This is a genomic window from Paenibacillus sp. NPDC058898 (assembly GCF_049316025.1).
In the GTDB taxonomy this organism is placed as follows: domain Bacteria; phylum Bacillota; class Bacilli; order Paenibacillales; family Paenibacillaceae; genus Paenibacillus_AQ.
The window spans coordinates 115,344-173,014 of sequence record NZ_JBMOSM010000010.1 but is presented as its reverse complement, the minus strand read 5'-3'; the positions used below and the strand labels follow the sequence as shown (position 1 = coordinate 173,014).

51 protein-coding genes (2 of these 51 cut by a window edge) are annotated in these 57,671 nt (G+C 50.6%); 39 read left to right on the top strand and 12 right to left on the bottom strand.

Annotation, left to right across the window (positions count from 1 at the left end; all coding sequences use genetic code 11):
- From cydC to ACOZB4_RS24300, 4 genes are all read left to right on the top strand, one after another.
- Positions 1–1,574, top strand: the 3' portion of a protein-coding gene (gene cydC / locus ACOZB4_RS24315) for a thiol reductant ABC exporter subunit CydC (RefSeq protein WP_379414413.1). Its footprint begins 151 nt before the window's first position; 1,574 of the gene's 1,725 nt are visible here — the last part of the coding sequence; its start codon lies beyond the left edge, outside the window; it ends in the stop codon at positions 1,572–1,574.
- Positions 1,575–2,110: 536 nt separating this feature from the next.
- The gene (locus tag ACOZB4_RS24310; protein WP_379414414.1) at positions 2,111–2,689 is read left to right on the top strand and encodes a TetR/AcrR family transcriptional regulator; all 579 of its coding nucleotides are present in this window, start codon (positions 2,111–2,113) and stop codon (positions 2,687–2,689) included.
- Between the two features lie 75 nt (positions 2,690–2,764).
- Complete coding sequence (locus tag ACOZB4_RS24305) at positions 2,765–3,571, top strand: CPBP family intramembrane glutamic endopeptidase (protein ID WP_379414415.1); 807 nt, start codon at positions 2,765–2,767, stop codon at positions 3,569–3,571.
- Positions 3,572–3,793: 222 nt separating this feature from the next.
- Positions 3,794–4,201, top strand: a complete 408-nt coding sequence (locus ACOZB4_RS24300; protein ID WP_379414416.1) for a FixH family protein — start codon at positions 3,794–3,796, stop codon at positions 4,199–4,201.
- A gap of 100 nt (positions 4,202–4,301) precedes the next feature.
- Here ACOZB4_RS24300 and ACOZB4_RS24295 read toward each other — a convergent pair whose 3' ends face one another.
- The gene (locus ACOZB4_RS24295; RefSeq protein ID WP_256720820.1) at positions 4,302–5,198 is read right to left on the bottom strand and encodes a LysR family transcriptional regulator; all 897 of its coding nucleotides are present in this window, start codon (positions 5,196–5,198) and stop codon (positions 4,302–4,304) included.
- 105 nt (positions 5,199–5,303) lie between these two features.
- On the opposite strand from ACOZB4_RS24295, the gene ACOZB4_RS24290 reads away from it, so the two are divergent.
- Both ACOZB4_RS24290 and ACOZB4_RS24285 read left to right on the top strand, forming a co-directional pair.
- Entirely contained in the window at positions 5,304–5,945 is a 642-nt protein-coding gene (locus tag ACOZB4_RS24290; RefSeq protein WP_379414417.1) for a histidine phosphatase family protein, read from the top strand.
- A gap of 148 nt (positions 5,946–6,093) precedes the next feature.
- Positions 6,094–6,603, top strand: a complete 510-nt coding sequence (locus ACOZB4_RS24285) for a hypothetical protein (RefSeq protein ID WP_379414418.1) — start codon at positions 6,094–6,096, stop codon at positions 6,601–6,603.
- Here ACOZB4_RS24285 and ACOZB4_RS24280 read toward each other — a convergent pair.
- Positions 6,566–7,333, bottom strand: coding sequence for a sulfite exporter TauE/SafE family protein (locus tag ACOZB4_RS24280; protein WP_379414419.1), 768 nt, complete (start codon positions 7,331–7,333; stop codon positions 6,566–6,568). The two genes, ACOZB4_RS24285 and ACOZB4_RS24280, sit on opposite strands and share 38 nt — an antisense overlap.
- Positions 7,333–8,808 (bottom strand): carboxylesterase/lipase family protein, encoded by a 1,476-nt coding sequence (locus tag ACOZB4_RS24275; RefSeq protein ID WP_379414420.1) that lies wholly within the window; start codon positions 8,806–8,808, stop codon positions 7,333–7,335. The genes ACOZB4_RS24280 and ACOZB4_RS24275 overlap by 1 nt, the downstream gene beginning before the upstream one ends.
- Positions 8,809–8,933: 125 nt before the next feature.
- On the opposite strand from ACOZB4_RS24275, the gene ACOZB4_RS24270 reads away from it, so the two are divergent.
- The 4 genes from ACOZB4_RS24270 to ACOZB4_RS24255 all read left to right on the top strand — a co-directional run bounded on the left by ACOZB4_RS24270 (position 8,934) and on the right by ACOZB4_RS24255 (position 12,438).
- On the top strand, positions 8,934–9,842 hold the full coding sequence (locus ACOZB4_RS24270) for a LysR family transcriptional regulator (protein WP_339270221.1): 909 nt from the start codon (positions 8,934–8,936) through the stop codon (positions 9,840–9,842).
- Between the two features lie 63 nt (positions 9,843–9,905).
- Complete coding sequence (locus ACOZB4_RS24265; RefSeq protein WP_379414421.1) at positions 9,906–10,784, top strand: AraC family transcriptional regulator; 879 nt, start codon at positions 9,906–9,908, stop codon at positions 10,782–10,784.
- Between the two features lie 78 nt (positions 10,785–10,862).
- Positions 10,863–11,609 carry a phytanoyl-CoA dioxygenase family protein gene (locus ACOZB4_RS24260; protein WP_215163316.1) on the top strand — a complete coding sequence of 249 codons (747 nt, stop codon included), beginning with the start codon at positions 10,863–10,865 and terminating at the stop codon, positions 11,607–11,609.
- A 28-nt stretch (positions 11,610–11,637) separates the two neighbouring features.
- On the top strand, positions 11,638–12,438 hold the full coding sequence (locus ACOZB4_RS24255) for a sugar phosphate isomerase/epimerase family protein (RefSeq protein ID WP_379414422.1): 801 nt from the start codon (positions 11,638–11,640) through the stop codon (positions 12,436–12,438).
- A gap of 109 nt (positions 12,439–12,547) precedes the next feature.
- Here ACOZB4_RS24255 and ACOZB4_RS24250 read toward each other — a convergent pair whose 3' ends face one another.
- From ACOZB4_RS24250 to ACOZB4_RS24240, 3 genes are read right to left on the bottom strand one after another with little or no spacing between them, the layout of a single operon-like run.
- Positions 12,548–13,078: a chromate transporter gene (locus ACOZB4_RS24250; protein WP_379414423.1), complete on the bottom strand. Its 531-nt coding sequence runs from the start codon at positions 13,076–13,078 to the stop codon at positions 12,548–12,550.
- Between the two features lie 26 nt (positions 13,079–13,104).
- On the bottom strand, positions 13,105–13,752 hold the full coding sequence (locus tag ACOZB4_RS24245; protein ID WP_379414424.1) for a chromate transporter: 648 nt from the start codon (positions 13,750–13,752) through the stop codon (positions 13,105–13,107).
- Entirely contained in the window at positions 13,752–15,290 is a 1,539-nt protein-coding gene (locus ACOZB4_RS24240) for a sulfatase family protein (RefSeq protein WP_379414425.1), read from the bottom strand. Before ACOZB4_RS24240 ends, ACOZB4_RS24245 begins: the two co-directional genes overlap by 1 nt.
- Positions 15,291–15,413: 123 nt before the next feature.
- Here ACOZB4_RS24240 and ACOZB4_RS24235 point away from each other — a divergent pair, with 123 nt between their 5' ends.
- The 10 genes from ACOZB4_RS24235 (at position 15,414) to ACOZB4_RS24190 (ending at position 29,207) form a co-directional block, all read left to right on the top strand.
- Positions 15,414–16,268, top strand: a complete 855-nt coding sequence (locus tag ACOZB4_RS24235; protein ID WP_379414456.1) for an AraC family transcriptional regulator — start codon at positions 15,414–15,416, stop codon at positions 16,266–16,268.
- Positions 16,269–16,343: 75 nt separating this feature from the next.
- Positions 16,344–18,143, top strand: a complete 1,800-nt coding sequence (locus ACOZB4_RS24230) for a sensor histidine kinase (RefSeq protein WP_379414426.1) — start codon at positions 16,344–16,346, stop codon at positions 18,141–18,143.
- A 4-nt stretch (positions 18,144–18,147) separates the two neighbouring features.
- Positions 18,148–19,791, top strand: coding sequence for a response regulator (locus ACOZB4_RS24225; RefSeq protein ID WP_379414427.1), 1,644 nt, complete (start codon positions 18,148–18,150; stop codon positions 19,789–19,791).
- 196 nt (positions 19,792–19,987) lie between these two features.
- A complete protein-coding gene (locus ACOZB4_RS24220; protein WP_379414428.1) occupies positions 19,988–21,559 on the top strand; it encodes an extracellular solute-binding protein in 1,572 nt (523 codons plus the stop codon).
- Positions 21,560–21,586: 27 nt separating this feature from the next.
- The gene (locus tag ACOZB4_RS24215; RefSeq protein WP_379414457.1) at positions 21,587–22,555 is read left to right on the top strand and encodes an ABC transporter permease; all 969 of its coding nucleotides are present in this window, start codon (positions 21,587–21,589) and stop codon (positions 22,553–22,555) included.
- Between the two features lie 15 nt (positions 22,556–22,570).
- Positions 22,571–23,464 (top strand): carbohydrate ABC transporter permease, encoded by an 894-nt coding sequence (locus ACOZB4_RS24210; protein WP_379414429.1) that lies wholly within the window; start codon positions 22,571–22,573, stop codon positions 23,462–23,464.
- A gap of 53 nt (positions 23,465–23,517) precedes the next feature.
- Positions 23,518–25,533 (top strand): alpha-L-arabinofuranosidase C-terminal domain-containing protein, encoded by a 2,016-nt coding sequence (locus tag ACOZB4_RS24205; RefSeq protein WP_379414458.1) that lies wholly within the window; start codon positions 23,518–23,520, stop codon positions 25,531–25,533.
- Between the two features lie 228 nt (positions 25,534–25,761).
- On the top strand, positions 25,762–26,259 hold the full coding sequence (locus ACOZB4_RS24200; protein WP_379414430.1) for a pyridoxamine 5'-phosphate oxidase family protein: 498 nt from the start codon (positions 25,762–25,764) through the stop codon (positions 26,257–26,259).
- 504 nt (positions 26,260–26,763) lie between these two features.
- Entirely contained in the window at positions 26,764–28,062 is a 1,299-nt protein-coding gene (locus ACOZB4_RS24195; protein WP_379414431.1) for a hemolysin family protein, read from the top strand.
- 77 nt (positions 28,063–28,139) lie between these two features.
- Complete coding sequence (locus tag ACOZB4_RS24190) at positions 28,140–29,207, top strand: hemolysin family protein (RefSeq protein ID WP_379414432.1); 1,068 nt, start codon at positions 28,140–28,142, stop codon at positions 29,205–29,207.
- Between the two features lie 148 nt (positions 29,208–29,355).
- Here the strand turns inward: ACOZB4_RS24190 and ACOZB4_RS24185 are convergent, their stop codons facing one another.
- Positions 29,356–32,475 (bottom strand): glycoside hydrolase family 2 TIM barrel-domain containing protein, encoded by a 3,120-nt coding sequence (locus tag ACOZB4_RS24185; protein ID WP_379414433.1) that lies wholly within the window; start codon positions 32,473–32,475, stop codon positions 29,356–29,358.
- A gap of 270 nt (positions 32,476–32,745) precedes the next feature.
- On the opposite strand from ACOZB4_RS24185, the gene ACOZB4_RS24180 reads away from it, so the two are divergent.
- The 7 genes from ACOZB4_RS24180 (at position 32,746) to ACOZB4_RS24150 (ending at position 40,421) form a co-directional block, all read left to right on the top strand.
- Entirely contained in the window at positions 32,746–33,351 is a 606-nt protein-coding gene (locus tag ACOZB4_RS24180) for a TetR/AcrR family transcriptional regulator (RefSeq protein ID WP_379414434.1), read from the top strand.
- A gap of 16 nt (positions 33,352–33,367) precedes the next feature.
- Positions 33,368–34,147, top strand: coding sequence for an alpha/beta fold hydrolase (locus ACOZB4_RS24175; RefSeq protein ID WP_379414435.1), 780 nt, complete (start codon positions 33,368–33,370; stop codon positions 34,145–34,147).
- A 237-nt stretch (positions 34,148–34,384) separates the two neighbouring features.
- Entirely contained in the window at positions 34,385–35,569 is a 1,185-nt protein-coding gene (locus ACOZB4_RS24170; protein WP_379414436.1) for an acyl-CoA dehydrogenase family protein, read from the top strand.
- A gap of 307 nt (positions 35,570–35,876) precedes the next feature.
- Positions 35,877–36,650 carry a hypothetical protein gene (locus tag ACOZB4_RS24165; RefSeq protein WP_379414437.1) on the top strand — a complete coding sequence of 258 codons (774 nt, stop codon included), beginning with the start codon at positions 35,877–35,879 and terminating at the stop codon, positions 36,648–36,650.
- Between the two features lie 168 nt (positions 36,651–36,818).
- Positions 36,819–37,589: a MerR family transcriptional regulator gene (locus ACOZB4_RS24160; RefSeq protein WP_379414438.1), complete on the top strand. Its 771-nt coding sequence runs from the start codon at positions 36,819–36,821 to the stop codon at positions 37,587–37,589.
- A gap of 307 nt (positions 37,590–37,896) precedes the next feature.
- The gene (locus ACOZB4_RS24155; protein WP_379414439.1) at positions 37,897–39,315 is read left to right on the top strand and encodes an alanine/glycine:cation symporter family protein; all 1,419 of its coding nucleotides are present in this window, start codon (positions 37,897–37,899) and stop codon (positions 39,313–39,315) included.
- A 125-nt stretch (positions 39,316–39,440) separates the two neighbouring features.
- The gene (locus ACOZB4_RS24150; RefSeq protein ID WP_379414440.1) at positions 39,441–40,421 is read left to right on the top strand and encodes an anti sigma factor C-terminal domain-containing protein; all 981 of its coding nucleotides are present in this window, start codon (positions 39,441–39,443) and stop codon (positions 40,419–40,421) included.
- Positions 40,422–40,652: 231 nt separating this feature from the next.
- Here the strand turns inward: ACOZB4_RS24150 and ACOZB4_RS24145 are convergent, their stop codons facing one another.
- The 3 genes from ACOZB4_RS24145 to ACOZB4_RS24135 all read right to left on the bottom strand — a co-directional run bounded on the left by ACOZB4_RS24145 (position 40,653) and on the right by ACOZB4_RS24135 (position 43,256).
- Positions 40,653–41,168 carry a DinB family protein gene (locus ACOZB4_RS24145; RefSeq protein WP_076325955.1) on the bottom strand — a complete coding sequence of 172 codons (516 nt, stop codon included), beginning with the start codon at positions 41,166–41,168 and terminating at the stop codon, positions 40,653–40,655.
- Between the two features lie 74 nt (positions 41,169–41,242).
- On the bottom strand, positions 41,243–41,848 hold the full coding sequence (locus ACOZB4_RS24140) for a class I SAM-dependent methyltransferase (protein ID WP_379414441.1): 606 nt from the start codon (positions 41,846–41,848) through the stop codon (positions 41,243–41,245).
- Positions 41,841–43,256, bottom strand: coding sequence for an NAD-dependent malic enzyme (locus ACOZB4_RS24135; protein WP_379414442.1), 1,416 nt, complete (start codon positions 43,254–43,256; stop codon positions 41,841–41,843). The genes ACOZB4_RS24140 and ACOZB4_RS24135 overlap by 8 nt, the downstream gene beginning before the upstream one ends.
- Before the next feature lie 205 nt (positions 43,257–43,461).
- On the opposite strand from ACOZB4_RS24135, the gene ACOZB4_RS24130 reads away from it, so the two are divergent.
- Together ACOZB4_RS24130 and ACOZB4_RS24125 are read left to right on the top strand one after the other, a co-directional pair.
- On the top strand, positions 43,462–43,761 hold the full coding sequence (locus ACOZB4_RS24130; RefSeq protein WP_076325952.1) for a hypothetical protein: 300 nt from the start codon (positions 43,462–43,464) through the stop codon (positions 43,759–43,761).
- Between the two features lie 390 nt (positions 43,762–44,151).
- Complete coding sequence (locus ACOZB4_RS24125) at positions 44,152–45,189, top strand: lytic polysaccharide monooxygenase (protein WP_379414443.1); 1,038 nt, start codon at positions 44,152–44,154, stop codon at positions 45,187–45,189.
- Positions 45,190–45,980: 791 nt separating this feature from the next.
- Here the strand turns inward: ACOZB4_RS24125 and ACOZB4_RS24120 are convergent.
- Positions 45,981–46,742 (bottom strand): DeoR/GlpR family DNA-binding transcription regulator, encoded by a 762-nt coding sequence (locus ACOZB4_RS24120; protein WP_071221931.1) that lies wholly within the window; start codon positions 46,740–46,742, stop codon positions 45,981–45,983.
- A 361-nt stretch (positions 46,743–47,103) separates the two neighbouring features.
- Here ACOZB4_RS24120 and ACOZB4_RS24115 point away from each other — a divergent pair, with 361 nt between their 5' ends.
- The 6 genes from ACOZB4_RS24115 (at position 47,104) to ACOZB4_RS24090 (ending at position 53,284) form a co-directional block, all read left to right on the top strand.
- Positions 47,104–48,159, top strand: a complete 1,056-nt coding sequence (locus ACOZB4_RS24115; RefSeq protein ID WP_379414444.1) for an ABC transporter ATP-binding protein — start codon at positions 47,104–47,106, stop codon at positions 48,157–48,159.
- The gene (locus tag ACOZB4_RS24110) at positions 48,152–49,030 is read left to right on the top strand and encodes a carbohydrate ABC transporter permease (protein ID WP_213647855.1); all 879 of its coding nucleotides are present in this window, start codon (positions 48,152–48,154) and stop codon (positions 49,028–49,030) included. The genes ACOZB4_RS24115 and ACOZB4_RS24110 overlap by 8 nt, the downstream gene beginning before the upstream one ends.
- Before the next feature lie 30 nt (positions 49,031–49,060).
- The gene (locus ACOZB4_RS24105) at positions 49,061–49,894 is read left to right on the top strand and encodes a carbohydrate ABC transporter permease (protein ID WP_076325948.1); all 834 of its coding nucleotides are present in this window, start codon (positions 49,061–49,063) and stop codon (positions 49,892–49,894) included.
- 62 nt (positions 49,895–49,956) lie between these two features.
- Complete coding sequence (locus ACOZB4_RS24100; protein WP_076325947.1) at positions 49,957–51,273, top strand: ABC transporter substrate-binding protein; 1,317 nt, start codon at positions 49,957–49,959, stop codon at positions 51,271–51,273.
- A 26-nt stretch (positions 51,274–51,299) separates the two neighbouring features.
- Complete coding sequence (locus tag ACOZB4_RS24095; RefSeq protein WP_379414445.1) at positions 51,300–52,067, top strand: glycerophosphodiester phosphodiesterase family protein; 768 nt, start codon at positions 51,300–51,302, stop codon at positions 52,065–52,067.
- The gene (locus ACOZB4_RS24090) at positions 52,064–53,284 is read left to right on the top strand and encodes a sn-glycerol-1-phosphate dehydrogenase (RefSeq protein WP_379414446.1); all 1,221 of its coding nucleotides are present in this window, start codon (positions 52,064–52,066) and stop codon (positions 53,282–53,284) included. Before ACOZB4_RS24095 ends, ACOZB4_RS24090 begins: the two co-directional genes overlap by 4 nt.
- A gap of 165 nt (positions 53,285–53,449) precedes the next feature.
- Here the strand turns inward: ACOZB4_RS24090 and ACOZB4_RS24085 are convergent, their stop codons facing one another.
- The gene (locus ACOZB4_RS24085; RefSeq protein WP_379414447.1) at positions 53,450–54,913 is read right to left on the bottom strand and encodes a carboxylesterase/lipase family protein; all 1,464 of its coding nucleotides are present in this window, start codon (positions 54,911–54,913) and stop codon (positions 53,450–53,452) included.
- Positions 54,914–55,117: 204 nt separating this feature from the next.
- Here ACOZB4_RS24085 and ACOZB4_RS24080 point away from each other — a divergent pair, with 204 nt between their 5' ends.
- The 4 genes from ACOZB4_RS24080 to ACOZB4_RS24065 all read left to right on the top strand — a co-directional run.
- Positions 55,118–56,116 carry a Gfo/Idh/MocA family protein gene (locus tag ACOZB4_RS24080; RefSeq protein ID WP_379414448.1) on the top strand — a complete coding sequence of 333 codons (999 nt, stop codon included), beginning with the start codon at positions 55,118–55,120 and terminating at the stop codon, positions 56,114–56,116.
- Complete coding sequence (locus tag ACOZB4_RS24075; protein WP_379414449.1) at positions 56,113–57,108, top strand: Gfo/Idh/MocA family protein; 996 nt, start codon at positions 56,113–56,115, stop codon at positions 57,106–57,108. Before ACOZB4_RS24080 ends, ACOZB4_RS24075 begins: the two co-directional genes overlap by 4 nt.
- 146 nt (positions 57,109–57,254) lie before the next feature.
- Complete coding sequence (locus ACOZB4_RS24070) at positions 57,255–57,470, top strand: hypothetical protein (RefSeq protein ID WP_379414450.1); 216 nt, start codon at positions 57,255–57,257, stop codon at positions 57,468–57,470.
- A 104-nt stretch (positions 57,471–57,574) separates the two neighbouring features.
- On the top strand, positions 57,575–57,671 hold the start of the coding sequence (locus tag ACOZB4_RS24065) for a helix-turn-helix domain-containing protein (RefSeq protein WP_379414451.1). It continues 803 nt past the right edge of the window; the window shows 97 of its 900 coding nt (coding positions 1–97); the start codon lies at positions 57,575–57,577; its stop codon lies beyond the right edge, outside the window.

Here is a 57,671-nt window from a genome sequence, read left to right as displayed (position 1 = left end):
CGCTCTATACCTTGATTGTGCTGACGTCCCTGGTAAAAATACTTGGTCTGCTGCGGGCGGCAAGCCGCTATGCGGAACGCTTGTATTCCCATCGGGCGACATTTTCTCTGCTCAGCCGTTTGCGTACATCCTTTTTTGCCAAGCTTGTTCCTTTGACGCCAGGGATATTGGGCAAAAAACGGAGCGGAGAACTGCTCGCACGGATCGTCGGGGATGTTGAGAGCTTACAGCATTACTTTCTGCGTGTCGCCTATCCGCCTGTCATTGTTGTCATGGTCTTTCTGGCTACGGTTTTGTTTACTTCCGCCTTTTCATTCTGGATTGCCTGTTTGTTTGTGCTGGGGATGCTGGCAACGGCTTTTGTGGTTCCTGCACTTGTTCTTCTTGGACAGAGAAGGATATATGGCCGCGTTCGCCAAGAGCGAGCGGCGCTTTCCACAGAAGTGACCGAACTGCTTTACGGTTTCCGCGATTTGAAAGTATACGGGCAAATGAACAAGCGCGAGCAGCAGCTGCAGCGTACCTCCGCCGCATTGGCAGCGGAACAGCAAGCGGCAGCCCGGCACTTGCTGCGCGGGCAATCACTGCATGTTTTTGTAACGTACCTGATTTCGTGGGGCGTACTGATTCTTGGCGCCTATTTGATTATGGACGGCTCGCTTGCTGGCGTATTTCTTGCCATGCTGGTCATGGCTTCGCTTACGGTGTTTGAAGAAGCAGCGCCAATGGCCACACTGCCTGCTTATAAGCTGGATAGTGAACATGCGGCAGCTCGTCTTGCGGAAACGGTTCATGCCGCAGATAAGCAGCCGCCGCAGCCATGCGGTGTCCTCTCCGTCGAGAAAGCCGTTTCCATTGAGCTGAGCGGTGTTTCATTTCAATATGAAGACGAATGGCGTCCAGCGCTGAAAGACATTTCCCTATATCTTCCGTCCGGATCTAAAACCGCCATTGTCGGGCCGAGCGGATCAGGGAAAACAACCATCATCGAATTGCTTCTCAAGCTGCGCACACCGACAGACGGCCAGATTTGTTTAAATGATACTTCGATTAAGGAACTGGATGAAGCGAGCATTTGGCAAGCCTCAAAGGTAGTGCTGCAGCACAGTCATTTCTTTCGGGGCACCGTTCGGGACAACCTGCTGTTGAATGAGGAACATCATTCCGATCAGGCGTTGTCGGTTATGCTGGATAAAGTACAGCTGCCGAATAAGTCCCTGGACGATATGGTATATGAAAAAGGGGAGAACTTGTCGGATGGAGAGAAGCAGCGCTTAGCCTTGGCCCGGGCGATGCTCCGAGAAGGACGGTTATGGCTTCTGGACGAACCGACGTCTTCACTGGATTACGTTACGGAGCAGCGTGTTTTTCGGCATCTGTTGGCGCAAGCGGTTAACGATACGCTTCTTCTGATTTGCCATCGGCTGACCGGCTTGGAAGAGATGGACCGGATTTTGGTGATGGACCAAGGCAGAGTCATTGAAGCGGGCACGTATTTAGAGCTGATGGAGCAAAAGGGATATTTTTATGAAATGAAACAAATTGAGCTGCAAATGATCGGCGAAGACGGGTAGATCAGTACAACAAAATGATTAAGTTAACGAGATTCACTTCCGAACACGCCTCTTGGCAAAGAATTATTCGATCTCCACCATGACATGTATCAGAAATCGTGCGGAGTAGAAGATGCGAATATACAACGTTAAGAAAGACCAAATATATAAAGCCTAATTTCTCGTTTACAACACCGAGAAATTAGGCTTTAGTAAGTTATTAACTGCTATTCTGGTTATCTGTAGATCCTGTGCTGAGATTTACTTGTCTAAGCATGGCCACAATGATTTACTGCTACAACAAACAGTAGGACAGCACTCACTGCTGCGACGGTGTTCGTACCACTTGTGAAGGCTCCCCGTGCTATGGTCAGCAGTGAATTGCCTAATTGATTTGGAATATCTTGTACAACTTGTCCTACTCAACTACAGAAATGCATCGAAATAACATCGCTTGACTTATTTTTCCTGGAATGCTAATCTGATTTTTAGACTTGCAAGTCAGTTTTTTTTGTGATTCGAGTTCCCCGAGTTTACAGCGAAAGGTAGATCCTATTTTGAGTAAAGATAGAATTATTAAAGCTGCCATTGAGGTGTTTTCTGAGAATGAATACCACCGCGCAAGCATGGATGAAATTGCACTACGTGCGCAGGTAGCCAAAGGCACTCTATACTACAATTTCCCAGGGAAATCCCAATTGTTTAAAACGGTTGTCAAGAGTACTTTTAAGGACTTTATTCGGCGGATTGAGGCTGACCTACATTCTTCCATCCCACTCAAGGATAAAATTCAGCAAACGATTCGTCACCATCTTGATTTGTTTCTGGAATCCCGCCATTTGTCACATGTTGTTTTCAATGATACTTCCAACGGATTTGAGGAAGACGTTCTGGATGAATTAAAACTGCTCAGACAGGAGCATCTCAACTTCTTGGCAAAGATCCTGGAAGAAGGAAAGTGCGATGAAAATTATCTCCGTGATCTTGACTCGAATTTGGCTGCGGTCAGTATTATCGGTACGCTGGAGAGCACTTCGAAGTACTATCTTAGCCATCAGAATGAATATTCCCGCAATGACTTGGAACGTCAAGTCTTTACGATGATTACCATGAGCCTGTTTAATTCGATCGAATAGCACTATTGTACCTTGAAGACTATCAAAGATATCAAAATGTTAAATCACACAAATATATAGGAGTTATTTAAAATTATGGACATAAACAATAAATCCTCAAATCATACTCCTTGGATCTTTTTCTTGTTGGTTTTCATTCTCGCCATTCCGTTCTGGTTGATCGGAATGGCAGCCGAACATTGGCAACAAGAAATTCCGATAAATCTTCCCTTTAGTGCTCTTATGTTTGTGTGCCCTATGATCGCGGCTTTCATCCTCGTCTATAGGAATCACGGTTCAGGCGGCATCAAACAACTATTGAAGAAGTCATTTCATATGAGCATGAAGAATAAGATCTGGTTTGTCCCTCTCTTCCTCTTGATGCCTGTCATTACGATCTGTGCATATGGATTCATGAAATTAATGGGGGAACCGCTCCCTGACTTGCACTTTTCCATCCTGACGGTATTGACCTTCTTCGCGGTGTTTTTCATCGCAGCTATATGCGAGGAGATTGGTTGGCAAGGCTATGTTTTCGACATACTGGAAAAACGGTGGCACACATTAGGGGCCAGCATCGTTCTCGGGGTTATTTGGCAGCTATGGCACGTCATTCCCCATTTTCAAAACCATCATTCGCCAGCATGGATCCTATGGCAGTGCGCGGGTTCCGTTTTTTTGCGGATACTGATTGTTTGGTTTTATAAAAATACGGGCAAAAGTGTACTTGCAGCAGCCATATTTCATGCAATGAATAACGTTTGTTCATTTTTGCTTCCGAATTATGATTCAAGTATCGCCCCATTCTCGATCTTTATCGTCACAGCATTAGTAGCTTTAATCGTTATAGTTCTATGGAGTTCTAAAACGTTAGCTCAATTTAGATTCATGCGTAATAGCTAACAGGATGAATCATCAGTTCTATATAATCGGAAGTACAAAAAAGAAGTCGATGAATCGGGCTTCTTTTTTTGTTACTGATGCAATTGGAAGCTTCCTTCGATTACCATATATACTTATTATTTATATATCGGACATATAATATATTATTTCTTAATGACTTGTCTCTGTATACTTAGGATGCACCACGAGATTTGGACTATACGAGATTTGGAGATGATTCGTGTGAGAAGAAGTGTGCTACCCTTGATTGCAATTGTATGTTTATTGATTTCTGCCGCCTGTTCCGGCGTTGGCGGGGGAGAAGCCAAAGAATCGGAAAAGCTGCAAGTTGAAGTGAATCCTGTTCAAGACGTCCTCGTATCCGGCCGCGCCATTCTCATAGATGCCCATATAACGAAGGGAAGCGATCCAATCGTCGATACCGCGCGAGTCGAATTCGAAATATGGAAAAAAGACAGCGCCGAACATGATATGATCACTGCCATTCCAGACCAGGATGGGAATTACCGGATTAAAACGCTGTTCTCTGAAGGCGGGGAGTATTTCGTCAAAGCCCACGTGGAAAATGAAGGGGCGTCGGTAACGACGAGTGAAAAGAAATTGGTCGTTCAAAACGATGAGATGAGCTAAGAATCACCGCTTATTAATGGATAGTACCATTTGGAGGAAGCCGGAAAAAACGGCTTCCTTTTTTTATCGATAGACGACCATTGACCATTTCAGCGTGGATCTAGCCTTTTTTTGCGATCGAAATAAAATCGCGGATGAATCCCTCCAGATCATCTTTATCATGAGAGCAGAGCACGATTTTGTTGGTAAAACGGACGCCAATGACATCCACTTTAGCTAATTCTCCCCGTTTGATGAATGGACTGGCCACAAGAGAGGATACAAAACTGACGCCATATCCGGCGACCACAGCCTGGATGGTTTCATTAAGGCCGTTAAATTGCAGTTCGATCTTTGGTGGGCTGACATCTTGAACGCTGCATAGCTCAAGGAGCCTCTTTCGGGTCGTGCTGCCTTCCTCCCGCATAATAAATGGCTCTTTCACCATGTCTTCCATGGAAATTTGCCTGTTGGCATACTTATGATTCGGCGCAACCACAAATTTGAATTCGTCTTGATATAATTCCAGGCAATGGAGGGAATGGTCATTCTGATTTGTGATTTCGCTATTTCCAAAGATGGCGATATCCGCCTCGTAATTCGTCAATCTTTCAAGTGCAACTTGTGAATTCACCGTCGTGATTTCCACTTCCACTTTCGGATACCTTTGCTTGAATAAGGAAGCCCACTTGGGGATCAGAACGCTGGTCGCCAGGTAATTTCCGGAGAGCCGAAGTTTTCCCTGCGGATGTTGATGATAGTCTTCAATCATGGTTTCGATTTGCTCTTCGAGAAGAAACAGCTTTTCGGTGGGTTTAAACAGCTTTTGGCCAAAAGAGGTCAAAACCAGGTTTCTTCCTTTTTTCTCAAATAAAATGACGTTGTACTGTTTTTCAAAATTCCGAATTTGGGCAGAGATGGCAGGCTGGCTGATATTCAGCCTCTTGGAGGCCTCGGTAACGCTTCCGGCAAGAGCGACGTTATAGAACAGCATCAATGCATGCAGATTGAGAGACAATCCCATCACCTTCTATACATTTTGTTAATACATAATATAAAACATATATTTTTATTTTATACATTGCGGACGTATACTTCAATTACCAACAAAGGAGGGAGCAACATGACGACCACCACCATTTATTTCGTAAGACACGGCCAGACCCAGTGGAACGTGGAACAGAAGATGCAGGGGCATATGGACTCACCGTTAACACCTGAAGGCAGACGGCAGGCTGCACGGTTGCGTGACCGGTTACAGACGGTCACGTTTGATGCGATTTTTTCGAGTCCCAGTCCGAGAGCGTTGACAACGGCACAGATGATTTGCGGAAGCACATCGGAAAGAATCGTTAAATTAGATGAACTGAAGGAAATTCACATGGGGCTGTGGGAAGGACAAAGCGTACCAACAATACAGAATGAGCATACCGCTGAGTTTGATCATTTTTTGCAAAAGCCTCATTTATACCGTCCAACAGGACAGGGAGAGGCCTATCCCGAGCTGCTGGATCGGGCGGTAACCGCTGTGGAAAGAATCCTGCTAAGCTATCGGGGAGGAACCGTTCTGATCGTAACCCACCGCATGACCTTAAAGACGTTAATGAACCATTATTCCGGAATGCAGTTGAGCGACATGGGGAATTTGCCGGATGTTCCTTCAGCGAGCTTAAGCAAAATTGTATTTCATGATTCTCATCCATTCATCGAGTTGTACGGAGACACCTCTCATTACGAGGTAAGCGCAGAAGTGTTACCGGAATAAGGGGAGGATGCATGAACACGAAGAAAAGGAAAAATCTCTTAGCTTACACGATGGCCTTCGCCATGATTATCCTGATGGCCGCGGCTTCGGAACTTAGTCATAATCATGAGTTCATCCTGCCCGAAATCGCAGCCATGGTGATCGCCATATGGGTCACCGGGATCCGAATTGGCTCAGGCATCCGCTTCAGATTTTCCTTGTTCCCACACTCACATCCGTGATCGGTTTTACCGTCAATCATCTTCCTGCTGCTTATCTCTGTAAAGTGGATATCGATTTCATCTTGATTATGGCCTGTTTGCGTTTGATCCAATCCAACTTCGCTCCGTCCCTTGCGACCGGCTTGCTGCCTCTGATCACCGACGGGCATGATTGGAAGCTTGTCCTGATCATTTTCCTCGCCACTTTAATATTAATGCTGGTGGTCATATTCTTTCGAATGAATGCATCCCTGGAGAAGAAGGCGCAGATCCATTATAAATATACGTATTTTTTCCTGTCTCTGATCTTTATGTGGATCGGAGACTTACGCTATGCTGTGAAGCCATTTCTGAAGAGCCCGGTGCGGGAAATCCGCGCGCCGGGTTCTGTGGGGATTCGGGCCACCAGTTGGGTGGTCCTTACAGCAATAGAATGGCAGCACCAATCATTGGGGTGAGGACCATGCAGGTTTTCAGCCAGACAACGGGTACCCGCTTCGTAAACTTTGCCCCCACATACGAGCCGGACATCGTACCGATCACGACAGCGGCGAGCAGTTGAACATCCAGGTACCCGATCGAGAAGTACCCGGCTCCTCCAGCCAGTGCGATTGGCATAATGACCAGCATGGTCGTGCCTGCGGCAAAACGCATCGACATGCCGAGGATCAGCATAAGCCCTAACTGGATGAAAGGGGTGGAGCCGATTCCGAACAGCCCCGATAAGGCGCCGGTTATGAGTCCGATGAGCAGCGCCTGCAGCCAGTATCGGAAGCCATGGATGACGGGTGGCACCGAGTCCCCGGAAGCCTTCGACCGACGTGAGACGTACAGCATCCTGAACCATAAGGCTAGTCCAGAGGCGAACAACATGCCGGATGTCATGAAGCCCAGCTTATCCTCGGGAATCAGCGAGGACCAGCCCGAGCTGATCCATGCCCCTGCCGCACCGGCCAAGCCGACGACGGCCCCCGTCTTCAGTGTCATGTTCCCTTCCCGGTAATGGCTGACAGAACCGGAAAGCGACGAGAAGAACATCGCCGCGAGTGCGGTACCCAGCGCGGTATGAATGGGATAACCGAATACGACGGTCAGGATGGATATAATGAAACCTGAGCCGCCTGCACCTACAAAACCGAGAAGGAGTCCGAGCAGCACCATAACGAGGGCAATATCGACCAACTGCATCAGACTATCCTCCAAACCTGATGAGGAATGCCGATCCCAGCCGGAACCGGCAGGTCATAGCGAACGCAGCAGTTTTGGTCCAGTACCATGGTGGGGTGCCCGCTCCCAAAGACGGTCCAAACCGGCAGCGCACGGATATTTGGGTCTCCGCTCTGTATGAATGCAACCCATGCTTCCCGCATGGCGCGTGCCAGCGCACAGCTCTCGGCTGCTACAGCATACGGATCCTCATTGGTGGTCATTTCGGACATAGGATTGCAGGTTACCACCGCATGGATGAGACTGCCTTCATAACCGTGTATCGCGCCTAGCGAGCCGCCGCCTTGGAGCCGATACATCCATACCGATGTTCCGGACGATGCCACGGCTTCTGCGAACTGCATCGCTCCAATCGTATAGAGATGTTCGGTCAATGCTTTGCTCCACGCTTCACCCGAGGCCATCGATTGCTCATAACGAGCATAAGCATTCCACGCCACAGCGGCATTCCCTCCGAAGAATCGTTCGAGCGTCTCGAAAGCCGGAGACTGAAGCACGGGATCGTTATGGATAAAAATAGCCGCTTCATTCTCATTCGTGCCGATCAGCAGCGGTGGAAGGTCGGCGTTCCCGGCTAGACTCGCCAGCGGATCCAACGGAATGACATGGCCGTCGGCAACCGGGCCGAACATATGCAGACTGCGCGAGGTGTCGGAGCCGATCGCCGACTGCGCTTCGATGATTCTCTCCGCAGGAAGTTCAAGCAGCTGATGCGCCTGCGCTTGCGATAACCCCAGCTCTTCAAGCAGCCGGAGAGTCGTGACATTGGCGGTTTGGCAATCCCGTATCGACTGCGTTGCGCCGCTTTGGGCAATGGCCCGGTGAAATAAGCCCTGTGTCGCTTCCATCACGTAGAGGGTGGCGGTACACTTGGCCCCGGCAGAGTTGCCAATGACGGTTACGCGCGACGGGTCGCCGCCGAAAGCGGCAATATTAAGCTGGACCCATTGGAGGGCAGCAGCGATATCCAGCATTCCATTGTTACCGGAGGTTTCATACTTTTTGCCCAGCACTCCTCCCAAATATAAGAAACCTAGCGCACCAAGCCGATAATTGATCGATACGTAGACGATTCCATCCTCTGCTGCATATCGTGATCCATCACACTCCGCTCCGTTGCCCGATACGAAACCGCCGCCATGGATATAGACCATGACTTGCTTTAGCTTATCGCTTGCACCTGAAGTCCACACATTCAAGTTTAGGCAGTCTTCGGACTGCACAAGCTCCGGCATGCTGCTTTGCGGATTATGCTTCTGTGGTGCGATAGGTCCGAATTGATTGCACTGCCTCACGCCTAGCCAGGAGAGCGGAGGTGCCGGAGGCTTGAATCTTCGCTTACCGATTGGCGGGGCTGCATAAGGGATGCCCCGGAATACATACGAACCTTTTAATTTTTCGCCTGCAACTTTTCCTGATAATATCTGTACGATCAAGTTGATTGTCCCCTATCCTTACGATTTGAGACTATTATATCTTGTATATTTCATGAACCCTAATATATATTAAATTATATTAATAATAACTTACAGGTTATGTATTGTGGAAAGTGGGGATCGGAATGGAACTGTTGCAATTAAAGTATTTTCAGACTGCCGCCCGCATGCAGCACATGACAAAAGCAGCCCATAGCCTACATATCTCTCAGCCGGCACTTAGCAAAATGATCGCGTCGCTTGAAGCCGAGCTGGGAACCAAGCTGTTCAAACGGGAGCGTAAAACGATACGGCTGAACGAGCACGGCAAGCTGTTTCTGCATCAAGTGGATATCGCGCTGCAAGCGCTGGAGGATGGAAAGCTGCAGCTGCAGGATGCTAATGGCAGCGTCCCCGCCGCCATCACGCTTGATGTTCGCGTCTCCTCGCATTTACTGCCGGATCTATTGGCTGATTTCCGCAAAGAATGGCCGAATGCAGAGTTTCAATTACAGCAGCATGTTTCGTCATTCGAAGGTATGCCGAGCTTCGATTTGTGCCTATCCGATGGCGCAACACCACCAAAGGGAACAGCGTCGGTCTGCTTGCTCGAAGAGGATATCGTGGTTGCCGTTCCCGCCGGGCACCCGCTCGCGGATCGAAACCATGTCAGCTTGCAGGAGCTTAAGGAAGAGAGCTTCATTACCCTGCCTCCGGGAAAATCGTTGCGTGAAACAACCGATGCCTTTTGCCGCCTTGCCGGATTTATCCCCCATATCCGATTTGAGAGCGACGATCCCGCTACCGTCCGAGGATTAATTCGAGCCGGTCAGGGTGTTGCCTTCCTGCCAGCCGTTACGTGGGGCGGATCAACCGGACCGGATGTCGTGCAACTGCGGCTCGAAGAAAGCTGGTGCAAACGCTCAATCTCCTTGTCTTGGCCCGAGGACCGATACCTCATGCATACTGCGGTACTGTTCAGGGATTTCATCATTCGATACTTCGCAAGGCTGGCCGAATCGCACCGGCAGGACATCGCTCGAAGAGGATTCTAGCCTGTTTTTCTTATCCGTGTTGGAATTATTGTAAAAATCAAAAGCGAGAAGGAGGCGTCTTAAGTGGCAACCAAGCAGCCTCCCAGGCTAACCAATGAGGATTACCAATTGCAGCCCCACGCGCCTGTTCAGGTGTTTCACGGCATTCATCCGGGGACAATTCCGCTGCATTGGCATGAATTTTACGAGCTGAGTTATGTGGTTTCCGGAAAAGGCGAACACAGGCTCAACGGTTCGTCGTATCCGTTGTCTTCTGGAACCATCTTCTTGCTGACGCCAGCCGATTTCCATGAGTTGGTCTCCTTGGAAGAGGAGCCTCTTGAAATTTATAATGTCATTTTCACCGAGGCTATGATGGATGATAACGTCTACCATTGGTTATTCGGCGGGAAACTTCTGCTGCAAGCACAACTTGAGGAGAAGCAGCTCCCGGGGGTATTCGCCGACTATGAACGGATGAGGGAGGAGAACGGAACCTGGCGGGAAGGCGGCGAGATCGTGATCCGGGCTACGCTTCAGCGGCTGTTGGTGGATCTGTATCGTGGCAGCGCCGCAAATCGCATTCAGCCCACGAACGGGACGAGAGATCGGCAGCTCAACTTAAACCTGCAAAAGGCTCTGATCTACATTCATCATCATTTCCGTGAGGATTTGAGATTGGAGGATGCAGCTGGCCAGGCCCAATACTCGGCTACTTATTTCAGCGAGTGTTTCTCGAAATCCGTGGGGCAATCTTTTCAACGTTATCTGCAAAATGTCAGAATGCAATTCGCCGAATCGCTGCTTCAGGCATCCTCGCTGCCCGTTACCGAAATTTGTTATGTCTCCGGCTTTAATACATTGGGGCATTTTGAAAGGGTATTTCGTCAGCGAAAAGGTATGTCCCCCCGACAGTACCGCAACAAGGCAGAGATAACCGAAGATATGCAGCATTTATCCTAACGAATGCGCAGTATGGCTCTGACCGTCCGGGATATAATGACCACAGTTAACGAAATCCCTACTTGACTGGAGGTTATGATGATGACAACGCAGGCCCTTTCGAAGCAAGAAGTTGAGTTTTATAAGGAAAATGGGTACTACTTGTACAAGAAACCGCTCTTTAGTGCCGAAAAAATGCAGGTTCTGACATCGATCTTTGAAGAGCAACTGGAGGAGAAGGGCAGCAAATTATCCGACGAGCTGGATACGCCGCATTTCCGTGACGAAAGGCTGCTCGACTTTCTATTATCCGATGAGGTACTGGATCTGGTTGAACCGATCATCGGCCCGAACATCGGGTTGTGGTCCAGCCACTTTATCTGTAAAGATCCGCATGTCGGACGTGCTACGCCATGGCATGAGGATTCGGCTTACTGGAACGGCAGATTAAGCAGCTTCGACAAAATTATCACCGTATGGTTGGCGATCGACCGCAGTTGGAAGGAAAACGGATGCATGCGGGTCATTCCAGGTACGCACCGTAACGGCTTCTCGGACTATGAGGAAGTGGACCGGGCGAGCAATTTGTTCGACACCCAAATCAAGAGCGGTTCCGTCGATGAGTCTCAAGCGGTTTACTTCGAGTTGGAAGCGGGAGAATGCTCGCTTCACGATTCGCGCATCATTCATGGCGCGGAGCCGAATACTAGCCCGTACCGTCGCTGCGGCTACACCATGCGGTATTTCTCGACGGAAGCGCTTGTCTATCCGGATAAGAACCCCGGCTTTAAAGTGTGGCTGGCCCGCGGAAAGAACATAGCCGGAACGAAATTCGTCAACGAATAACCTGAAGGGGAAAAGGAGACTTCGCGAATTGAATATTCAGCTGTATAAAGCCCTATGGGGCATGGAAGGAAGCTACAGGGACCAATTGACGCGGGCTGCACAGGCCGGTTATACGGGGATTGAAGCCCCGCTGCCTCCTCGGGATCTGGAACGCGAATTCAAAGACCTGCTTGCCGAACTGCAGCTTTACTATATTGCCCAGGTGGTCACTTCCGTTCCCCATCAAGAAACCTTCGCCGAGCAGGTACGCCGGGCAACCGATTTCGATCCGAAACTGATCGTGTCCCATAGTGCTCGGGATGGCATGAAGATAGAGGACCAGTTGTTTTTTTTCGAAGCCGCGTTGAAGATTGAGCAAGAGGTCGGCATTACCATCGGCCATGAAACCCACCGATCGCGGGCGATGTTCACGCCATGGACAACGCGCCGCTTGCTGGAGGAATTCCCTGAGCTGAGCATTACGGCTGATTTCAGCCATTGGTGCTGTGTGACGGAGACCATGCTGGAGGATTATGCGGAAGACATGGAGGTCGCTATTCGCCGTGCCGTCCATATACACGCGCGCGTAGGTTACGCTCAGGGGCCGCAGGTTCCCCATCCCGGAGCGCCCGAATATAGCCGGGAACTGGCCGCATTTGAAACGTGGTGGAAACGAATTATCCAATACCGGAGCGAGCAAGGGTTCAGCTATACCAGCATGACGCCTGAATTCGGGCCTGCCAATTCCGGTTACATGCATACGCTGCCCTTCACAGGAGCTCCTGTTACTGATCTATGGGAAGTAAACGAGTGGATGTCCAAGAGGATTTCGGAACGGATGACACCATAAAAAAAGAAACCAAAACAAGCCGGACCATGAAGGTTCCGGCTTGTTATTCGTGCTTTGGAAAGGCAACCTTGTCCAATCCTTCACGTACGGCCGACAGCCATCCAACTTATTAGAATAAAACAATACCGGCAGCGCCGGCCATGAGAAGTATCAACAACGGGTGAAGTTTATACTTCAGCAAGAGAAATAAACAGACTCCGCAAATCAGCAGCGTAGGAATGAGGCCCTGAATGAGCACTTCACCCTCATTGGGATACCCAAAATGAATAGCTGCATATATAATGAGTCCTGTCGTTACGGGACGCAGGCCATATAAAGAAGATTGTACATATGGATTGCCCCGCATGCGATAGAAGAGGGCGGACAGCAGCACGATGACGACCAGCGACGGCAGGATGATGCCCGCAGTTGCGACGGCGGCTCCGATATAGCCGGCGGACTGATAGCCAATCAGCGTAGCGGCATTGGTGGCGATCGAACCGGGCGCCATGCCGGCCAGCGCCACGGTCTGCTGGAATTCCGCAGCAGTCAGCAGTCCTTTTTCCGCTACCTCCTTCTGAATGACCGGGATTACCGCATAACCGCCGCCAAAGGACACGAGGCCTACACTTATGAACATCATGAACAAGTCCCAATACATGTTTCAATCGCCCCGATTCGTTTCGCTCAAATGTAATATTCCAGTTCCGGGCAGCTGTTGATCCCTGCCTTCTTCTCTGTATTCGCTTGAAGGCCCAGCCGTTTTTTGATCTGAATGACAGCCATTCCGCATAGTAAGCTTAGCGCAATAAGATAGAGGGGGTGCACCTCTGTAAACAGCATCACGGATACGGTGGCTAGGGCGGATATCGTTGTCGTTGCATCAAAGACGGCATGTTTGGCCATCCGGTAAGCCGCGACAGCGATCAACGCAATAACGGCGCCATGCATCCCCTTTAAGGCAGCTTCAACCTTGGGTTGATCCCGAAAATACACGGCACCTACGCTGATCAGGATCACGATCAAAAACGTGGGGCATGTCACGCCAAGCACGGCCGAAACAGCCCCGGCAATGCCGGCTTGCCGGTGGCCGATCATCGCGGCCGCATTTACGCCGACTCCTCCAGGAGCGGAACCGGCAAGCGAGATAAGTTCACCGATTTCCTCCTCGTTTACCCACTTTTTCTTGCTCACCACTTCGTGCTCAATTATGGGCAGCATCGCATATCCGCCTCCGAAGGTGGAAGGCCCGATGCGAAAGAAGGTCCAAAATAGCCGGGCCAGCAGCGTTAACCGTTCTTTCAGCCTGCTAAAGTATGCGTTTTTCCTTTCCATTAGGCGTGATGAATTCTCGGCATCGGCATCGGCTCCTTGCCAAGCTCGGCCCAGATGTATTTGAGCAGAAGCTCTGCCTTCAGCTGCTCGTACCCCGGTTCGTCCCATAAATTGCGCAGTTCGCCGGGATCTGCATCTAGGTCAAAGAGCTCGCCGTAGGTTTGATTGTAATAAACGGTGATTTTATAGCGCTGCTCGATGTACGTTTTTTGATGAATTGTCGAAGGCTCGTGCCGGAATTCGCAGATAGCGTGCTGCCGCGCGGCGTCCGCGTTACCGAGCCACACTTCCTTTTGGTCGATGCCCGTCATCGCTGGCGGGATCGGTATATTGCAGAAGGAGAGGAAGGTAGGGGCCAGGTCGACCAGGGACTGTATTGCAGTTGTCCTTTTTCCGGCAGGCACCCACCCTGGATATCGTGCAATGAATGGAAGCTTGATTAAATCCTCGTAATGGAACCCGCCCTTGGCTTGAAGGCCATGCTGGCCGAAGAAATGTCCATGATCAGTGGTGAAGACAACGATTGTATCCTCGGACAGTCCCAATTCATCCAGTTTATCGAGAATGCTGCCGATATACTTATCCATCATGCTGATCATGCCGTAATACACAGCGACCAGCTTCTTCTTGTCGTACTCCGTTAACCTGGATTTCGAACCGTATTCGTAATAGTGATGGGAACGGTAGCCGTGAATGCCGAACCCGGTTTCAGCGAGATGCGAAAAATCCGGATCTTCTTCCTGCGTCAAGCGGAAGTGCGGCGGATTGCGGTCATGCTCACCTGGCGTCAGGGATGGGATCGTGAGTTGTTCCGGATCGTACATCGAAGCCCATGGTTCCGGTACCAGGTATTCCGGGTGCGGGTCGAAGAAGCTCGCCCACATAAAGAAGGGGTCATCCGCTTTCTTATATTCTTCCAAAAGAGAGTTGGTTCGATCAGCGATCCAGGTGTTGTAGTGGTATTTTTCCGGGATGGGCCAGGTGTACGTTTGGGAGGGATCCATGGTTCCCGTAGGCGGTAGGAAGTACTCCCGCCAATTGGCGCATCCTTGCTCCTCGAGCCATAAGGCATAATGTTGTCCGACATGGGCCTCATTCGTATGGTTGCGGGCCAGCTCGACGTGATCGAATCCGTAAAATGGCCCGTTAAAATTCCGCCAATACTCCAAATCTTGAAGAATCGGGTAGGCCTCTACAGATGGGTAATCTTCCGTTGATTTCAACGGCTGAAAATGCGCCTTTCCCACCAGCGCGGTCCGGTAGCCAGCGTCTTGGAAGCTTTCCCCCACAGTATGGCGGTCTTCCAGCAGCTTCGTCCCCAAGGTCCATGCTCCATGCTGGCTCGGGTACTGCCCCGTAATGATGGAGGCTCGACTCGGCGTGCAGGTGGGATTGGGGCAATACGCCCGATCGAACGTTGTCCCTTGACGCGCAAGACGGTCCAGGTTGGGCGTAGAGATTTCAGGCTGAAAGGCTCCGATTGTATTCCAATGCTGCTGATCGCTTGTGATTAGCAAAATGTTAGGTCTTCTCGACAAGTGTAATCCCCTCCTAGTATGATGATATTGAAAATAACGGGTTATAAAAATAGCGAGGTGTTATATTTTTGTTGTCATTTTGTTATTCTTGATGGAAAAATGAAGGAAGAGGAGGGAGCCATGATGCAGGAATACGAATATGAATATGCGGAATTCATCTATTATACGCCGGGATATTTGGATAAAGAGGAACAGATCTGGCCTGTCCGGGCGGGGCGAAGCATTGCCAAGCCCAATTACAGAGTCGGACCGAAACGAATCGAGTGTTATAGTCTGCATTTTGTACATGAAGGCATGGTGCGGCTAGAGTTCGATGACAAAAGAGTGGATCTGCAAAAGAATGATCTGTTCTGCCTGTTTCCGGGCCGGACCTATTATTATCACATACTTCCCGCGGATACACCGCTTCAGATGAGCTGGTTGGCAGTGGACGGGAACAGGGTCAAGCCATTGCTTGCGCTGGCCGGCTTGTTTCCGGAAAGCCCGTTCGGCAAACAGATGATATCCTCTAAGGTCAAAGAATCCTCCGAACGCGTGATTGATGCCCTGGCCGCAGTCGAGCGCTGGAAACCGGCGGTATCGCTGGAGCTGCACGGCTTGATTTATGGGCTGCTCGCCGGGATAGTCCCGGATATGGCTTCCGCACAGCCGACGGAACTTGCGGGATGGATTCACGAGTGTTTGGATTATATGGAGCTGCATGCCACCGAGGGGATTTCCGTACAGCAGGTTGCCGAATTCGCGGGGGTGCATCGGTCGTACTTCTCCAACATGTTCACCCATCAGGTAGGAATGCCGCCGTTAAAATACCTTCAGCGCATACGAATGGAAAAGGCAAAACGGTTGTTACAAGAAACCGACGCAACGATTACCGAGATTGCCTTGTCTCTCGGCTATCCGAATTTGTATTCGTTCACCAGGGCTTTCAAGATCTATTATAAGGTGCCTCCCATAACCATGCGCGGAGCTAAATGCTGACCGTACGTACGGCAATACGTTTTTGTAAACGTTTACTATCGATTTCTTCTGATCTGGAAAAAGGAGACACGCGCCATGAAACTCTCTACGATTCAAAGGTGGATATCACCCAGACGAAGTATTCAGGGGAAAATTTTCATTGCGTTCAGTGCGGTTACGCTCGTGTCCATCGTCTCCATTACGGTCATCGTGTATATGAGCATGCGCGAGACGATCATGCAAAATGCGATCACCTCGGTTTCGGACAGCATCAGGCAGGCGGATGAATCACTGAATATGATGCTGGAAGAGATCGACCGGCTGAACACCGTCGTGGTGACCAACAAAAATACGGTGATCGACACCTTACTGAGCCCTCATGAAGAAATTAGCTATGAATGGTTTCAAGAGCAGAAACGGATCGATGAGTTTCTATCCGTGCTGATCGATTACAAGCCTTATATTTCACGGATTGCCGTGGTCGGTTTGAACGGCAAGGTGTTTTTCTCGGGTGGTCCGTGGCTGGACAAGACGGTCTTGGGGACCGGAATGATGGATTACATGCTCCAGAATGGATCGCGTCATGCGTATTTCAAGCAGACCGGGGTGTCGGATGCCATCACGATCGGGCGGGAGATCCGATATAACCGGGAACCGATCGGCGTTGTCATGGTGGATTTGAATTATGATTTCATCCAAAAAACATACGGGGTGAAGCCTACCACCGATAGCATGATCTACGTGCTGGACAAGCAGGGCGGGTTTGTCTATGAGGCCGAATCGGCGCCGTCCTTTGCCCCGTCGTTCGAGAAGATCCTCAGCATCCACGGAGAACTCGCAGGGAATGGGGATGCCATCAAGCAAGCCATTGACGGCATAGACTACATCGTTGTCAGCCGCCAATCCGGTTATACGGGATGGACTACCCTGGCTTTGATACCGATGGATTCGCTGCTTAGCGAATCGACAAAGCTCCGTAAACTGTTGGCGGAGGTATCGGTTATCGTCTTCATCGTTGTCCTGATCGGTTCGCTGCAGGTATCTTCCCGAATCACCCTTAATATCCGGAGGTTGAAGTCATTAATGATGTTTGTGAAGGAAGGGAATCTGACGTTTCCGAGAAAAGAGATAACAAGCGAAGACGAGACCGGGCAGCTGTACCGCGTCTTTATCAGCATGGTGGAGGAATTGAAGCGACTGCTGGAAGGGATCCGGGTCAGCGAGAAGGAGAAGCGGGAGGCTGAGTTAACGGCGCTTCAGGCGCAAATTCATCCCCATTTTTTATACAACTCGCTGAACACGATCAAGTATTTGGCCAAGATGAATGGCGTGCCGAATATCGAAGAGGTGTCCGGATCGCTGATTGAGCTCATGCGCGGCGTTCTGGGCAATTCGAGTGAATTTCTGACGGTGAGGGAGGAACTGGATTATGTTGAACGCTATATCTCGATCGTGAAGTACAGGTATATGGAGCCGATCCGAATGGTTACCCAGATCGAGGACGACATTTTGCTGGAATGCCGGGTGCTGAAGCTGATGCTGCAGCCCCTTGTGGAGAATGCCATCATTCATGGAATCGGAGCGATGGAGCAGGAAGGACTTGTGCTTATACGCGTATGCGATGAGGGCAGCGATTTGAGGATTGAAGTGATCGACAATGGCAAGGGCATAACGGAAGGGCAAAGGGTGCACCTGCTGGGTGGGACGGGCACGAAGGCAGAAACCTCCCGTTTTAGCGGTATGGGCGTGCGCAATGTGCATGAGCGGATCGTTCACATGTACGGCGATTCGTACGGCGTCAAGCTGTACAGTGAGCCGGGTTTATATACAAAGGCCGAGATCCGGCTGCCGAAAAAAATGGAGAGTAAGGACAAATCCCGACAAGAGGTGATATAAAGCTATGTTTCAAGTGCTGCTCGTTGATGATGAGCCGCTCGTGCGGCATGATCTGAGAACGTTATTGGACTGGAATGAGCATGGATTCGAATTATGCGGCCAAGCGCATAACGGATTGATGGCCTTGGCCATGATTGAGCAGTCTCCCCCGCATATTGCGATCATTGACGTGAATATGCCCGAAATGAACGGTGTAGAGCTCAACCGGGCGATCAAAGAACGGTCTCCGTCCATTCAGACGATTATGCTCAGTAGCTTTGATGATTATGACTACGTGCGGGAGTGCCTGAAGAACGGCTCCATCGATTATTTGTTGAAGCATCGGCTGGACGGTGCAGCGCTAGTCACCTTATTAAACAAAGCGGTCCTGGAATTGCGGCAGGAAGATCGGTTGCTGGAAGAACGCATGACTAACGAGGCCGTGGCCGAAAGGCCGAGTCCCGTGCTGCTCCGTGATTATATTGTGTATCTCGTTAGCGGGAGGAAGGATAGAACCACCGAGGTGGAAGCTTTTTCAAAAAAAAACCGCCTGTACCCCCACGCCTTAAGCTATGCGGCAGCGGCTGTGCAGATTGTTCCGTTTCTGCTGCTGACGGAGTCATACAGCGACGTGCAAACGAACCGGCTGGTTCAGCAGGTGGTCGATATGATGCAGCAGAGCTTGGGTGATATTCAGGAGCGGACGGCGGCTTACGTGGAGGATGGACGGTTTATTGTCGTGTTTGCGTTCAAGGAGCGGAGCGAGCATGCCATCAAGAACGAGATAGCTGGACGGATGAGAAAGCTTCAGCATGCGCTTGAGCTGTTCCTTAATTTAAAATGCGTGGTCTCCGTCGGACATGTATGCACCAGCTTGTCACAACTTGGCTCAAGTTATAGCTCCGCTGAGCGGATGCTCGACGCTTCCACCATGGAGCCGTCCGGAAGCCATGCGGCACCAAGGATGCCGGGCCGGGCGGGGGGACTTGCAGGTGGCAACCATCAGCGCGTATCTTTGACGATCGAGGAACACAAACAGCTGCTGCTTTCGATTGAACGACTGGACATCGAAGGCGTGCACGGTTTAATCGCCTCTGTTTTTGCTTCAATCCGTCATCTTCCGGTCCATTCGCATACGATCCAGATGATCGTCAGTGAGCTCATGCAAACCGGGGATAAGGCGTGGAAGACATGGATGCCATCTGTTGGAGCCGCGAAGGAGAAGCTTCCTTCAAGAAGCGAGCTCGGAAGAATCGGCAGTGTCGGGGAGCTGGTGCAATGGCTTCAATCCTACTATGCGGACTTGCTTGCCCTGCTGAAGCAGCATCGTGCAGCGGGACCGTATTCCCGCCATGTCACGCAGGCTGTTCATTTTATTCTGGAGAGGTATCCGGGTTATGTCACGCTGGAGCTTGCCGCGGGCGCAATCGGCCTGAACTCTTCTTATTTAAGCAGAATATTCAAGGAAGAAACGCAGCGAACGTTCTCGGAGTATCTGAATCGGGTTCGAATTGACGCAGGGCGGAAGCTGCTGGAAAGCGGCAAATACTCGATCAAGGAAATCAGCAATCAAGTGGGATTCACGACCCATAACTATTTTTTTAAAGTATTCAAGGAAATAACGGGGGTAACCCCGCAGGAGTATTTGAACCGCTTGGGAAGAGGATAGGCCCAAAACCAAGTATTCAGATCGGCAGAAGAGCCGTGCGGGGAGGCCGCCGCTCACAAACCGTAAAATATGTGGAGTAAATGGTCATATTTTTGTAATGGGCCGTCTTGAAGGGTGAATTATAATAATCACACACCAATAGTAAACGCTTACAAATGGCGCTTGGTGAATGAAGGGATATGGGGGTCGCTTATTTATGCGTAAACGCTGGGGAAGAAACGCGGTCATCACAATGATCGCTTCCAGCTTGATGCTGGCTGGATGCAGTTCCGATGGAGGTTCGAAGAAAGAGGCAACACCCGAAGGTACAGAGAATGTGGTTCATGCTACAGGGTTTCCGATTGTAGAGCAGCCCGTGGATCTCAAGATGTTCACCCGGATTGCACCCGTGAACGGTCCGTTCAAAGAGATGCCGGTATTTCAGGATTACGAGAAATTGAGCAATGTGAAGGTTGAATTCATTGAAGCGCCGACGGATGGTTTCCAGGAGAAGAAAAATCTGTTATTCGCCTCCAACGAGCTGCCTGATGCCTTGTTCCGTTCCGGCCTATCACCGCTCGAGGCCGTTCGCTACGGATCGGCAGGGCAATTGATTCCGCTGGAAGGCCTAATCGATGAATATGCGCCGAATCTGAAAAAATTGATGGAGCAATATCCCGAAATTCGCTCGGGCATCACAACGCCGGAGGGGCATATCTATGCGATTCCGGGCATTGTAACACTGGGCGCGGCACGGACGGATAAGAAATGGATCAACCAGATGTGGCTGGAGAAGCTGAATCTGGAGGTGCCGGAGACGACGGAAGAATTGTATGAAGTGCTGCTGGCCTTCCGTGACGGGGACCCGAACGGCAACGGTAAACAGGACGAAATCCCGATGACGGCTCGGCTCGGATTGCCGGTTGTGGCCGCAATGAGCGGATCATTCGGACTGGATTCCCAGCTCGGCTATAACGTCAATATCGAGAATGACAAAGTCAGCATCTGGATGGGCAGCGACAAGAATAAAGAGATGCTCATGTACTTAAACAAGCTTTACAAGGAGAAGCTTCTGGATCCCGAGATATTCTCACACACCGAAGCGCAATATTTGGCCAAGCAGGGGTCGGGCAATGCGGGATTCTTCTTTGACCAGACCAACAATAATTTCTTGTCGATCCAGGACCAGTATACCGGAATCGTGCCTCCGGCTGGCCCGAACGGAGATCGGATGCAAAGCCAGGCCTTGCCGATTGCGCGGGATTTTGGAGCCTTTGCCATCACGTCCATTAATAAGTACCCGGAAGTAACGATGCGCTGGATCGACTATTTCTATAGTGACGAAGGATCGACGCTTCTGAGGTTCGGCAGGGAAGGAGAGCATTATGAGCTCAAGGACGGGATTCCGTTCTATACCGAGGATTTCCTGAAGGATATTACCAATCAGGCCAAAATCACGCCTTACGCCGGGGGAGGGGCACCTCATCTCATCAGCGAGCAGGTTTCTTCTTTCATCAATCCGCCGCAGGTACAGGAGGCGCAGCAGAAGCTGGATCCGTTCATGCCGGAGGTTCGTTATGCGGCTCCGATGTTTGATGAGCAAACCGCACAGCAGGTCAACATCCTGCGAAATGATATCGACAAATATTACGAAGAGCAAAGCACGAAATTCATTGTTGGCGCGCTTAGCTTCGACAAGTGGGGAGAATTCCAATCCACGCTCAAGAAGATGAAAGTAGACGAGCTGGAGAAATTGTATCAGGATGCCTATGACAAGATGCAGAAATAATGCTGCTACATCATGGATAAGGAGTGGATGCCCTTGAAGCGTGTCAAAGCCGATACATCAATGGCTCTGCCTCGAAGCGATTCGAGGCGGGGTTCCCGTCTTTTAAGGCAAATGGCCAAGCGATATGACCTGTATCTCATGCTGCTTCTGCCGGTCGTCTGGTATCTGGTCTTTCATTATGGTCCGTTGTACGGGCTGCAAATCGCGTTTAAAAATTTCAATCCGGCAAAAGGGATCCTCGGCAGCAGCTGGGAGGGCTTCGGGCATTTCGAACGTTTCTTCGATTCGTATTATTTTTGGCGGCTGTTGTGGAATACACTTTCCATCAATTTGTTTTCCTTGTTGATCGCCTTCCCGATTCCGATCTTGCTGGCGTTGATCATCAATGAAATACGCAACAAGACTTTCAGCAAATGGCTGCAGAACATTACGTACATTCCGCATTTTATTTCGGTGGTCGTGATCGTGGGCATTCTGAACGTGTTCCTCTCGCCCAATAGCGGTCCGATCAATCTGTTGATTGAGGCCGTTGGCGGTACGCCGATCCGCTTTCTCGAGGAAGCCAGCTGGTTCAAGACCATCTTTATCGGTTCTAACATCTGGCAGAACATGGGGTGGCAGTCCATCATCTATATTGCGGCACTGAGCGGGGTGAACCCGCAGCTCTACGAGGCGGCCAAAATGGACGGAGCGTCGAGGCTGCGGCGCATTTGGCACATCTCTTTGCCGGGAATCGCGCCTGTCGTGATCATTTTGCTTATTTTGGATATCGGCCATTTCATGAACATTGGCTTTGAGAAAATATTGTTGATGCAGAACAACTTGAATCTGGAATCGAGCGACGTCATTTCCACGTTTGTCTACACGACAGGCATTTTAAAGGGAGAATACAGTTACACGGCTGCGATCGGGCTGTTTAATTCGGTCATTAATCTGATCCTGCTGCTGTTCGTAAACCGGATTGCGCGCAAGACGTCAGAGACAAGCTTATGGTAAAGGAGGGGACGCGCCATGTCCAAGCCGTCGACAGTAAAAGAAGCCGCGAATGAGCGGGTATTCGATGTCATTATATACGCGATCGCTGTGATCATTATCGTCATTGTGCTGTACCCGTTGATTTTTATTGTCAGCGCTTCGTTCAGTGATCCGACAAGGGTATTGAATGGCGAAGTTTGGCTGCTGCCGAAAAGCGTCACGCTGGATGCCTATGCGAATATTTTGCAAAACGAAAAGATTTGGATAGGATATCGCAACACGATCTTATATACGATCGTCGGTACAGTGATCAATATTATCATGACGATCTTGGCGGCCTACCCGCTATCGAGGCCTGACCTTCCGGGGCGCAATGCCATCATGGTGTTTATCACGCTGACCATGTTCTTCAGCGGAGGGTTGATTCCAACGTATCTGCTGGTCAAGGATTTGGGAATGGTCGATACGATGTGGGCGCTGATTGTTCCCGGCGCCATCGCTACTTACAATCTGATCGTGATGAGGACCTATTTCCAATCAAGCATTCCCTGGGAGCTGCAGGAGGCCGCCCATATCGACGGCTGCTCCAACTGGAGGCTGCTTTTCAGTATCATTCTGCCTCTGTCCAAGCCGATCCTGGCAGTCATGGTTTTGTTTTATGCGGTAGGTCACTGGAATTCATTCTTTAATGCACTCATCTATATTCGCAACGAGAATTTGCACCCGCTTCAACTGGTGCTGCGCGAAATTTTGCTGATCAGCCAATCCGCTTCCGTGGACGGCAGCGTTGGACTGGAGGATAGTATTTTACTTGCCGAGAGTATTAAATACGCGGTAATTATCGTCTCAAGTTTACCTGTACTGTTGATGTATCCGTTCGTGCAGCGGCATTTCGTTAAAGGCGTCATGATTGGCTCGATTAAAGGTTAATTTCCGATACCGATCGTACGGGCGAGCCTAAAATTCCTTTGGGAGGTTTTATGTTGAAAACGAACGCAACGATTACCATTAATTGCAGCCGAAAGAGCGATCATACGATCAATCCTTATCTGTTCGGGCATTTTGTGGAGGATATTCGGGACCATATGGAGGCGATGCTCGCGTTTCCGCTGAAGGACATGGATTTTGAAAGCGAGGCGGAGACCAAGACGCCTGTATCGGGAAGCTGGCGCGCCTATACCAACGGGCGAAACACCGGGTACGCGATGGAAGCCCCGGCACCCCGGCATTCGGGACGCGCCCAGCGCATCCGCATCCTGAGCGATGACGAAGCCTATGCCGGCATTGCGCAGAAAGCGGCATTAAAGGGTCCGATGAAGTATACGGTCCGGCTTGTTGCCCGCGCTTCCATTGAGCTTCAATCCGTAACGGTCGATGCCGTGGACCGGCGCACGGAAGAAACGCTTGGACAGCTTCGCATAGAGCTGGGCAGCCACAACTGGCAGGAATACGAGGGAGAGCTGTCCATAAAACGCGCTTGCAGCGATGCCGAGATCCGGGTGTATGTTCCGGCCGAGCATCCAAGGTGGATCGATCACGTATCCACCGGCATGCTCTGGATCGATCACGTGTCTCTGCTGCCGATCGATAGCATTGCGATGGTGAAGCGTGAAGTGATCGAGATGACGAGAGGGCTGAATGCGGGCATGATGAGGCTCGCGGGCAATTACATCAGCGCATACCATTGGGAGCATGGCATCGGCCCCGTTCTGGAGCGACCGGTCATGTACAACGAGGCTTGGGGAGGATGGACCAGCAAATATTTCGGAACGGACGAATTCATCCGCTTTTGCCGCGAGCTGCAGGTGGAACCTTTGATATGCGTGAACGATGGATCGGGTACACCTGAAGAAGCTGCGAAGTGGATCGAATACTGCAATGGGAGCGTTGATACGCCGATGGGAGCTCTGCGAGCCCGAAATGGTTTCCCTGAGCCGTATAACGTCAAGTATTGGGAGATCGGCAACGAAGTATGGGGCCAATGGCAGGTCGGCACTTGTACGGCAGACCGGTTTGGCGAGCGGACGATATCGTTTGCCAAGGCCATGAAGGAGGCGGACGCTTCCATCGTGCTGCTGGCCTGCGGGCATTACGAGCAGGAATGGAACCGAACCGTGCTGGATCTGGCAGGCGAGTATATGGATTATTTGACACTGCATTTGTATCACGGTTACGGACCCTTCGGCATGAACCGGGATACGCCGGCAGAGGAACGATATAAAGCGATTGCCTCTTATCCCGAGTGGACCCGGCACCATATCCGGCAGACGACGGAGTTGATCCGATCCCAGTCGAAGCATAGCCACGTGAAGCTGGCGATCACCGAGTACAACACAATGTACTATCCAAATACAGTGCGAAAAGGCCTGCCGAACGAGCACACGTTAGGTGCCGCGGTGGCTAATGCCGCCAACCTGAACGAAATGATTCGCTGCAGCGACATGGTGCATATCGGCAGCTTCTCCGATCTTGTTAATGGCTGGCTTGGAGGATGCATACGGGTCGGGGACTACTATGCGGATCAGTATTGCGGCAAGGAGCCCGGATGGAGCGGGCTTCCGCTCACGATATACGGGACGCCGACCTATGAAGTGTTAAAGCTTTACGCGAATCGGGACGTCCGGCGTATTCTCCCCGTTCAAGCGGAATGCGGAACTTTCTCCGTGGCATCAAGCAAGAAGACGCCTGTGGAGCTTGACGCGCTTTTGGACCTGGACATTGTGGCCGGGACGAATGACGACGGCAGCAAAGTAACCGTATTTATCGTTAACCGAAGTCTGGAGGAGGTAACGGCCGTGCTGGATTTGCAGGCCTTCGAGGCTTCCGGGGAAACGATCCTTTATGAAATCACCGGCAATTCTTACGATGATATTAACTCCGTATTCCAGCCGGATCATATTGTGTGCAAGGAAAGCAGGGTGCCGGTAGAAGCATGGCAGCGGGGACACCTGTTACGACCTTCATCTGTTTACGCACTTGAATTCAAAGCGAGTGTATAGTGGCGGAAGGTACAGAGGAATGATGTAAGCTCCATAACAAATCGTTGCACCAAAAAAGTCGGACTGCGCTGGCAGTTTCCGGCTTTTTGTGGTGCAGGTGGATGGTTTAGGCTCCGCCTGGATCATGATAGATCCCTGCAAAGGAAAACGGAATTATAAAGGATTCATCGTTTAACTTATTTTGGGGAAGTGTAAATACAGACTAAACACAAGGATGGGGTGATTCAGATGTCAAACGGAACCGTAGTGAACCAAGAAGCGGTCGAGACCGTGAAGGATATTATTAAGGATATTGAAACAGCGATGTTCTCCACGATATCGGAGGGTGGGATCAATTCCAGACCGATGCAAACGCAGGATATAGAATTCGACGGCGATTTGTGGTTTTTAACGAAAAGGGACACCAGCAAATATCAAGAAATTATGGCTAATCCCAACGTCAATGTCGCTTATGTCGGCAAATCCTATGTATCGATTCGGGGAACGGCCGAAGTCGTGGATGACCTTGAGCGGAAAAAGGCGCTTTGGAATGCGGCATATGAGAAGTTTCTGCAAACGTCCTACGACGATCCCAACATTATTTTGATCAAGGTGGATACAGATACTGCGGAGTATTGGGAAACCGGAAACAAAACGAAAACGGTCAAAGCCTTCTTCAAGAAAATGGTGGGCCAAGAGCCGAAGGGTGACTCGGATATAAACAAAACCGTAGATCTCCATGGATAACGAAATACGTAACAACATGATGGAAAAACCGCAGGATCCAGCCACGATCCTGCGGTTTTTTCCTGTAAGTTGAACCAGCCTGCACGGATCCCTCTAGACGAATGCCATTATGGTTATGAATGGATGAACAATAGATGAAGCGTACATTTTAATACATAACAGGGTATATTTAGTACCACGTAGGAATATACCTCATCAAACAAGTGAGAATTATGTGAATTCGTGCTGGAACCCGCCTTCAAACCATAACGTGCAACTGGATGGTTTGAGTGCTGCCATGATATAATTTTTTCATAAATATGAAAATAGATTCCAGGAGAGGAGGTAGTACATTGGGAAGGCGTTATTGCAAATGGATCAAATTGCGGAATTAGGCTGTAATATTCTCATCTGCGAACTACCTCTTTTTCATGGAAATATCGCATATAGACATGACCTGTTCTGATGCACAACATATGGCCTTTAATTCAATCTGGAGGTGAATCCCTCTGAAGAGGGAAATCATTGGACATTATTACCATCACTAATTTAATCATACTTGCCATACTGATTGCGTTGACCGCTTTTTTCGTAGCGTCCGAGTTTGCTATCGTTAAAATCCGCATGTCGAGGATCGATCAATTGATAACGGAAGGAAACAAAAAGGCGGTTGTTGCCAAAAAGGTAGCCGGGGATCTCGATTACTATCTCTCGGCCTGCCAGCTCGGCATTACAGTGACGGCGCTGGGGCTCGGGGCCATCGGCAAGCCGGCCGTTGAACGTTTCATGTACCCGGTATTCGATTGGTTTGACGTATCGGCTTCAACGGCCTCGATTGCCTCTTACGCCATTGCGTTTATTCTCGTGACCTTTTTGCATGTCGTGGTGGGGGAGATGGCGCCCAAAACCTTGGCTATTCAATTCTCGGAAAAGACGACGCTGCTCCTTGCAGCCCCGCTGTATTGGTTCGGAAAGCTGATGTATCCGTTCATTTGGGCGTTAAATGGAGCCTCGCGCGTGCTGCTTCGTTTGTTCGGCGTGAAACCTACGCCCCATGAGCAGGCCTACTCGGAAGAGGAACTGCGCATCGTCATGGCGCAGAGTTTTCAGGGCGGCGAGATCAATGAGACCAAGCTGGCTTACATGGAAAACGTGTTTTCGTTTGATGAGCGGGTGGCTAAAGACATTATGGTACCGAGAACGGATCTGATCACACTTGATAAAGGCATGAAACATCCGGACATCGTCCGCATTCTGGATGAGCACAACTATACGCGGTACCCTGTCATCGAGGACGGCAGCAAGGATCGGGTGGTTGGCGTCGTCAACGTCAAAAAGATGCTGCCCCACATCGTGGCCGGACGAGACCGCAAGCTGGAAGAATTCGTTCGGGATCTCCCGGTCGTCCTTGAATTTACGCCGATCCAGGATGCCATGCTGAAGATGCAGCAGGAGCAGATGCATATGGCTTTGGTGATTGATGAATACGGCGGTACGGCGGGGATTCTGACCCTGGAGGATATCTTGGAAGAGATCGTAGGGGAAATTCGCGACGAATTCGATGAAGATGAAGTAGCGGATATCCGCAAGATCGGTGAACGGGAATACCTGATAAACGGACGGGTTCTCTTGGAGGAGCTTGAGAAGCGCTTCGGCTTGGTATTCGAGGATAACGAGGAGATGGATACGATCGGCGGCTGGATACAGTATCAGAAAGGCACGACGGCTCAAGACGGCGATGAGATCCAGCATGGCGAGCATATATGGGCCGTAGCCGAAACGGATAATTTCCAGATCAAACACGTCATTCTCAGACACGGGTGATCAAGGGCATAGCGTGATCCCGTGTACATTCAGACCATAACTTTTTTGGAGGTGAATCCCTCGCAAGAGGGAAATCATTGGACGGAATAATCGTGTTAAATTTATTTTTGGTAGCTGTGTTTATAGGACTGACTGCATTTTTCGTGGGCGCCGAATTCGCCATCTTGAAGGTGCGGCTGTCCCGAATCGATCAATTGATCGCAGAGGGGAATAAACGGGCGGTCACGGCCAGGAAGGTAGCCCATGAGCTGGATTACTACTTGTCCGCTTGCCAGCTTGGAATCACCATTACGGCCCTCGTGCTCGGCGCGCTGGGCGAACCTACCGTCGAAAGAATGCTGCATCCGCTGTTTGATCGATTCGACGTGCCGGCGGCGGTGGCAACGGTTCTCTCTTATGCCATTGCGCTTGGGATCATTACGTTCCTGCACGTCGTCATCGGGGAACTGGCACCTAAAACATTAGCGATCCAATTTGCCGAGAAAATGACGTTACTGCTGGCATCTCCCTTGTATTGGTTCGGGAAGATCATGTATCCGTTTATCTATGCACTGAATGGAGCTTCGCGTCTTCTGCTTCGATTATTCGGCGTAAAGCCGGCAGGGCATGAAACGGTCCATTCAGAAGAGGAATTGAAGTGGATCGTGGATCAGAGTTACGAGAGCGGAGAAATTAACCAAACCGAGATGGGTTATTTGACCAATATATTTGCTTTTGAGGAGCGCACCTTGCGGGAAATCATGGTCCCGAGAGATCGCATCGTAACATTAGAACGAGGTTGGCCCCTTGCCAATATCCTGGAAGTTCTCGGCGAGTACGACTATACCCGTTACCCGGTGACGGAAGCGGGACGCGCGGAGGATTTCATCGGGTTTATCAATACGAAGGAGATGCTGACGGGCATAGCGGCCGGAAGAAACTGCAGCGTGAATGACTTTATTCATGACATGCCGCGTTTTCCGGAATCGTCTTCGATCAAGGACGTCCTGATCAAGATGCAGCAAATCCGCGTTCATATGGCCGTCGTCGCGAACGAATCCGGCGCGGCAATTGGGCTGGTGACGATGGAGGATATCCTGGAGGAAATCGTGGGCGACATTCGGGACGAATCGGATCGTCACGAGCTGCAGGATGCACAGGCCTAAGCGATGGCGAATTAGCATCGGGCACGATCTAAGAATATGAAAATGCCATTTGCACCGTTCGGTGGTGAGAGGGCATGATCTTGCGGAGTCGAAAAAGAGCAGCTTCCACACGAAAGCTGCTCTTTTTGCATTTGTTCTATAGACTAGGTCAGCGTGCTGCTCCCATCGTAAAGCTGAAGCTATACGTTCGGTTGGAGGGCAGCGTGAACGCTTCATGGATTGGCGCTCCCCAGCTGTCGTCGCCGCCTACGCCCATTTGCTTATAGTTGATGCGCAGGACGGTTTTATCGCTTGGCGGGAGCTTGTACACATGGTCGCTCCCCTCCAGTTCATCCGGCGTCCACGGCAGGGCGCACAACTCCATGAGGGAGGAGCTTTCGAATCGTAGACCTTCCCCGCTGCTTCCTTCGGTAAGGCTCGCGAAGCGGACATCCGTTTTGTTCCCGCATTCTTGAGGTCTCAGATAAGGAACGAACTGATCGGCTGCTCTTCCCGTGTATCGACAGATTTTGGCCCCCGTCTTCCGGTCCCAATAATTATCATGTGGTCCCCGGCCGTACCAGCTGAGCATATCGAGGCCTTCATCCAGCAAGAACAGCATGCCGATTTCCGGAATGTCAGGCAAGCCGCTGCCTGGGACAAAGGTTTCTTGCACGCGGATGGTTCCATCCGGGAAGATTCGATACTCCAAGGTCAGTCCGGATATAGGAGCGGTCTCGATCTGATAGTGACTGGAGACCACGACGGCAGGACCTTCCGTGTGCCAGCGCAGAGCCAGCAGCTTCCGCTGATCATGGGCCGTTCTCCATACGCCGCAGCGTTCGGGGAGCCGGTTGCCCAGATCGTTATCGGTGACGGCTCGCCAGAAATTCGGTCTGGCGGGTGCCAGCAGGAATTCCTTACCGGATCGCGCGTAAGATGTCAGATCACCGGTGCCAAGGTGGAAGCGTAACGAAACGGCAGGACCCGTGATGAGAAGCTCTTCATCCGACTCGGTAACTTCTAGGATCTCCGCGTTTGAAAGAGAGTCTGTTTCCGATTGGCTCGCTGCTATATAAGGCGTTAGCGCGAACTGCTCCCAAGCCTCTTCATGTCCTGCGGGTGCCCATTTGGCGCTCTCCTTCCGAACCAGGGAGACGGTGAGAATCGTTTCTTTTCCATCGTCCTCTATAGGAGAATAAGGAATCTTGATTTCGGTATGGTCACCGGGCTGGAGCGAGAGCTGGAGCGTGCCGGATTGGCTTGCTTCTCCGTTCAGTTGGATCTCCCATTTTATAAGATACTGATCGAGATTAGTGAACAAGAAACGGTTGCTGACCCGAATCCGGCCTGCGGCAGGGTCCAAACATTCGAACTTGACGTTCTGGTAGCATTTTTTCACTTCGTCCAGCTTGGGGGTTTTGCTGCGGTCAGCGAAGATCAGGCCGTTTCCGCTGAAATTGCCGTCATGCGGCGTTTCGTTAAAGTCCCCACCATACGCTAAATATTCGATACCATCGGCCGTTTGGGTGCGGATCGCTTGATCGATCCAGTCCCATATAAAAGCTCCCTGTAAAATGTCATACTTCTCAAACAGCTCCCAATACAGGTGAAGCCCGCCGCAGGAATTGCCCATCGCGTGACTGTATTCGCAAATGATGTAAGGCTTGCTTGGGTTGCTGATTGCATACTTCTCCACTTCCTGAGGTTTTGCATACATGGTGGACTCCATATCGCTAGCCGCCTCGGACGCCCTGTAATGAAAGATCCCTTCATAGTGAACGAGCCGCGACGGATCGGCCTCCTTCAGGAAATCGTGCATCGCAACGAAGTTGTCGCCTCCGAACGATTCATTGCCAAGCGACCAGATGATGACGGAGGGGTGATTCTTGTCCCGTTGAAACATCGAATTGCAGCGGTCCAATACGTTGTCGCGCCACTCGAGCTTGCTGCCGGGCACCGTTTCTTCCAGCTCCTGCTGTCCATACGTCCAGGTTCCGTGCGTCTCCAAATTCGTTTCATCGATCACATATAAACCGTATTCATCGCAGAGGTCATACCATACGGATTGATTCGGGTAATGGGAGGTCCGTACCGCATTAATGTTATGCGTCTTCATCAGCTCAATATCGGTGATCATGTCTTCGCGGCTAAGCGCCCGTCCGGTATCCGGGGAGAATTCATGCCGGTTCACGCCTTTGAACAGAATGCGCTGACCATTAATCCGCATCAATCCGTCCTTAAGCTCGAAGCGGCGGAAACCCGTGCGGCAGCTTACGGCTCCGCGGCAAACTCCGTCCGTATCCTTCAATGCCAGAACGACGGTGTACAAATAAGGCGATTCCGCGCTCCATTTTTTGGGTTCGGGAACGTCCATGCTCAGGGTGAAGCTGCCCTCATCAATAATGTAATCCGCTATCGTGAGTGCTTGTTTCTTGACCAGCTGAACATCCTGATCGTATAGAAGCGCCTCAAGCTGAAGCTTATCCTTATCGATGGTTTCATTAAAGTAATTCGTAACGGTTGCGTCGATCTGCAGCTCGGCATTCCGGTATTCGTCATCCAGAACCGGGCGCACGAAGAAATCGGAGATATGGACGGCAGGGACGGAATAGAGGTAGACCTCGCGGAAGATCCCGCTAAGCCTCCAGAAATCCTGATCCTCCAGCCAACTCGCATCACACCAGCGATACACTTCAACAGCCAATTTATTCTCGCCTTCGATCAGATAGGGCGTAATATCGAACTCGGCCGGCGTAAACGTATCCTCGCTGTATCCGACCATCTCGCCGTTCACCCATACATAGAAAGCGGATTCAACACCTTGGAAGCTAATATAAACGGGCTGCTCCTTCCATGTGTCCGGCACCGTGAATTCACGGATGTAGGAGCCCACGGGATTGTATCGCGTTGGCGCGAAGGGGGCTTTCAATTCAGGCTCCGAATCGGACCAGGGGTATCTAACATTTGTATATTGAGGATAGTCATAGCCTTGAAGCTGCCAATGGGAAGGGACGGGCATATCGGCCCAGCTGCCGGAATCATAATCGGCTTTGTAGAAATTTTGGATGCGCTTGTCAGGGGTTTCGGCAAACGAAAACTTCCACATCCCGTTCAATGACTGATACCAGGGAGACATGGAGTGGGCATGGCTCAGCGCCTCAGACTCCGACGGGAACGTCATCATGTAAGCATGGGCTTTGTGGCGGTTTAGCTGAAAAATATTCGGATTATTGTTCCATTCGGGATAACCGTTTGCAGGTGACTGGTAAATGAATTTGGTACGCAATGTGCTCAGCTCCTCCTAGATTATGGTTTCCTTCTACTGTCAGTATAGAGGGTAATTCAGTCCAAGAGTATAAGGAAGTTGCGTCTTTCTATTAAAAACGGCAGCCGAATTACACACCAGAGCGGTCAGCAGAAGTGAACAGAGCTTTTTTGCAGGAGTCATGCCGTATCTTGATGTGCGTGTTCGCCTCCAGGCTGTTTACATTTGAGAAGGTTTATGAAACAATGGTTAGTAAATGATCATTCACTAACTGTAGGGAGGCAATCACGCATGGTAAGACCTCGCGAATTTCAAGATGAGGCTATCTTCTACGGTGTCTACCAGGCACTGTCTAAAAAAGGATACGGTCAAGCAGCATTAACCGACATCACGCATGAAGTGAATATTTCGCCGGCAGCTTTAATGAAGCGATTCGGTTCGAAGAAGAATTTGTTCCTGGCCTATAGCGATTATGTTATTGAACTAACCAGGCATGCCTTCCAGGAGGCCATCCTATCCGATCAATCCAGACTTGATGCACTAAAGGCCGTGTTTAAGCATGCGGTTTTACATATGAAAGATCCTGTTGAATTGGCTAACCATACTTCCTTCTATCTGGAAGGGACGAATGATCCGGATTTGTTGGAGAAGACCCGGTACCGACTGCAGCTGATCGATGAGTTTACCCGGCAGATGCTCAGCCAGGCGATTACAAACAAAGAAATCGCTGAATGCGACGTGGCTATGGTTAGCAGGGTACTGCAAGCCTCCATCAGCGGGGCTATGATGATCTGGATTAAAGAATCAAACCGAACGTTGGATGAACTGTTTGATGAGTGCTTTCAGGTGATATTTGCTCCGTTATGGCATGTCGGTACGGAATCATTTCAAATATAGCAAGGAGGATGGTTATATGCCGATTTTCAAAGGAAGGGAAGTCGATCTGTACTATGAAGTAAAGGGAGAAGGAAAGCCGCTTGTTTTTACGCATGGGGCCTCATGGAATCATGAACAATGGCAGCCGCAAGTCGATTATTTCTCTCGTCAGTACCAAACCGTGGTGTGGGATGTTCGGGGGCATGGTTCGTCTTCCTTGCCGGACGGCAAGGTGGACTCGGAGGATTTTAGCCGGGATTTGGCGGATTTGCTAAGTCATCTGGGCATCGAGAAAGCGATCCTGTGCGGTTTGTCCATGGGTGGGCATATTTCGCTGCAGACTGCCGTTCGCTATCCTGACAAGGTTGCAGCCCTGGTACTGATCGGCACTCCGTTCACGAATGCGTTCAATTGGTATGAGCGAATGTTCGTGCCGCTAAATCGCTGGTCAAGTTACTTGATGCCGATGTCCTTATCGGGAAAAATGCAAGGGAAAATGCTATCCAAGTACAATCAGAGCAATCAAGCTTATATAGAGAAAGCCTTTCGTTCCATCCCGCATTCCAACTGGGTTCGGATATGGGATGCGGTGACCCGGATGGAGAGCACGCAGGATCTGCATAAGATCCATTGTCCAACCTTGCTTCTTCAAGGAGAGAGCGACACGATGATCCGAAGGCAGCAGGAATACATGCAGGAGAGAATTGCGAATTCGCGATTAAGAATCATCCGGAACGCTCACCATGCAACGAATTTGGATAACCCGGATGAAGTCAATGAAGCCATCGCTTCATTTCTGACAGAGAACGCGATGTAGACTATCCTATTTGCGTCTTGGATCCGCGTCGTTTCTGCAGCGCGGATTTTTTTGCGAGAAAAACTTCATCTAAACGCGGTCTGTCTTCTATGATTCGGAATTCATACACTGGATATATCCGAACTAAAGGGGGGAGCGGCGATCGGTGAGCCCCCTCATTGACACCCCAAAATAGGGTTGCTACAATTTTATGTATATATCTATCGGAATACAAGGGTTAGCAAGGAGGGGACGAACTTGAATCGATCCGGTTCCACAGATCCATTCATACGTAATGAACGCGAAGCCATGATCGCAGCTCGGGCCGATAAGCTTGGAGCGAAATTCGCGGTAAGAGCTCCACGGCACGACTTGGAGGGATCGTTTCCGTTCGAGAATTTTGATGACTTGAAGGAGTCGGGCTATCTGAAGCTGACCGTCCCGGCATCCTTTGGAGGAGAAGAAGCCTCCGTATACGAGATGGTGCTTGCCCAAGAACGACTCGCCAGAGGTGACGGCTCTACGGCGCTGGCGGTCGGTTGGCATATCGGGCAAATACTCCAGCTGCGCCTATCCGAGGCTTGGCCGGAGCCTTTATTTGAGAGACTGTGCAAAGACGTTGTAGCTGAAGGCGTGGTTATTAATGAGCTGGCGAGTGAACCTGCGACAGGGAGTCCCAGCCGGGGCGGAAGGCCGGAGACCACGGCGCGGCGGGTGCCTGGCGGCTGGCGCATTACCGGACGCAAAACCTTCAGCACGTTAAGCCCGATCTTGAAGCAATTTGTGGTTACGGCAGGTATCGAGCATAGCGAGAAGGTCGGTGCGTTCCTCGTGCGCAGCGGGCCCGGGGTTAAGGTCGAGGAAACCTGGAATACGATGGGCATGCGGGCAACGGGAAGCCATGACATGATTCTGGAGGACGTCTTCGTGCCGGAGACGGAAGTGATTCGGGGACTCGATTATGAGAAACCTGAGTTTCCCGTATCGACGGAAGGCATTCTGCTTCACATCCCGGCATGTTATATGGGGATTGCTTATGCCGCACGCAATTTTGCCATCGATTTTGCCCGTCATCATAAACCGAATTCCTTGACTGTCCCCATTGCCGAATTGCCGAATATCCAAAGACATATCGCCCAAATCGAAGTGGATCTGCTTACGGCCCGCAGTTATTTGTATCAAACCGCCGACCGCTGGGACAAGGAAGTGGAGAACCGCGCTGCGCTCAAGCCTGAGCTGGGTCTTGCCAAATATGTCGTGACCAATGCAGCGGTCCGGATTGTCGATCACGCCATGCGGATCGTTGGAGGCTTGAGTCTCTCCCGGCAGCTCCCGTTGGAACGAATGTACAGGGATGTCCGGGCGGGTCTTCATAATCCGCCGATGGACGATGTCGTGCTGACGAATCTCGCCCGTCGAGCCATTTCGGAAGTGGAGGAGTAGGGGAACTAAAGCTCGATATGATGGGATGAGGCCATTTCGAGAATAGTTGCTTATTGAATCGTGAAGGAATAACAGACAGGAACCGCTGAAGAGGCTGCCTCCGGCGGTTTTTTTCGTTGTCTTTTTGATTGGGAATAGCTATAAACCGCGTCCGCGATCCTGGTGAACACGGTATGTTGTGTCTAGCATTCAGCAAACCTTCAGCTTAGCCTAAGCCTGGCATAACGTTCCCCTAAGTTTACTTTCAGATTCCCTCTCTATACTTCAAATTGTAAGACAAACCATAACCCTAAAAGGAGAGATGAAGATGAATCCGATAAGTAAAAAAGTGTTAGTAAGCAGCATGGCAGCAGCGATTGTGCTGGGGGGAGCCGGGTACCTTCAGAACAAGGTTCTTGCAGCGGCGAGCACGGACGCTTCCACCTCGGTATCCGAGGATGGACAGACGGGGACAGACTCATCGGCTGCGGATGCAGTGAAGAACCGAGCTGGAAAGTGGATGGATCGTAAGGCGGGTGGACCTCGCGGCGGTAACATCGTAAAAGAAACGGCCGAGGTCCTTGGGCTCACGGAGGCAGAGATCCGGACGGCGCTTGAAGCGGGCAGCACGTTTGCTGAAATTGCCGAAGGCAAAGGAATGACCCAATCCGTGTTCGTGCAGAAGCTGACCGAGCTGGAAACCTCCAAGATCGATGAGCGCCTGAGTGAAGGCAGTATAACGGAAACTGAAGCAGCCGAATGGAAAGAGGGGCTGAGTGCCCGCCTTACGCAAATGGTAGAGAGCAGCGAAGCCGGTTTTGGAAAAGGTCATGGCAAAGGCGGCCGAGGTTTCGGCCAATTCGGTAATCCGGAGGAAATCGCAGCTTTGCTCGGATTGTCGGAGGACGAGCTGAAGGCGGAAATGAAAGAAGGGCAGTCGCTAGCCGAGATAGCCGCCATGAAGGGGATTGCAGAGGATCAATTGGTTCAGAAGCTGAAGGATCAAATGACCGAGCCCTTGAAGCAGTGGATTAACGAGAAGCATACAGATGCCGATAAATCCGCAGCCGCTGCAGCGGATACGGGAGAGGAAGCGAACTAACATACTGAATGTGATCGTTTTGGGAGACTGGGTGGTATTCTGTTAAGAATACATTCAGTTTCTTTTTTATTTTGTATGCTGAGGATGGCGGGTATCATTTTTTTCGCGAAAAGTGTTGACCTTAACGTTACGTAAAGGTGTACATTGATGTTGTCAGGAGGTGAAACCATGGAATACACGGTGCAGAAGCTTGGAAAGTTGGCAGGAATAAGTACCCGGACGCTCCGTTATTACGATGAGATTGGCATTCTGAAGCCGGCCAGAATCAACTCGTCAGGATATCGGATTTATGGGCAGGAGGAGGTCGATCAATTGCAGCAGATCTTGTTTTACCGAGAGCTCGGACTTCCATTGGACGGGATCAAAGAGATTATGACCTCACCATTCTTCAACCGGGCCCAGGCGCTCCAGGAACACCATGCGCAGCTCCTAGACAAAAGAAGGCAATTGGATTTGCTGATTACCAATGTGGAGAACACGATCGCCTCCGCCGAAGGGAGAAAGACCATGAGTGACCAAGAGAAATTCGAAGGATTCAAGCAGAAGCTGATTGATGATAATGAGAAGAAATACGGTAAGGAAATTCGCGAGAAGTATGGCGAAGAGACTGTGAATAGATCCAATGCCAAGCTGAAAAACATGACGCAAGCGCAGCATGAGGAAGTAACGCGTCTGGCTGATGAGCTGTACGAGACGCTGGCTGAAGCGTTTAAGCAAGGCGACCCTGCCAGTGAGCTGGCCCAGAAGGCGGCCGATCTTCACAAGCGTTGGCTCACCTATTATTGGAACGATTACAGCAAAGAGGCCCACGCGGGCCTTGCTCAGATGTACGTTGATGATGAGCGCTTTACCGCCCATTACGATGAGAAGCAGCCCGGAACAGCAGTGTTCCTACGCGATGCGATTCTGATCTACACAGGCATGAACCCTTCATCATAGAAAGGGTGGTTGTAGCAGCCTGAACATGATGACTGGACCCTCTCCCTGCGCTTTAACACGCAGAGGGGAGGGTCTTTTTTTATATGGTATCCCTTGCAGGTCCATGCCCTGCTCACCCTGCTGCCGAGTAGGGAGTACCTTAACAATTGTCTCGACTTTCAGGAGGAGGGTTCCCGTCGAAACCATGTCCCCCAATTTCCACAATTAACCTCTTGTTTCCGAAGGGGAAGTAATGGTTAGATGAAACGTGGACTATTTTACACAAAACCTACACCATGGGTGATGACTTATATAGCGAGGGTAGAGTATGGATCAAATTGTACAGCAAGTAGTGAATATCTTTAATGATTTTTTATGGTCTAAGCTGCTCATCGTATTGCTGATTGCCGTTGGCCTGTATTTCACGGTAGGGACCAAGTTTCTGCAGTTTCGCCTGATCGGTGAGATGTTCCGGGTAATCCGCGAACCCAAGAGTAAAGGCAGCATTTCGCCTTTTCAGGCATTTGCCATCAGTATGGCTGCCCGTGTCGGGACAGGGAATATAACCGGGGTTGCTCTGGCCATCTCGCTTGGGGGACCTGGGGCCGTATTCTGGATGTGGATCATTGCGCTTATCGGTTCGGCATCCAGCTTTATCGAGAGTACGCTGGCCCAGATCTATAAAGTAAAAGATGGGGCGGGTGGTTATCGCGGCGGTCCCGCTTATTACATGCAGCAAGGATTGAAGAAACGGTGGATGGGCGTATTGTTTGCGATCCTGATCACCTTGTCCTTCGGGCTTGTCTTTAATGCGGTCCAATCCAATACGATTACGATTGCTTTCGAGAATTCATTCGGAACCGACCGTTTAACCCTCGGAATTATCATGGCGGTTATCTTCGCCGTTATTATCTTTGGCGGCGTGAAGCGGATTGCCAAAATGTCGGAGCTGATCGTTGTCGTACTGGCGGTGGTGTATGTCGGTGCCGCGCTGTTTATCGTATTAGCCAACATCACTAAGCTGCCGGAAGTTTTTGCTCTTATCGTCAAAAGCGCGTTCGGCTATGAGCAGGTCGTTGGCGGATCGATCGGTGCCGCTCTCATGAACGGAATCAAAAGAGGGCTGTTCTCCAACGAAGCCGGCATGGGGAGCGCACCTAACGCAGCGGCTACCGCAACAACAAGCCATCCTGCCAAGCAAGGGCTGGTGCAGGCGCTGGGCGTCATGATTGATACGCTGGTCATATGTACAAGTACCGCCTTCATTATTCTTTTTACCGGTGCCTACCAGCAGACCGGACTTGATGGAATCGCCCTGACTCAGGCTGCGCTGGGCATGGAGATGGGGGCATGGGCGTCCGACTTCCTGGCGATCATGGTCTTCCTGTTTGCGTTCAGCACGCTGATCGGCAATTATTACTACGGGGAAACCAATATCGAATTTTTGAAGTCGAATCGGGCATGGATATGGGCCTATCGGGCTTGTGTGCTGGCCATGGTCATCTTCGGCTCCGTTACCAGCGTGAAGCTGGTGTGGGATTTGGCCGACCTGTTCATGGGATTGATGGTGATTGTGAATCTTGTGGCCATTACGCTGCTTTCCCGAACGGCCTTTGCAGCGCTTCAAGATTACTTGAAGCAGAAGCGGGCTGGCGTGAACCCTGTCTTCACCAAGGACAGCATCAAAGGGCTGCAGGATGTGGAATGCTGGGATGGACACAACACCCCATCCACTGAAGCGAAATAATATAGAATTTTGTGTGATATGGAATCGTTACAGTAGCTGCGTGTTTTTAGCTGCTGTAGCGATTTTTATTTTACCGTAACATTTGCGCGATCAAACCGTTGTCTACATGAGAAGGTAGAGAGGAGATGAATACGAAAGTGATGAATCGGATGATCTGGCGGACAAGGGTGAAGGAGCTTATATATGCTTTGTTAGTTGTATTAATATTGTTTTTTATTTATGCCGTGTATAACTCAGCTATCCACATCTACCATTATAAAACCGGCCTAAATGATAAATTTCTAAGGACCGTCATAACAACGGTTGAATTGCATGAAAGTGGACTTATAGTAGATAAACGAAGCTCGCCTTTGGGTGAAGTGACGCCCTTCCTCACTCAGAAGACAAATCTGAAAGTGTATAAGAATGTGGGGGAATGGCAGGTAATTGTCGGAGAGCTTCACGCGAAGAAGCAATTAGGGGGAAAACTGACGTATTCTATTGAGGAACTGAATCCTTATTTGAATCGTGAGGAAAGAAATCCTTATATCCTGAACTCTGCGCTGCTGGAGGGTAGGGAGATTAAAGACGATCCTCACCCTACTGGTGCAATGAACCAGTTAGGGAGACTTGAAGACGGAAACGTAGCGGAATTATTCTTCTCGCTTCGAACGCTTAGGTCACCGGAGGAGGTCTTGGAGCTCTTGTCGGACTATGACGTTAAAGCAACCAGTATGGCTGTTTTTGCAGGAGAACTGAAGGATTTCAAGCTGGGTACTTATAGCTCTAGCGGCGCAGATTACACGATCCCACATCTCACATTGAGGCCCAAGGTTCAGTTTAGCGATAATCATTTTCTTTCAAGTTGGCATACTTTCTTCTCACAGGATGACGGGATAACGGATCATGTGCAGCAACTGATCGCCGACGTTGAATGGATGACCAACAATATCAAATATAACGGTGTGGATGATGACAAACGCCGGCTGGCCTACTTGAAGAAAAATGGAGTTCAAGTTTACGGAGCGACCGTTACCGGACCTGTGCGGGAGTTGGAGAAGCTGAAGGAGGAGCAGGAATTTTGGGAGTTCCGTTTGGGCCGGATCGAGGTATGGAATTGGAGTTAAGACAGCTTGCGCTGCCAACCTTTACATCATACAAGAATGAGTTGGTGGGTCGCGCTTCCAAACCAAGAAACGGTCTCCTTTCGTATTTCTAGCGGAAAGGACGAAACGATTCGTACACGGAGCGTCTCCTAACAGAAAAAGGGGGATCCCGTCAGATCTAAGATCTTTTTGGACACCCCCATTTTGTTAAGAATAAGCCATATTAGACCATTGCTAAGCAATCTTCATAAACTACGTTAAATATTTATCCCGCAGAATATTCAGGTGATGAAGCTCATGCCCAGCAATGACATAGGCGGCTGCCCGGGCGGAGAGCGGGTAATTGTTGAATGTACCTTGACGCAGCAGCGCTTCCTCCGTCAAGCTTCCAACCAGTGTAATGGTAGACTGCCTGACGGCAGCATAATCCTTAAGGGCCTCCCGTAACGGGAGATGGCTGAAGGGAGAATTCTGGACAAAAATCTCCCTGTCGTATCCCGAAAATTCACGGGCATCCCCACGCGCGATGTAGAGAATGCGGTAGTTCCATAAGCGCTCTACATCGGCGATGTGTCCGACCACCTGTTTTAGACTCCATTTCCCTTCCGCATAACGAACATTCGCTTGTTCTTCCGTCAGATCGCTGAGCGATCTCAACGTTTCATCATGCTGCCGCTGTAATACCTCAGCAATATGGCCTTCGGGGACAAGAGAGACGTATTTTTCGGCGAGGAGCAAATATTCATTAGAATCAGGCCTTGTATTCATAACAAGTTCCTCCAGATCAATTAATAAGAGCTTACATAAAAAATTATGCAGACAGGTCAAAATCAATGAATGGATCAAGTTGCTTGTGCCCAGATTAGATGGACGATGCCGTTCCAATAGCGCTCCGTCTTCATGATATTCAGTTCCGAGGCATTCGCGATCTGGATCATGTCCCTATTATAATGACAGCCGGATATCCGCTGTGCTGCGGGGTTGATCAGATGCTGCATGGCGCCAAGGAGTCGATTCGTGCTCATGCCATGCTCCAATAAATAAATGCGGCCGCCGGGTTTGGCCCAGCGGTTGATTTTATTCAAGGCTTTGACCGGATCCTCATAGCCGCATAGCGACAGGGTGGATACAACGCAATCATAGGAACGTTCCGGCAGCTCCAGCGTCTCGATATCCCGTTCCAGGAAACTGGCCCGAATGCCAAGCTCGGAGGCCATCCGCCGCGCACGGCTTAGCATCTCGGGACTGAAATCGACAGCCGTTACGTTCACCTTATCGCGATGATAAAATGGGAAATTCGCGCCGGCGCCAACAGCTACCTCAAGCACGTCACCCTCTACATCCTGAAGCAGCCGCTGTCTCCATTCACCGAGCCTCCGTTGCCTGGTGTTCCTTTCATATATCGCTGCCTGTTTATTGAACTTCCGAATGAGGGATTTCTTATTCACGCGGAATTCTCCGGGCAACGCCGGTTTTGACAGCTGCTTTCACGACAAGCTCCCGAATGGCTTTCACGACGTTCTGGTTGAACACGCTTGGAATAATATACGACGGGTTGCGTTCTTCGTCCGATACGGCGGATGCAATGGCTTCGGCTGCAGCCAGCTTCATCTCCTCATTAATCGTGGTCGCTCTGCAGTCCAAGGCCGCACGGAAAATACCCGGGAAACAGAGGACGTTATTAATCTGGTTCGGATAATCCGAACGTCCGGTTGCAATGACGCCTACAATATCCTCGACCTCTTCCGGTTTAATCTCGGGCGTAGGGTTTGCCATTGCGAATACGATCGGTTGATCGGCCATGGCTTGTACGTCCTCACGGCGGAGCAGGCCGCCGGCAGAGAGGCCGATGAACACGTCGGCACCTTGGATCACTTCACGCAAGGAACCTTCGACTTTATTCGGGTTCGTATGCTCTGCGTACCATTGCCACATACTATTGCTGTATGCATGTCCGCCAACCAGTGCACCCTCGCGGTCTACGCCAATGATGTCCTTGACGCCGGCTGACAGGAGGATTTTGCTGCATGCTACGCCCGCAGCACCGATTCCACATACCACGACCCTAATGTTATCGATCGATTTCCCGACAATTTTCAACGAATTGATCAGTGCCGCATACAGAACCACCGCCGTGCCGTGCTGGTCATCGTGAAACACGGGAATGTCCAGCTCATCCCGCAGTCGTTGTTCAATCTCGAAGCAGCGCGGTGAGGAGATATCCTCCAGGTTAATGCCGCCAAAAGCCGGAGCCATTGCTTTGATGCAGGCAATAATCTCTTCGGTATCCTGGGTATCCAGGCAGATCGGAAAGGAGTCTACGCCTGCAAACTGTTTGAAGAGCATCGACTTTCCTTCCATGACCGGCATGGCCGCATAAGGACCGATGTTGCCCAAACCGAGTACGGCGCTTCCGTCCGAGATGACGGCCACCGTGTTTCTTTTAATTGTAAGCGTAAAGGCTTTTTTCGGGTCTTCTTGGATGGCTGAACATACGCGGGCAACATCTGGCGTATAGACGCGCGACAGGTCATCACGGTTTTGGATTGGGATTTTGGGCTGGGTTTCGATCTTGCCGCCGAGATGCAGCAGGAAGGTACGGTCCGAAACGTTGACGAGCCGGACGCCCTTTAGATTTTTCACTGAATTAGTAATTTTACCGATATCCACGCTGTCCGTAACCGTAATAGTAATATCGCGTACGGTAATGTGGCCGCTCGCCTGAATGACGTCGATGGCGACCATGTCTCCCCCCGCCTCAAATATGGCGGATGCAACTTGACCGAATTTGATTTCTTGTGTATTCATTTCTAGTCTGAGGATAATGCTTTTTCCTCCGAGTCCGTTGTTTTCCATTGCTACCTCCAAATGTTTGATCGATTTCGTCCTTCTGAGTGTATGTAGCTGTGCAAAATGTTAACGTTATCATAGTTCGCTGAGCAGTGGTCAATTTCCTGTTTCATTGGAAAGAAACCGTGATATATATAAGAAGAATTTATTGGAAATGCGAATGCCAGGGAAGTATAATCGAAAGCATCTTATTGTGAAGGAGAGAGCTGCCATGAATGCCAGAATCGAGGAGCTTGAAAAGCGTTTGACGACCCAGCATCATAAGGACCTGTTCCTTCAGATGAAACATACGTTGAAAGCCGTTGATGATTTGGCCGAACAGCACCGGGTCTACCAGGCTGTTCAGGCACTCAGTGGGACACGCATTGTCGGGACGGAGGAACATGTTTATTTCGACACCTTGAATCAGGTCAAGGAACAAATTGTGCATACCCTGGAGCTGACGATTGAGGATTTGGAGCACAAAGGGGATAAACATTATACGAAGCATTTTAAGGACGGCGTGGAATAGGAGTCGTTCTGCCGAACAGAACGGATAAAAAGTTTGGATGAAAGCAAGAATCCACAGGGATTCTTGCTTTTTTATATTTTGTTTTTTTGATTGTTTTCAGCAAATTCAGTGTATTTTCATAACAATTTGCGTTACATATTTATCCAATTTCGTTGAAATGTGTAACAAATCGTTGATTAGTATTATGGGATAAGGCTTCCAGATGCTTTAAAATAATTATAGTACTGGTAAAGCTTGGACGATGATTGTGGAAGATTTCCAAGTTCAGTCAAGTTATCTAGTCAAGTTAAGAGGGTAACTACTGTATCGAAGAAAGGAGGTGGACTGAACAGCCGGAGGTTGTGTAAACGCTTTATTTATTATCTTTTATATTAAAGGAGGAATAATTGTATGACTTTAAGTTTGCCGAACAAAGCTTGGCTCAAGCATCTAATCATTGCCGGTTCCACGATGTTAGTGATGACCTTATTCATGGTTTTATTTGCAGATAAAGCTTTTGCCCACGGGTATGTCGATTCTCCAGGCAGCCGCGCCATTCTGTGTAAGCAGGGGCAAAATACCGATTGCGGCGCAATCGTGTATGAGCCTCAAAGCTTGGAAGCTCCTAAAGGCTGGCCGAATGCAGGTCCTGCCGATGGCAAAATCGCCAGTGCAGGCGGCGCGTTCCCTAAACTTGACGAGCAATCCGCAACTCGCTGGAGCAAAGTAAGCATTTCCCCGGGAACCACAACGTTCCAATGGCATTTGACAGCCAACCATGTGACGGCAAGCTGGAAATACTACATTACGAAAGACGGCTGGGATCAAAATGCTCCGCTGAGCAGAGCATCGTTTGATCTGACGCCTTTCTGCTCCATTGACTACGGCGGTGTAAAACCTCCGACAAACTATGCGTCCACTTGTAACGTTCCTGCTAAATCCGGTTACCATGTCATTCTGGCGGTATGGGAAGTAGCTGACACACCTAACGCTTTCTATAACGTCATCGATGTGGACTTTGGCGGTGGCGGCGGAACTCCGGATCCAGGCGTACCAGCACCGACAGGACTTACTTCCCCATCCCAAACCAACAGCAGTGTTTCCTTGGCATGGGCAGCTTCCACCGGTGCTTCCAGTTACGAAATTTACCGTAACGGATCTCTTGTGGGTACATCCACAACAACCTCCTATACCAATACGGGGTTAGCCGAAGGAACGTCCTATACGTATACTGTGGTAGCCGTAAGCAATACGGGCAGCAAATCATCAGCATCCGCCCCGCTTACCGTGTCAACATCCGGAAGCTCAGCGACCTATCCGGCATGGAATGCAACAGCTGTTTACTTAGGTGGCAGCAAAGTCAGCTACAACGGCGTGAACTATGAGGCGAAATGGTGGACTCAAGGCGAAACTCCTGGATCTGCCGATGTTTGGAAAGTCATCCCTTAATCGAATAGTGTGAGAGGATCCGGCGTCATATGACTGCCGGATCTTTTTTAAGCCGCCGAGGAAGGAATGGGAGAGTGGGGTTCATTAATACGTGTAGAGGAAATAGCTCCCGTCGGCTACGCATTGACCCTGGTGGCTCTTGGAAGTACCTATCGAAATGTTGTGGGTTCACTGACTGTCGATGTTCTTCATTCGATGATTTCATGGCCTTCGTCAACTTTAACGGACCCTAGTTCCGTTATTTAAGATCATAACCCGATTTTTCACAATGTACCGGACTCCAGATCCGCTATTATGAGAATTACGGGAGCAAATACCGATTAAAACAGCAAATAAGGTTTGCTGGGTCCTCTAAGATTACTAAAAGGGCTGTTTTCTATGAAATAAGGCATTCTGAGTCCGTAAGGAAGTCCTCACACATACCAAAGAACAAGTTGAGTTTTGAACATATTGAATGATATGACGATCGTATTTTTGGACGTACAGTGAATCTCTGCTTATTGCCCTTTTGGTCTAAGCGGGGGGAATCGAAGTCCGCTCCCCAACTAGTCTTAATGGTAGCAGAAGAGTTATCCTTGAGAGTTAAAGGCAGCATGAGCTTGTTGTCACTTGGATGGTAAACATAGCAGTGAGATAGAAATAAATAAGCTGCCAGCAAGCCGCAGCGTGATCAGGGCACCCCCAGGGGTGCCCTTTGTGTTTTCTGTAAGAAGGATGTTTAGGTATGCCAAGGTGCGCAATGGTACGTAAGGTATGCAAAGGTATGCAAAGGTATACAAAGAGCGCAAGCCTCAAACCCTGTACACGGTAATGCCTCGTTCCTGAAACGGCTTGATATCCGAGTCGGAAGCCTCAGTGCCGGTGACGAGGGTATGTATGGCGCTATTGGGAGCGACTGTGTGCAGAGACAGCTTGCCAATCTTGCTGTGGTCGGTGACCACGACAATTTCGCCGGCGGCTTGAATCATATTCTGTTTGGCCGGGACGAGCAGCGCCTCCGGGTGCATGAGGCCATGCTGAGGATGCAAGGCAGGGGTACCAATGAACGCTTTCTCGACATGCAGGGATTTCAGTACATGGTCGGTAAACATGCCGTTTAGCATATAGCTCGAGGGGTACAGCTCCCCGCCGGTCAGAATGACTTTGATACCCGGCGCATCGCGGAGCTCAACAGCAACGTTCATATCGTTCGTAATGACCGTAATGTCCGAGCGGTGCACAAGATGCGTCGCAATATGAAGGGTGGTTGTTCCCGAATCAATGATGATATTCTCCCCGTCTTCCACAAGCGAAGCCGCAAGCTGACCGATGCGTATTTTCTCGTCCCGGTGAAAGTTGGTTCGCTCATTAAAGGATGGCTCGTTATGCGTCCATTGCTCCATGATGACCCCGCCATGTGTGCGCTTCAAAGCGCCTTCCTGTTCAATCTCCGCCAAATCACGGCGAATGGTGGCCGTGTGAACACCGAATTCCGATGCCAGCGCAGCAACCGTTGCTGTTCGGTATTGCCTTACGTAATCAATGATCCTTTTCTTTCGTTCATGTGCCAGCAATCGATAATTTCTCCCTTCCTGAATGGACAATGAGCTGTAGAGGTACGTTTGTACATACAATGCGCATTTTTGCTCTTTTATGCTTAAGGGTTCCATGTCTTATTAGTGTACTCGCATTATGTTAATTCCATGTTAAATCCCTTGATACGAAGCGAATTTACAAAATCCGTACGAAGGTCTAACACTCTCCTAATATTGCACATCTACAATCGAATTAAATAAAAATGAACAAAAGTGATCATTACATGTGCATTTGATGCGTACTTATTATCAGGTGCATGTAAGGGATTTCATTTTTATGGATTCATTGATTTTTGCTTGTCATGACAACATCATTACACTTTCGTGAGGGGGATCGCTCTTGGCATCCATTGAATTTGTGAAAGTAAGCAAGTCGTTTGATCGTCAAACCGTTATCCAGGACCTGGATCTTACCATCGAAGACGGAAAATTCACCGTGCTGGTCGGTCCGTCAGGTTGCGGGAAAACAACGCTCTTAAGGATGATTGCAGGCATTGACCCTCAAACCTCCGGTTCCGTTCTTATCAATGGCAAGGATGTTACGCGAATTGCACCGGGGAAGCGCGGCGTGGCCATGGTATTTCAGAATTACGCGATTTACCCGACGATGTCGGTTCGCGAGAATATCGAGTTTGGTCTCGTGAACAACAAGGTTCCCAAAGCAGAACGCACACGTCTGGTGGAGACCATAGGGGCAACCGTGGGACTGAACGATTACTTGGATCGTAAGCCTTCTACCTTGTCTGGCGGACAACGGCAGCGAGTGGCTTTGGCCCGGGCGATGGTTAAGGATCCGTCCGTATTCCTGATGGATGAGCCGCTGTCCAATCTGGATGCCAAGCTGAGGGTTCAGATGCGGATCGAGCTGATTGAACTGCACAAGAAGCTGGGAACGACCTTTGTCTATGTGACCCATGACCAAATCGAGGCGATGTCGATGGCGGACACCATCGTGCTGATGAACAAAGGCGTCATTCAGCAGGAAGCGCCGCCTGAGGTGGTGTACCGCGAGCCCAGCAATCTGTTTGCGGCCCAGTTTATCGGGGTTCCCCCCATGAACATTGCGCCGCTGGGCGACGACCGCACTACATTTGGATTCCGTCCGGAGAGCGTTGTGATCGGCTCAGAACCGGAGTCGTTTCATTATACGACCAAGGGTGAGATCATTACGCGCGAAATGCTGGGCTCCGAGACAATTTATCAGGTAAGGACGATGGAGGGCCAGGCCTTCATGGTGAAGTGCCAGGATGACAAATTTCATGTCGATCAGGAGGTATATCTCGGCGTGGCGGCGGATAAATTGTTTTTCTTCGGGGCGGATGAGAAGCGGGGCGAAGAGCAGGACATCCGCTATAGGGGGTTTATGGAGCGGCTGAGAGGGCTGGCTCATGGATAAGAAGCGGATCTGGGAAGGGATCAGGCCCTATGTGCTGATCGCGCCGGCCATGGCGGGTATCATGCTGTTTGTGATGTATCCGGTAGGTTATCTGATTTACTTAAGCCTGTTCAAATACAACCTGATGAACAAGGACAAGAGCAAGTTTGTCGGACTGGACAATTTCACCCAGATTCTGGGTCGCGGGGATTTCTACAAAGCGTTATGGAACACTTCCATCTATACAGTCGGCGTCGTGATTCTAACCATGCTGCTGTCCCTATTGATTGCGGTGTGGCTGAACAAGAAGGGCCGTTTCAATTCGGTCGTTCAGGCTGGGATTTTCACACCGCACGTCGTTTCCATTGTATCGATCTCGCTGGTTTGGCTGTGGCTGATGGAGCCGAATCAAGGACTTCTCAATTATCTGTTCAAGCTGGTGGGGCTCCCGCCGTCCGCATGGCTGCAAAGCTCCAAGACCGCATTGATATCCGTCATTATCGTATCGGTCTGGCAGGCCATCGGTTATTACACCCTGATTATCGTGGCGGCCCTGCAGAGCATATCGCCAAGCATTTATGAAGCGGCGGCGCTGGATAATGCCAGTAGGTTCAAGGTGTTTTACAAAATCACATTGCCGATGATTTCGCCGCAGCTGTTTTTTATCCTGATCATCATGACGATCGGTTCCTTCAAAGTATTTGATACCGTTCAGGTGATGACAGGCGGAGGACCGAATAATGCAACGACCACGCTTGTGTATTACATATACGGCTTCCGAACGACCAACATCGGTTATTCGGCTGCGACAGGCGTCGTGCTCATGGCCATTATCGGATTGCTTACGTTCATCTATTTCCGGCTGCTGTCCAAGAAGGTCCATTATCAATAAGGCTTTGGCCAAGCAGAAAGGAGGCACAGTTTGAAGACCTTTGATTTAAAAATCGTATGGACGGCGCTGGGCTATTTACTGAAGGCCGCAGTGCTCATGATATTCATCTTTCCGTTTCTGTGGATGATCTCCACATCACTCCAGACATTCCGGGAAACGATGACGTTTCCACCGACGTGGTTTCCGGCCTCGCCGCAATGGGGCAACTTCGCGGAGGCGATGAATGCAGGTCCTTTTCTTACCTATTTCAGGAACTCGGTTGTCGTTACCGGATCCATCATCGTTCTGCAGTTTCTGATCATGATCCCGGCTGCCTATGCATTTGCCAAGTATAAGTTTCCGGGAAAAACGCTGCTGTTCGGCATGATCCTTCTGGCATTCATGATCCCTGGCCAAGTTACGTTCATACCGGTCTATCTGATGATGGCGGATTGGGGATTAGTCAAAACCCTGCTGCCGCAGATCATCCCGTTCATCTCGAATGCCTTCGGCATCTTCCTGCTGAGGCAGTACTTCATGCAGATTCCGGAGGAAATCATTGAAGCGGCCCGTCTTGATAATGCGAGCGAATTCAAAATCATTCGGAAAATCATGGTTCCCATGTCGAAGCCGGCACTTGCGACCATCGCGCTGTTCAGCTTTGTCAGTCACTGGAATGACTATTTCTGGCCGCTCGTCATGACCGATTCAGCTGCCGTCCGGCCGCTGACCCTGGGGATCGCCATGCTAAGGGAGACCGAGGGCATCAGCAACTGGCATATCATCATGGCCGGCAATGTGATGCTGGTGGTGCCCATCCTGCTTGTGTATGTATTCTGCTCGAAGCACATCGTGAAGGCTTTTGTTTATTCAGGCATTAAATAATTCCAGGAAATAACAGGGTTCGGCAATTCATAATCGAATGATTAATGGAGGAATGAGTCAATATGAAATCCAAATGGTATACACTGCTATCCGTCATTATGCTATTCAGTTTGCTTGCCGCGTGTGGTGGTGGGGGAACTTCCGGTGATACGGGCAAAGCGCCGGGAAGCGGGGGAGCCGAAGCCCCGTCCGGAGACAAAGGGAAAACTACAGTTCAGTTCTGGCACTCGCTCGGAGGCAAGAACGGGGAATACATGGATGCACTCATTCAGCGCTTTAATGCATCCCATGAGGATATCGAAGTGGTAGGCACCTTTCAGGGGAGTTATGACGAGACGGTAACCAAGCTGCAGCAGGCGATAGCCTCCGATACCGGTCCGGATGTCAGCATGCTGGAGCGAGCCTATGTTCAGATGTTCGCAGATTCGGAAGTGCTTGAGGATCTGACGCCTTATCTTGAAGGCTCTGGCATCAGCGCCGATGACTTTACGCCGGGGCTGATGGGACACTCCGTCTTCAATGATCAATTGGTATCGCTGCCGCTGAACCGTTCCACCCCGATTCTGCATGTGAACAAAACATTGCTGGATGAGCAGGGGCTGCAAATTCCGACCACATGGGAGGAGCTGAAGGAGGTCGCAAATGCGCTTGTAGTCAAGGAAGGCAGCGAGTATAAGCGATACGGCGTTACGATGCCCTATGACACTTGGTATCCGATTGCCATGATCTCGCAGGCGGGCGGCACTTTCTTCAATGATGACAATACGTCGATCGGCTTCGGGGATAACGGTGTCGGCGCCAAGATGTTCGCTTACCTTAAAGACCTGCAGAGCACAGGCGCCTTGTATTATCCGCCGGCTCAGGATTCCGGCAACATTGTGAACAGCATGTTTGTGGAAGGCAAGGTCGGAATGATGTATCAATCTACGGGATCGATTGGCGGGTTGTCCAGCGCGGTGGATTTCGATTACGTCACAGCGTTCCTGCCTAAGGACGAAGTGTATGCGAATCCGACCGGAGGCGCGAATGTGACGATGCTGTCCTCTTCCAAGAACAAGGAAGCGGCATGGGAATTCATCCGGTGGATGGAGATGGAAGAGGAAGGCGGTCTTGAATTTATTTTGCAATCTGGCTACCTGCCATTCACGAAGAAGATGGTGGAGTCGGAGCAGATCCAAGAGCTATGGGCCAAAGAACCGAACCGCAAAGTCGCTTATGATCAGCTGGAATTTGCCGTCGATACCAATAAGGACGTGGCATGGCCGGAGATTATGCATGAGTTCTTCTCGGCGATGGAAGCGATCATGTACGACAGCAAGGATATTCCGGCTACGCTGGATACCTTCAAGAAAGAAACGGAACGGATTTTGGCCCAATAACAACTGGTAAAGGAGTGGCAGGACATATGATCGAACGACTACGGGAACCATCTTGTACGATGGTGGCTGCACACCGCGGGTATAAATCAGCTTATCCGGAAAATACGCTGCTGGCCTTTCGCAAGGCGCTGGAGTTAGGCGTAGATATGCTGGAGTTTGATCTCCGGCTGACGCTTGATAAGGAAGTGGTGGTTATCCATGATGCAACGGTTCAGCGTACGACGAGCGGCGCTGGCGAGGTGAGGGATTTTAAGCTTGCGGAACTGAAATCTTTGGATGCGGGCGGCTGGTTCGCTCGGGAGTTTGAAGGATTGAAGATCCCGACGCTTGCGGAGCTATGCGAGCTGCTCCGGGAATATCCCGAAGTTCTGTGCAACGTGGAGATTAAGCCAAGCCCCGATGCTATAGAGGCCGCGGACCTGGCGGTTGATGTGCTGAACCAATACGGGTACCTGCCGCGCTGTGTATTCACCTGTTTCGATGCAGAAGTTCTGACGCATATTCATGATACGCATGGTCTGAAGACACAGGGCTTCCCGGGTGAGAAAATGTCCCGATTTGTCTTCGAGGAGGATGGAACCTACTCCAAGATGTGGGCAATCGGCGTAGAGATGTCGCTGCTTACGCCAGAGCTCGTTGCCCGGTTCCAGGAACAGGGGCTGCTGGTCTGGAGCTATTGCCCGGACGATGAGGAGGGTGTCCGCTATTCGCTGGAATGCGGGGTTACCGGTATGACCTGCAATAACCCCCTTCCGGCGCTGGCGATGATCGGAAAAAAGGGCACGCGGATATGACCTCCATTTTATCGAATATCCGAAGTTTGGCGGCGCATTTACCTGCTAGGCAGCTTTCGAATCTGGACGAAGTGGAGTCGATTCAGATTCAGTCCGGAGCTCTACGCGAGGTCGCGGGTTACCTTGAGACAAAACAGTGGACCTCGGTGGTGATGGTCGTAGACGGCAATACTTATGACATAGCGGGCCAGCCGCTTGCGAACCTGCTTACGAAATCCTCGATTGAGGTCCAAGTTACCAAGCTTCTTCCTGACCGGAAGGGAGATGTTATCGCGGATGAGGTTTCCCTGATTCAGGTCATACTGGATATCCAGCAGAGCAGGGCGAAGGCGGTGCTTGCGGTAGGTGGGGGAACGATTCACGATATTAGCCGGTACGCTGCTTATACCGCGGGTATCCCATTCATCTCGGTACCCACGGCCGCTTCGGTGGATGGATTTAATTCCAAGGGAGCGCCCATCATTATACGGGGTGAGAAGAAGACGATTCCAGCTATTGGACCGAGCGCGATTTTTGCGGATGTCGATATTCTCATGTCGGCTCCCCCGCAGCTTACCGCGGCCGGGTTCGGGGATATGCTGGGCAAGTACACGTCCCTGTTCGACTGGAAATTCGGCAGCCTGGTGGCTGATGAACCCTATTTGCAAATTTCGGCGGATATTACGCGATCCGCGCTCAACCAATGCGTGAACGGAGTCGAGCAGATTGGGAAGCGAACCGAGGAGGGTGTACGCATCTTAATGGGTGCGCTCGTTGAATCGGGCTTAGCCATGCTGCTGTTCGGTCAATCCCATCCGGCTTCAGGCTCGGAGCATCATCTGTCCCACTATTGGGAGATGGAGTTTATCCGGATAGGGGAGAAGCAGCTGCTGCACGGTGCCAAGGTGGGTGCCGCTTGCGTGGAAATCTCGAAGCTGTATCACCGTCTTGGGGAACAGGGGCTTGAGATGTACAGAAGCGCCTCCGTAGGTGCGAATGACACTGCACTTCGGATCACGCAGCATTGGAACGAAATCCGGTCGCAAATAATGCAAATCCCGGAACCGGTAGAGCTGGCCGATCTGATGCGCTCGGTTGGCGGACCAGCCGGGGTATCGGAGCTTACGATCAAGAGCGAATTGCTGAAGCGGAGCCTGAGTGAAGCCCACAAGGTTCGATTCAGCCGATACACGCTGCTCCATGCCTACAATGAACAGGGATATCTATTCGTAAACTAAGGATCCACATGCAATGAAATAAGGCTGTTCCCTAAAAGCAGATCATTCTGCTTAATAGGGGACAGCCTTATTTGGCTTTTATGCATCTGTGGTTCTATTCGGACTGGTCTTCCGAAGATGGCCAGCCGCCCCAAAGACTGACGGTGTTGCCGTCACTTGTCCATTTTATAATTGCATCATTTCCCGCTTCTCCGCATCCGGGTCCTCGATGATCCTACTGTCGTTGTTGAATATCATCGTTGAACGTGATGCCAGATCATAAGCAGGCCAAGGCAGTGCCTCCGTATCCGGTGAGCCATTGCGCGCAAATGCAATCCAAGCATCCTGCATTCGGTCGGACAGGGCTTGCGTGGCGGCATCGACTTGCACACCGATGTTCTGAAACAGCCCCAGTGTGTTGAATACAAACGGTATTTCCAGTGCGTGCATCGCTTTGCCGAGAACCGGATGATTCGGCAGCGTCCAATCGAATCGGTACATCCATACCGGCGTGTGCTTGCTCTGAGCGGAAGCGAACTGCAGGGCCGAGCGCCAGAAATACAGGTCGGTCATAATCTGGGCATGTCCGTCGATGCTGTACGGATATTCTTTGGTGATAGGCGCAGCATCCTGGATGCCGGTCATCATTTCAACGGTGCGGACAAGATCGTCCTCCTTCACAAGCGGCATGTCCGGCCGGAAGAACAAGGCGCCTTCATCGAGATTCGTTCCGATCAGGATTGGCACGTCCTTCGCCCAGCCCGATTGAATAGCCTGCAGCGGATCATGAGGCAGCGTGTGGGGCTCCAGCACTGGTTGGAAGATCATGCTGACGCCGGGACCGATTCGTTTCTTCAGCCGTTCCCCGGCTTCGAATATTTGCTCACCTGTGAGGGATTCAAGTCGATGGGCCTTATCAGGCGTTATGTCCAGCTCTTTAAGCAAACCAGCCGTTATCATCTGTGCCTGCTCCGGAGCCATCACCTGGGCAGCACCGCTTTCCATGATGGCTCGCTGAAACAACCCTTTGGCTGCCGGCATTGCAAGTAAAGCTGCAATGCTCATGCTGCCGGCCGACTCTCCGAATACCGTAACCCGTTTGGGGTCGCCGCCGAAGGCCTCGATATGATCCCGTACCCATTGCAGGGCCGCAATCTGGTCCAATAAACCGGTATTAGAGGCAAAGGATTCGCCGTATGGGGAGAGATGGAGAAAGCCTAGCGGACCCAGACGGTAATTGATGGTTACCACAATCACGTCGCCTCTGAGTACGAAAGATGTACCGTTATAGCTTGGCAAACTGCCGGAGCCCGTGATGAAAGTGCCCCCGTGAATCCATACCATGACGGGCAGCGGCTCCGCTGGCGTATTCAGGGGTGCCCACACATTGAGGTAGAGACAATCCTCGGACACCGTTTTGGTCACTCCTCCGCCAAGCATGCTTGACGTGGATTCTATTGGCTGAAGGCACATGGGGCTGAAGGCGGTGGTATCTTTTATCCCGTCCCATGAATCGGGGGGAACAGGAGCACGGAATCGAAGCGGGCCTACCGGGGGCTTCGCATAAGGGATCCCCTTCCATACACGTACTCCGTTTTCCGAACTGCCTTGAATATGCCCGTCTTTCGTTTGAACGACAAGTTCTGACATGTTCTCTCTACACCCTTTCTCTCTACTCTCTATATACACTTTACCAAGTTAGCGGCATAAGTTCAAAAAAGCACGAATCATGCGAAATAGAGGCAGGAATGTTGCGCTATATGAAGAATGTAACAGGGTGGGTAGTATTCGCGGACAACGGATACGGCATCACTTTTTGGTCCAAGTCATTATAGGTATACTGGAGGGATAAGCATGAACATTGCGATTTTGGGCTGCGGAACGATGGGGACAGCCTATGCGCATAATTTGGCGAAAATGCCGGGAGTAACAGTGACGGGTGTGGTCGATATTAACGCCGGGCGGGCTGAGCGGGCTGCAGCTTTGACCGGGGCGAAGGCATACACGGATGTAGAGTCGCTGTTTGAACAAACAGATTTGGAAACGGTTGCGGTGTGTCTGCCCACCTATCTCCATAAACCGTTTGTATTGAAACTAGCTGAAAAAGGGCTGCACGTCATCTGCGAAAAACCGGCTGCATTGACCCTGGAGGATGCACAAGAGATGAAGGCGGCCTGCGAGAAGAACGGAGTCCGGTTATTTATCGGACATGTCGTCCGATTCTTCCCGAACTATCATGATGCCTATCGGCAGGCCCACTCCGGGAACATCGGAACACCGAAGATGGCTCACTTCAAGCGGTACGGTTCGTATCCGCAGGGTATGGATGGATGGTATAACGACCCGAGTAAGAGCGGCGGTGTTATCATGGATCTCATGATTCACGATATCGATTTTGCCTGCTGGCTATTCGGGGAAGTGGAGTCGGTATATGCTTCCATCGTTAAGCGGGATGAGCCTGAGATGGAGTATGCTCAGCTTACGCTTCATTTTAAAAATAGTGCAATCGCCAGTTTAACCGGCTATTGGGGGTATCCCGGACCGTTTACGACGCAGTTCGAGATTTCGGGTGACCAGGGAATCATAAGATTTGATAGCAATCAGGTGCAGTCTTTGGATATTAAATTGGTCAATGCGGAGGCAGGGGAGGGAGCAGCTGTACAGGTTCCTTCAAGCCCAAGTCTGCATGACCCTTATTATAACGAAGTGCAGCATTTTATCGAGTGCATCCGAACCGGCCATGAGCCGCTCGTAAGCATTAAGGATGCTTGTTATGCCGTTGAAATCGCTCAGGCAGCGGAGGAATCGGCTCAGACTGGACAGCCCGTGATGATCGGAGGGACGGTTTCATGAAGAAAGTTAAAGTAGGCTTTATCAGCTTTGCCCATATGCATGCAGCGAGCTATCTCCTAGGCATGCTGAAGCGGGATGATGTCGAGGTGGTCGGAGTCGCCGATGAAAACGCGGAGCGTGTGCGTCCATACTCTGTGGACCGAGGTATCCCGTACTATGCGGACTACAATGAATTGCTGGCACAGGAACTGGATGCTGTCGTCATCTGCTCGGAAAATGCGCGTCATGCGGAATTTACCAAGCTTGCCGCTGCGGCGGGCAAGCATGTGCTGTGTGAGAAGCCGTTAGGTTTATCCGAGTCCGAGATGCTGGAGATGATTCAAGTGTGCAAGGATCATGGCGTGCAGCTCATGACGGCTTTTCCTTGCCGTTATATTACGTCCGTTCGTCAGGCGAAGGAAGCGATTGACGCAGGGCAGATCGGCGAAATTTTGGCCATGAAGGGAACCAACCGGGGAAGCATGCCTGGCGGCTGGTTTATCGAACGGGAGAAATCGGGCGGCGGAGCCGTATTGGACCATACGGTCCATGTGATGGACCTGATGCACTGGTTTACCGGCAGCAAGGCAGAGGCAGTATACGCCCATGCGGAAACGCTCTTCAATGACACGGAGATTGACGATGCCGGTATGGTGCACGTCAAGTTCGCGAATGGCGTTGTTGCCGTACTGGACCCAAGCTGGTCCCGTAATCGCACCTTCCCGACCTGGGGGGATGTAACGCTTGAGATCATCGGCACCAAGGGTGTGCTGAACATTGATTCTTTTGCTCAGAAGAACGATGTCTACAGCGATGTAACTGGGAAAGCTGCGTGGAGCTTCTGGGGCGATGATATGGACGAAGGTCTCGTCAACAGCTTTATCGACAGCATTCGCGACGGCAAGCCGGTCGAAATAACAGGGGAAGACGGCTACAATTCTGCCCGTGTTGCCATTGCAGCGTATGAATCCGCAAGCACCAAGCGTACCGTTCAGCTGAAGCCGCTGGGATAATGCGGTTTTTGCGGCATTAGCCGTACAGCAGGATTACGCGCTCGGTCATGTGCTTGCCTTCGAGGACACGTATCCTCAAGACGTGAGGTCATGTCGAAACGTCCGACACTCATCCGGCAATATTTTGTGCTCACTTACTAAAGAGCATGTATTGCGGGAGTGTGCCGGGATTCCTGGGTGCGACTCAGGTTATCTGGGTACTCGAGATCGATGATTTGCACGATAACCGACTAGAGCTCTTCTTCGATCGTTGCGAGAAGGAATCGCCGCTAACGATGGATGAAGTAAAAAGCGCGGTTATACCTTCTTCATGGCAGGGAGCCTTTCCTGTGATCCATAACGAGAATCGTATCATTGTTTAAGCCTCTTCGATCTTTGTAATCGAAGGGGCTTTTTGATGTTGGCAAAAAAGATCAAAAACGCTCTTCTCCCTTTTGGTATTCTTAATAACAAAGGAGGCCTAACCTTGAACACCCAGCGTATCATCCAAAAAAGTATAGCGTACATGGAGCAGCATCTGGAGGAGCAGCTGACCCTCGCGGATATTGCATCCTATGCCGGTT

What these genes read in the sequence shown, in the direction of transcription:
- ACOZB4_RS24290 (WP_379414417.1), top strand. Translation starts at nt 5,304, where the DNA reads ATGACGACCACCACCATTTATTTCGTAAGACACGGCCAGACCCAGTGG.
- ACOZB4_RS24245 (WP_379414424.1), bottom strand. Translation starts at nt 13,752, where the DNA reads ATGGAAAGGAAAAACGCATACTTTAGCAGGCTGAAAGAACGGTTAACG.
- ACOZB4_RS24260 (WP_215163316.1), top strand. Translation starts at nt 10,863, where the DNA reads ATGATGACAACGCAGGCCCTTTCGAAGCAAGAAGTTGAGTTTTATAAG.
- ACOZB4_RS24215 (WP_379414457.1), top strand. Translation starts at nt 21,587, where the DNA reads ATGCCCTTGAAGCGTGTCAAAGCCGATACATCAATGGCTCTGCCTCGA.
- ACOZB4_RS24095 (WP_379414445.1), top strand. Translation starts at nt 51,300, where the DNA reads ATGATCGAACGACTACGGGAACCATCTTGTACGATGGTGGCTGCACAC.
- ACOZB4_RS24200 (WP_379414430.1), top strand. Translation starts at nt 25,762, where the DNA reads ATGTCAAACGGAACCGTAGTGAACCAAGAAGCGGTCGAGACCGTGAAG.
- ACOZB4_RS24100 (WP_076325947.1), top strand. Translation starts at nt 49,957, where the DNA reads ATGAAATCCAAATGGTATACACTGCTATCCGTCATTATGCTATTCAGT.
- ACOZB4_RS24145 (WP_076325955.1), bottom strand. Translation starts at nt 41,168, where the DNA reads ATGAATACAAGGCCTGATTCTAATGAATATTTGCTCCTCGCCGAAAAA.
- ACOZB4_RS24180 (WP_379414434.1), top strand. Translation starts at nt 32,746, where the DNA reads ATGGTAAGACCTCGCGAATTTCAAGATGAGGCTATCTTCTACGGTGTC.
- ACOZB4_RS24280 (WP_379414419.1), bottom strand. Translation starts at nt 7,333, where the DNA reads ATGCAGTTGGTCGATATTGCCCTCGTTATGGTGCTGCTCGGACTCCTT.
- ACOZB4_RS24285 (WP_379414418.1), top strand. Translation starts at nt 6,094, where the DNA reads ATGGGTCACCGGGATCCGAATTGGCTCAGGCATCCGCTTCAGATTTTC.
- ACOZB4_RS24220 (WP_379414428.1), top strand. Translation starts at nt 19,988, where the DNA reads ATGCGTAAACGCTGGGGAAGAAACGCGGTCATCACAATGATCGCTTCC.
- ACOZB4_RS24070 (WP_379414450.1), top strand. Translation starts at nt 57,255, where the DNA reads ATGTATTGCGGGAGTGTGCCGGGATTCCTGGGTGCGACTCAGGTTATC.
- ACOZB4_RS24110 (WP_213647855.1), top strand. Translation starts at nt 48,152, where the DNA reads ATGGATAAGAAGCGGATCTGGGAAGGGATCAGGCCCTATGTGCTGATC.
- ACOZB4_RS24130 (WP_076325952.1), top strand. Translation starts at nt 43,462, where the DNA reads ATGAATGCCAGAATCGAGGAGCTTGAAAAGCGTTTGACGACCCAGCAT.
- ACOZB4_RS24135 (WP_379414442.1), bottom strand. Translation starts at nt 43,256, where the DNA reads ATGGAAAACAACGGACTCGGAGGAAAAAGCATTATCCTCAGACTAGAA.
- ACOZB4_RS24270 (WP_339270221.1), top strand. Translation starts at nt 8,934, where the DNA reads ATGGAACTGTTGCAATTAAAGTATTTTCAGACTGCCGCCCGCATGCAG.
- ACOZB4_RS24235 (WP_379414456.1), top strand. Translation starts at nt 15,414, where the DNA reads ATGCAGGAATACGAATATGAATATGCGGAATTCATCTATTATACGCCG.
- ACOZB4_RS24075 (WP_379414449.1), top strand. Translation starts at nt 56,113, where the DNA reads ATGAAGAAAGTTAAAGTAGGCTTTATCAGCTTTGCCCATATGCATGCA.
- ACOZB4_RS24085 (WP_379414447.1), bottom strand. Translation starts at nt 54,913, where the DNA reads ATGTCAGAACTTGTCGTTCAAACGAAAGACGGGCATATTCAAGGCAGT.
- ACOZB4_RS24125 (WP_379414443.1), top strand. Translation starts at nt 44,152, where the DNA reads ATGACTTTAAGTTTGCCGAACAAAGCTTGGCTCAAGCATCTAATCATT.
- ACOZB4_RS24175 (WP_379414435.1), top strand. Translation starts at nt 33,368, where the DNA reads ATGCCGATTTTCAAAGGAAGGGAAGTCGATCTGTACTATGAAGTAAAG.
- ACOZB4_RS24090 (WP_379414446.1), top strand. Translation starts at nt 52,064, where the DNA reads ATGACCTCCATTTTATCGAATATCCGAAGTTTGGCGGCGCATTTACCT.
- ACOZB4_RS24160 (WP_379414438.1), top strand. Translation starts at nt 36,819, where the DNA reads ATGGAATACACGGTGCAGAAGCTTGGAAAGTTGGCAGGAATAAGTACC.
- ACOZB4_RS24080 (WP_379414448.1), top strand. Translation starts at nt 55,118, where the DNA reads ATGAACATTGCGATTTTGGGCTGCGGAACGATGGGGACAGCCTATGCG.
- ACOZB4_RS24250 (WP_379414423.1), bottom strand. Translation starts at nt 13,078, where the DNA reads ATGTATTGGGACTTGTTCATGATGTTCATAAGTGTAGGCCTCGTGTCC.
- ACOZB4_RS24150 (WP_379414440.1), top strand. Translation starts at nt 39,441, where the DNA reads ATGAATACGAAAGTGATGAATCGGATGATCTGGCGGACAAGGGTGAAG.
- ACOZB4_RS24225 (WP_379414427.1), top strand. Translation starts at nt 18,148, where the DNA reads ATGTTTCAAGTGCTGCTCGTTGATGATGAGCCGCTCGTGCGGCATGAT.
- ACOZB4_RS24155 (WP_379414439.1), top strand. Translation starts at nt 37,897, where the DNA reads ATGGATCAAATTGTACAGCAAGTAGTGAATATCTTTAATGATTTTTTA.
- ACOZB4_RS24210 (WP_379414429.1), top strand. Translation starts at nt 22,571, where the DNA reads ATGTCCAAGCCGTCGACAGTAAAAGAAGCCGCGAATGAGCGGGTATTC.
- ACOZB4_RS24165 (WP_379414437.1), top strand. Translation starts at nt 35,877, where the DNA reads ATGAATCCGATAAGTAAAAAAGTGTTAGTAAGCAGCATGGCAGCAGCG.
- ACOZB4_RS24305 (WP_379414415.1), top strand. Translation starts at nt 2,765, where the DNA reads ATGGACATAAACAATAAATCCTCAAATCATACTCCTTGGATCTTTTTC.
- ACOZB4_RS24230 (WP_379414426.1), top strand. Translation starts at nt 16,344, where the DNA reads ATGAAACTCTCTACGATTCAAAGGTGGATATCACCCAGACGAAGTATT.